This window comes from Nocardioides sp. WG-D5, assembly GCF_054031175.1.
The window spans coordinates 507229-561877 of record NZ_CM132928.1 but is presented as its reverse complement, the minus strand read 5'-3'; the positions used below and the strand labels follow the sequence as shown (position 1 = coordinate 561877).

Annotated in this window: 54 protein-coding genes and 1 riboswitch (2 of these 55 running past the window's edge); of the genes, 29 read left to right on the top strand and 25 right to left on the bottom strand. The window is 71.1% G+C overall.

The features are described 5' to 3' along the window. Positions 1-867, bottom strand: the 5' portion of a protein-coding gene (locus tag ACWZJV_RS02765) for an alpha/beta hydrolase (RefSeq protein WP_008357027.1). 75 nt of this gene lie to the left of the window's left edge; the window shows 867 of its 942 coding nt (coding positions 1-867); its start codon is at positions 865-867; its stop codon lies off the left edge, out of view. A gap of 12 nt (positions 868-879) precedes the next feature. After that, complete coding sequence (locus tag ACWZJV_RS02760) at positions 880-2298, bottom strand: hypothetical protein (protein WP_457180151.1); 1419 nt, start codon at positions 2296-2298, stop codon at positions 880-882. A 38-nt stretch (positions 2299-2336) separates the two neighbouring features. On the opposite strand from ACWZJV_RS02760, the gene ACWZJV_RS02755 reads away from it, so the two are divergent. Beyond that, positions 2337-3590 carry a glycosyltransferase gene (locus ACWZJV_RS02755; protein WP_457180150.1) on the top strand — a complete coding sequence of 418 codons (1254 nt, stop codon included), beginning with the start codon at positions 2337-2339 and terminating at the stop codon, positions 3588-3590. 35 nt (positions 3591-3625) lie between these two features. On the opposite strand, the gene ACWZJV_RS02750 is transcribed toward ACWZJV_RS02755, so the two are convergent. After that, positions 3626-4978: a hypothetical protein gene (locus ACWZJV_RS02750; protein ID WP_457180149.1), complete on the bottom strand. Its 1353-nt coding sequence runs from the start codon at positions 4976-4978 to the stop codon at positions 3626-3628. 314 nt (positions 4979-5292) lie between these two features. Between ACWZJV_RS02750 and ACWZJV_RS02745 the strand changes: the two genes are divergently transcribed. Genes ACWZJV_RS02745 through ACWZJV_RS02735 form a run of 3 tightly spaced genes read left to right on the top strand, consistent with a single transcriptional unit; the run spans position 5293 to position 9483 of the window. Then, positions 5293-6678, top strand: a complete 1386-nt coding sequence (locus ACWZJV_RS02745; RefSeq protein ID WP_457180148.1) for a condensation domain-containing protein — start codon at positions 5293-5295, stop codon at positions 6676-6678. After that, positions 6675-8132 carry a condensation domain-containing protein gene (locus ACWZJV_RS02740; RefSeq protein ID WP_457180147.1) on the top strand — a complete coding sequence of 486 codons (1458 nt, stop codon included), beginning with the start codon at positions 6675-6677 and terminating at the stop codon, positions 8130-8132. The genes ACWZJV_RS02745 and ACWZJV_RS02740 overlap by 4 nt, the downstream gene beginning before the upstream one ends. Then, the gene (locus ACWZJV_RS02735; RefSeq protein ID WP_457180146.1) at positions 8113-9483 is read left to right on the top strand and encodes a condensation domain-containing protein; all 1371 of its coding nucleotides are present in this window, start codon (positions 8113-8115) and stop codon (positions 9481-9483) included. Before ACWZJV_RS02740 ends, ACWZJV_RS02735 begins: the two co-directional genes overlap by 20 nt. Before the next feature lie 24 nt (positions 9484-9507). Here ACWZJV_RS02735 and ACWZJV_RS02730 read toward each other — a convergent pair whose 3' ends face one another. From ACWZJV_RS02730 to ACWZJV_RS02720, 3 genes are read right to left on the bottom strand one after another with little or no spacing between them, the layout of a single operon-like run. Further along, the gene (locus ACWZJV_RS02730) at positions 9508-10455 is read right to left on the bottom strand and encodes an ABC transporter ATP-binding protein (protein ID WP_457180145.1); all 948 of its coding nucleotides are present in this window, start codon (positions 10453-10455) and stop codon (positions 9508-9510) included. Positions 10456-10459: 4 nt separating this feature from the next. Further along, a complete protein-coding gene (locus ACWZJV_RS02725) occupies positions 10460-11257 on the bottom strand; it encodes an ABC transporter permease (protein ID WP_307785583.1) in 798 nt (265 codons plus the stop codon). Then, entirely contained in the window at positions 11250-12071 is an 822-nt protein-coding gene (locus ACWZJV_RS02720; RefSeq protein ID WP_457180144.1) for an ABC transporter permease, read from the bottom strand. Before ACWZJV_RS02720 ends, ACWZJV_RS02725 begins: the two co-directional genes overlap by 8 nt. A 137-nt stretch (positions 12072-12208) precedes the next feature. Between ACWZJV_RS02720 and ACWZJV_RS02715 the strand changes: the two genes are divergently transcribed. From ACWZJV_RS02715 to ACWZJV_RS02705, 3 genes are all read left to right on the top strand, one after another. After that, positions 12209-13384 (top strand): LLM class flavin-dependent oxidoreductase, encoded by a 1176-nt coding sequence (locus ACWZJV_RS02715; protein WP_196876355.1) that lies wholly within the window; start codon positions 12209-12211, stop codon positions 13382-13384. Then, entirely contained in the window at positions 13381-14028 is a 648-nt protein-coding gene (locus ACWZJV_RS02710; protein ID WP_457180143.1) for an FMN reductase, read from the top strand. Before ACWZJV_RS02715 ends, ACWZJV_RS02710 begins: the two co-directional genes overlap by 4 nt. A 117-nt stretch (positions 14029-14145) precedes the next feature. Beyond that, on the top strand, positions 14146-14814 hold the full coding sequence (locus ACWZJV_RS02705) for a response regulator (protein WP_008357008.1): 669 nt from the start codon (positions 14146-14148) through the stop codon (positions 14812-14814). 33 nt (positions 14815-14847) lie between these two features. On the opposite strand, the gene ACWZJV_RS02700 is transcribed toward ACWZJV_RS02705, so the two are convergent. Continuing rightward, positions 14848-15375: a YbhB/YbcL family Raf kinase inhibitor-like protein gene (locus ACWZJV_RS02700; RefSeq protein WP_457180142.1), complete on the bottom strand. Its 528-nt coding sequence runs from the start codon at positions 15373-15375 to the stop codon at positions 14848-14850. Positions 15376-15457: 82 nt separating this feature from the next. Here ACWZJV_RS02700 and cobA point away from each other — a divergent pair, with 82 nt between their 5' ends. From cobA to ACWZJV_RS02680, 4 genes are all read left to right on the top strand, one after another. Beyond that, on the top strand, positions 15458-16684 hold the full coding sequence (gene cobA, locus ACWZJV_RS02695) for a uroporphyrinogen-III C-methyltransferase (protein WP_457180141.1): 1227 nt from the start codon (positions 15458-15460) through the stop codon (positions 16682-16684). A 134-nt stretch (positions 16685-16818) separates the two neighbouring features. Continuing rightward, positions 16819-17145: a type II toxin-antitoxin system RelE/ParE family toxin gene (locus tag ACWZJV_RS02690; RefSeq protein ID WP_457180140.1), complete on the top strand. Its 327-nt coding sequence runs from the start codon at positions 16819-16821 to the stop codon at positions 17143-17145. Between the two features lie 10 nt (positions 17146-17155). Then, complete coding sequence (locus tag ACWZJV_RS02685; RefSeq protein WP_378912104.1) at positions 17156-17476, top strand: helix-turn-helix domain-containing protein; 321 nt, start codon at positions 17156-17158, stop codon at positions 17474-17476. A gap of 2 nt (positions 17477-17478) precedes the next feature. Then, the gene (locus ACWZJV_RS02680) at positions 17479-18282 is read left to right on the top strand and encodes a TrmH family RNA methyltransferase (RefSeq protein WP_457180139.1); all 804 of its coding nucleotides are present in this window, start codon (positions 17479-17481) and stop codon (positions 18280-18282) included. Positions 18283-18377: 95 nt separating this feature from the next. Here ACWZJV_RS02680 and ACWZJV_RS02675 read toward each other — a convergent pair whose 3' ends face one another. From ACWZJV_RS02675 to ACWZJV_RS02660, 4 genes are read right to left on the bottom strand one after another with little or no spacing between them, the layout of a single operon-like run. Beyond that, positions 18378-19988, bottom strand: coding sequence for a glycoside hydrolase family 13 protein (locus ACWZJV_RS02675; protein ID WP_457180138.1), 1611 nt, complete (start codon positions 19986-19988; stop codon positions 18378-18380). Between the two features lie 14 nt (positions 19989-20002). Further along, positions 20003-20893 carry a sugar ABC transporter permease gene (locus tag ACWZJV_RS02670; protein WP_457180137.1) on the bottom strand — a complete coding sequence of 297 codons (891 nt, stop codon included), beginning with the start codon at positions 20891-20893 and terminating at the stop codon, positions 20003-20005. After that, positions 20877-21875: a carbohydrate ABC transporter permease gene (locus ACWZJV_RS02665; RefSeq protein ID WP_008357002.1), complete on the bottom strand. Its 999-nt coding sequence runs from the start codon at positions 21873-21875 to the stop codon at positions 20877-20879. Before ACWZJV_RS02665 ends, ACWZJV_RS02670 begins: the two co-directional genes overlap by 17 nt. 37 nt (positions 21876-21912) lie before the next feature. Beyond that, positions 21913-23181: an extracellular solute-binding protein gene (locus tag ACWZJV_RS02660; RefSeq protein WP_457180136.1), complete on the bottom strand. Its 1269-nt coding sequence runs from the start codon at positions 23179-23181 to the stop codon at positions 21913-21915. Positions 23182-23335: 154 nt separating this feature from the next. Between ACWZJV_RS02660 and ACWZJV_RS02655 the strand changes: the two genes are divergently transcribed. Then, complete coding sequence (locus ACWZJV_RS02655) at positions 23336-24379, top strand: LacI family DNA-binding transcriptional regulator (RefSeq protein WP_457180135.1); 1044 nt, start codon at positions 23336-23338, stop codon at positions 24377-24379. A 41-nt stretch (positions 24380-24420) separates the two neighbouring features. After that, positions 24421-25395: a GNAT family N-acetyltransferase gene (locus ACWZJV_RS02650; RefSeq protein ID WP_457180134.1), complete on the top strand. Its 975-nt coding sequence runs from the start codon at positions 24421-24423 to the stop codon at positions 25393-25395. Here ACWZJV_RS02650 and ACWZJV_RS02645 read toward each other — a convergent pair. Continuing rightward, positions 25392-26081: a Pr6Pr family membrane protein gene (locus ACWZJV_RS02645; RefSeq protein ID WP_457180133.1), complete on the bottom strand. Its 690-nt coding sequence runs from the start codon at positions 26079-26081 to the stop codon at positions 25392-25394. The genes ACWZJV_RS02650 and ACWZJV_RS02645 overlap by 4 nt on opposite strands. A 227-nt stretch (positions 26082-26308) precedes the next feature. Here ACWZJV_RS02645 and ACWZJV_RS02640 point away from each other — a divergent pair, with 227 nt between their 5' ends. The 3 genes from ACWZJV_RS02640 to lhgO all read left to right on the top strand — a co-directional run bounded on the left by ACWZJV_RS02640 (position 26309) and on the right by lhgO (position 28860). Then, positions 26309-27208 carry a patatin-like phospholipase family protein gene (locus ACWZJV_RS02640; RefSeq protein WP_196873823.1) on the top strand — a complete coding sequence of 300 codons (900 nt, stop codon included), beginning with the start codon at positions 26309-26311 and terminating at the stop codon, positions 27206-27208. Between the two features lie 123 nt (positions 27209-27331). After that, positions 27332-27679: a YciI family protein gene (locus ACWZJV_RS02635; protein WP_196873824.1), complete on the top strand. Its 348-nt coding sequence runs from the start codon at positions 27332-27334 to the stop codon at positions 27677-27679. Beyond that, positions 27676-28860 carry an L-2-hydroxyglutarate oxidase gene (gene lhgO / locus ACWZJV_RS02630; RefSeq protein ID WP_457180132.1) on the top strand — a complete coding sequence of 395 codons (1185 nt, stop codon included), beginning with the start codon at positions 27676-27678 and terminating at the stop codon, positions 28858-28860. Before ACWZJV_RS02635 ends, lhgO begins: the two co-directional genes overlap by 4 nt. A 12-nt stretch (positions 28861-28872) precedes the next feature. Here the strand turns inward: lhgO and def are convergent, their stop codons facing one another. Then, positions 28873-29487 (bottom strand): peptide deformylase, encoded by a 615-nt coding sequence (gene def / locus ACWZJV_RS02625; protein WP_196873826.1) that lies wholly within the window; start codon positions 29485-29487, stop codon positions 28873-28875. 95 nt (positions 29488-29582) lie between these two features. Here def and ACWZJV_RS02620 point away from each other — a divergent pair, with 95 nt between their 5' ends. From ACWZJV_RS02620 to ACWZJV_RS02605, 4 genes are all read left to right on the top strand, one after another. After that, the gene (locus ACWZJV_RS02620) at positions 29583-30947 is read left to right on the top strand and encodes an acyl-CoA dehydrogenase family protein (protein WP_457180131.1); all 1365 of its coding nucleotides are present in this window, start codon (positions 29583-29585) and stop codon (positions 30945-30947) included. Beyond that, on the top strand, positions 30947-32161 hold the full coding sequence (locus ACWZJV_RS02615; RefSeq protein ID WP_008356987.1) for an acyl-CoA dehydrogenase family protein: 1215 nt from the start codon (positions 30947-30949) through the stop codon (positions 32159-32161). The genes ACWZJV_RS02620 and ACWZJV_RS02615 overlap by 1 nt, the downstream gene beginning before the upstream one ends. 19 nt (positions 32162-32180) lie before the next feature. After that, positions 32181-32717 (top strand): nucleosidase, encoded by a 537-nt coding sequence (locus ACWZJV_RS02610; protein WP_457180130.1) that lies wholly within the window; start codon positions 32181-32183, stop codon positions 32715-32717. 83 nt (positions 32718-32800) lie between these two features. Beyond that, a complete protein-coding gene (locus ACWZJV_RS02605; protein ID WP_457182013.1) occupies positions 32801-33721 on the top strand; it encodes a patatin-like phospholipase family protein in 921 nt (306 codons plus the stop codon). 108 nt (positions 33722-33829) lie between these two features. Here ACWZJV_RS02605 and galK read toward each other — a convergent pair whose 3' ends face one another. Together galK and ACWZJV_RS02595 are read right to left on the bottom strand one after the other, a co-directional pair. Continuing rightward, a complete protein-coding gene (gene galK / locus ACWZJV_RS02600; RefSeq protein WP_457180129.1) occupies positions 33830-34990 on the bottom strand; it encodes a galactokinase in 1161 nt (386 codons plus the stop codon). Positions 34991-35040: 50 nt separating this feature from the next. Next, positions 35041-35616: a LysR family substrate-binding domain-containing protein gene (locus tag ACWZJV_RS02595; RefSeq protein WP_196873831.1), complete on the bottom strand. Its 576-nt coding sequence runs from the start codon at positions 35614-35616 to the stop codon at positions 35041-35043. Positions 35617-35732: 116 nt separating this feature from the next. Further along, a riboswitch (guanidine-III (ykkC-III) riboswitch) is annotated at positions 35733-35796 on the top strand. Between the two features lie 10 nt (positions 35797-35806). Between ACWZJV_RS02595 and ACWZJV_RS02590 the strand changes: the two genes are divergently transcribed. Together ACWZJV_RS02590 and ACWZJV_RS02585 are read left to right on the top strand one after the other, a co-directional pair. Further along, the gene (locus ACWZJV_RS02590; protein ID WP_040754974.1) at positions 35807-36121 is read left to right on the top strand and encodes a DMT family transporter; all 315 of its coding nucleotides are present in this window, start codon (positions 35807-35809) and stop codon (positions 36119-36121) included. A gap of 108 nt (positions 36122-36229) precedes the next feature. Next, complete coding sequence (locus tag ACWZJV_RS02585; RefSeq protein WP_457180128.1) at positions 36230-36913, top strand: TetR/AcrR family transcriptional regulator; 684 nt, start codon at positions 36230-36232, stop codon at positions 36911-36913. A gap of 4 nt (positions 36914-36917) precedes the next feature. Here ACWZJV_RS02585 and ACWZJV_RS02580 read toward each other — a convergent pair whose 3' ends face one another. The 3 genes from ACWZJV_RS02580 to ACWZJV_RS02570 are packed head-to-tail and all read right to left on the bottom strand — an operon-like array spanning position 36918 to position 40943. Beyond that, a complete protein-coding gene (locus ACWZJV_RS02580) occupies positions 36918-37469 on the bottom strand; it encodes a hypothetical protein (protein WP_457180127.1) in 552 nt (183 codons plus the stop codon). Between the two features lies 1 nt (position 37470). Next, entirely contained in the window at positions 37471-39453 is a 1983-nt protein-coding gene (locus ACWZJV_RS02575) for a primary-amine oxidase (protein ID WP_457180126.1), read from the bottom strand. Positions 39454-39461: 8 nt separating this feature from the next. Next, positions 39462-40943, bottom strand: a complete 1482-nt coding sequence (locus tag ACWZJV_RS02570; protein WP_457180125.1) for an APC family permease — start codon at positions 40941-40943, stop codon at positions 39462-39464. Positions 40944-41165: 222 nt separating this feature from the next. Here ACWZJV_RS02570 and ACWZJV_RS02565 point away from each other — a divergent pair, with 222 nt between their 5' ends. Continuing rightward, on the top strand, positions 41166-42638 hold the full coding sequence (locus ACWZJV_RS02565; RefSeq protein WP_457180124.1) for an APC family permease: 1473 nt from the start codon (positions 41166-41168) through the stop codon (positions 42636-42638). Beyond that, positions 42635-43294 (top strand): helix-turn-helix domain-containing protein, encoded by a 660-nt coding sequence (locus tag ACWZJV_RS02560; protein WP_457180123.1) that lies wholly within the window; start codon positions 42635-42637, stop codon positions 43292-43294. Before ACWZJV_RS02565 ends, ACWZJV_RS02560 begins: the two co-directional genes overlap by 4 nt. 10 nt (positions 43295-43304) lie before the next feature. On the opposite strand, the gene ACWZJV_RS02555 is transcribed toward ACWZJV_RS02560, so the two are convergent. Then, complete coding sequence (locus ACWZJV_RS02555; RefSeq protein ID WP_457180122.1) at positions 43305-44216, bottom strand: cation diffusion facilitator family transporter; 912 nt, start codon at positions 44214-44216, stop codon at positions 43305-43307. Between the two features lie 58 nt (positions 44217-44274). Between ACWZJV_RS02555 and ACWZJV_RS02550 the strand changes: the two genes are divergently transcribed. The 4 genes from ACWZJV_RS02550 to ACWZJV_RS02535 all read left to right on the top strand — a co-directional run bounded on the left by ACWZJV_RS02550 (position 44275) and on the right by ACWZJV_RS02535 (position 47720). Then, positions 44275-45066, top strand: a complete 792-nt coding sequence (locus tag ACWZJV_RS02550; RefSeq protein ID WP_457180121.1) for an isocitrate lyase/PEP mutase family protein — start codon at positions 44275-44277, stop codon at positions 45064-45066. An 8-nt stretch (positions 45067-45074) separates the two neighbouring features. After that, positions 45075-45848: an MOSC domain-containing protein gene (locus tag ACWZJV_RS02545; protein WP_457180120.1), complete on the top strand. Its 774-nt coding sequence runs from the start codon at positions 45075-45077 to the stop codon at positions 45846-45848. Further along, on the top strand, positions 45845-46678 hold the full coding sequence (locus ACWZJV_RS02540) for an alpha/beta fold hydrolase (protein ID WP_457180119.1): 834 nt from the start codon (positions 45845-45847) through the stop codon (positions 46676-46678). The genes ACWZJV_RS02545 and ACWZJV_RS02540 overlap by 4 nt, the downstream gene beginning before the upstream one ends. 82 nt (positions 46679-46760) lie before the next feature. Next, the gene (locus ACWZJV_RS02535) at positions 46761-47720 is read left to right on the top strand and encodes a lipid kinase (RefSeq protein WP_040754972.1); all 960 of its coding nucleotides are present in this window, start codon (positions 46761-46763) and stop codon (positions 47718-47720) included. Between the two features lie 14 nt (positions 47721-47734). Here ACWZJV_RS02535 and ACWZJV_RS02530 read toward each other — a convergent pair whose 3' ends face one another. Then, a complete protein-coding gene (locus ACWZJV_RS02530) occupies positions 47735-48628 on the bottom strand; it encodes an SMP-30/gluconolactonase/LRE family protein (RefSeq protein ID WP_457180118.1) in 894 nt (297 codons plus the stop codon). A 122-nt stretch (positions 48629-48750) separates the two neighbouring features. Here ACWZJV_RS02530 and ACWZJV_RS02525 point away from each other — a divergent pair, with 122 nt between their 5' ends. After that, on the top strand, positions 48751-49386 hold the full coding sequence (locus tag ACWZJV_RS02525) for a LysE family translocator (protein WP_457180117.1): 636 nt from the start codon (positions 48751-48753) through the stop codon (positions 49384-49386). Positions 49387-49395: 9 nt separating this feature from the next. Here the strand turns inward: ACWZJV_RS02525 and ACWZJV_RS02520 are convergent, their stop codons facing one another. The 5 genes from ACWZJV_RS02520 to ACWZJV_RS02500 all read right to left on the bottom strand — a co-directional run. After that, entirely contained in the window at positions 49396-50583 is a 1188-nt protein-coding gene (locus ACWZJV_RS02520; protein ID WP_457180116.1) for an ABC transporter permease, read from the bottom strand. After that, the gene (locus tag ACWZJV_RS02515; protein WP_457180115.1) at positions 50580-51461 is read right to left on the bottom strand and encodes an ABC transporter ATP-binding protein; all 882 of its coding nucleotides are present in this window, start codon (positions 51459-51461) and stop codon (positions 50580-50582) included. The genes ACWZJV_RS02520 and ACWZJV_RS02515 overlap by 4 nt, the downstream gene beginning before the upstream one ends. Before the next feature lie 86 nt (positions 51462-51547). Beyond that, a complete protein-coding gene (locus ACWZJV_RS02510) occupies positions 51548-52213 on the bottom strand; it encodes a response regulator (RefSeq protein ID WP_196873844.1) in 666 nt (221 codons plus the stop codon). Next, entirely contained in the window at positions 52210-53580 is a 1371-nt protein-coding gene (locus ACWZJV_RS02505; RefSeq protein ID WP_457180114.1) for a sensor histidine kinase, read from the bottom strand. The genes ACWZJV_RS02510 and ACWZJV_RS02505 overlap by 4 nt, the downstream gene beginning before the upstream one ends. Before the next feature lie 53 nt (positions 53581-53633). Beyond that, positions 53634-54649: the 3' portion of a DEAD/DEAH box helicase gene (locus ACWZJV_RS02500; protein WP_457180113.1), read on the bottom strand. It continues 283 nt past the right edge of the window; the window shows 1016 of its 1299 coding nt (coding positions 284-1299); its start codon lies beyond the right edge, outside the window; it ends in the stop codon at positions 53634-53636.

The window sequence follows — 54649 nt, the reverse complement described above, 5'->3', positions numbered from 1 at the left end:
CACGTCGTGCTTCGCGCCGGGGACGGCGACGTAGGTGACGTGGCGGCCGATCGCGGTCGACCAGCGGCGGATCTGGCGCACGTCGAGCACGATGTCGGTCGAGTGGACGAGCTCGCCCATCGCCTTGGGCTTGCTGGACCGGTCGGAGGAGAGGACCAGCACCGGGGCCTTCACGTCCAGGCCCCGGTGGAGCCTGGCGTGGCCGTCGCGGATGGCCTTGAGCCAGCCGAGCCGGATCGGGTAGGAGCCGACCGGCTTGAGGCCGAGGTCGAACTCCCACTCGCCGTCGTGCTCGACGTGGAGCGACATGGTGTAGAAGCCGCTCACGTCGCGGCCGAGCTCGCGCATCGGCGCGCGGTGGCCGATCCGGCGCACCACCGGCGTGGCGACCTCGCGCAGCAGGAACGAGCCCTGCAGGTCGAGCCACGGGGAGTTGAGCACCATCCCGGCCAGCGCGTCGGGCTGGCGGTCGTCGGCCCACAGCGACGTGGTGAGGCCGCCGGTGGAGTGGGCGCTGAGCATGACCTTGGTGTGGCCGTCGCGCTCGGTGATCCGCTCCCAGGCGGCGTCGATCTCGTCGAAGTACTCCGACAGATCGCCGACGTACGTCCCCGACTGGTGCTCGCGCAGGGACCGGCCGTACTTGCGCAGGTCGAGGCCGTAGAAGTCGTAGCCGCGCGCGGTCCACCACTCGGCGTACTCCTTCTGGAAGAAGTAGTCGGAGAAGCCGTGCACGTAGAGGACGGCGGCCTTCGCGTCGCCGTCGGCCGGCCGCTTGACCAGCGTGGCCACGACGGTGCCCTCGAAGTCGTCCGCGAGCTCGATGGTCTCGACGGTGTAGGGGTCACCGAGTACGTCGATCGTCATGACGGCATCTTCTCACCAGAAGGAAGGAACCAGGCCCCAACGTCCGTAGACGTCGGTCACGATCTCCTTCAGCCGCTCGGAGTCGGGGACCGCGTCGGGGTCGAGCGCGCGAATGCCCAGGTTGCAGGTGTCGCCGACCTCGCACCACCACGACGTCACCCCGCCCCGCATCCGGCGCAGCTCGCCGCGGGTCGCCCCGAGCGCGAGACCGCGGAAGACGATCGAGTCGGCGGCCACGCCGAACGGGGCGACGAAGTCGGGGTCGGGACGGCCCAGGTTGGAGGCCAGGCCGAGCGGGGTGACGACGTTCTTGAGCAGCGACTTGGCGACGCGGTCCGGGATCATCTGCGCCAGCGGCGCGATGTGGGCGATCGGGTCGGGGCGGGTGCCCTTGAAGAGCGCGGAGAACTCCTTCTTCGCCCGCTCGCGGATGTGGGCGAGGTCGGTGACCCGGCCGACGCCGTCGCGCAGCTCGGTCTCGACCGCGATCGAGACCCCGGAGGTGGCGTTGGAGCGCAGATCGCCCTCGCCGCGCATCGAGACGGGCAGCGACATCTTGACCGGTTCGCCGGGGCGTACGATCCCGGCCTCGAGGAGCACCTCCACCGAGATCGCGATCTGCAGCGTGTTGGAGGTGCCGCCGGCGCGCTCGACGGCAGCGTTCCACTCCGAGACCGGGCAGTCCGCGCCGGCGAAGGCCACCTCGTGGACCACGTGGTCGTCGGGCTGCGGGGGCGGCACCGGCCGCTTCTCGGAGGACTGGGCCTCCAGCGCAGGCAGCTTCCCGGCCTTGCGGGCCGCCCGCAGACCGCGGGCCGCGGCGCGCGCCATCGTCCGGGCGTCGCGCCGGTCGTCCTTCCGGGTGACGTCGGTCGCCCCGGGGTCGTCGAAGGGGAGCCGGGGCAGGGGCTGGCGGCGTACGGCCGCGATCAGGGCGCCCAGCTTCATCCCGCCGTCGCAGACGATGTGCGAGGCGTTGTAGGTCACGACCGTGCCGCCATCGGTGGTGTAGGCCATGAAGAACGCCCACAGCGGTCCCTTGACCGGGTCGAACGGCACCTCGACGGTCGTGGTGTCGAGCCAGGCCATCACCTGGTCCGGCTTGATCCGGTCGGGGTGCAGGCGGACCGGCTCGGCCGTCGTCGCCGGCACCCAGCGGGACCGGGCGCCGGTCACCGTCGGGCGGACGACGAGGCGGTTGAGCGGGCCCTTGGCCAGCTCGTCGACCACTTCCTGGACCGCCTCGACCGGGATCTCCGCCGGGAAGCGCCAGGCGGTCTGGCCGACGACCGGGACCCCGATCACGGTCGCGGAGCGGAGGAAGACCTCGTCGTCGTACGTCAGCCGGTTGGTGCGCTCGGGAGCGAACGGTGCCGGGCGGGCGCCGAGGCTCGCGGGCGGCAGTGAGGGCAGCATCACAGGCTCAGGCATGTGGTCTGGGTCCTGTCGTTGGGGGATTCTGGGACGCGATGCGGTTCGTCTTCGGGTTGATGGGCAGCCGCGGCGATGTGCAGCCGGCGCTCGCCGTGGCCCTCGAGCTGCGCCGTCGCGGCCACGAGGTCACCGTCGGGGTCGCACCCAACCTGGTGCCGCTGGCGGCGCGGCTGGGGCTGGACCCGCATGCTGTCGGCCCTGACAGCGGTGCGCTGCTCGCCTCGTCCCTGGTTCGCGAGGAGATGCGCTCGGCCAATCCTCGCACCCGGGTGCGGGCGGTACGGAAGGTCTCCGCCCACGGCTGGGACGACTTCCGCGCCGACCTGGTCTCGCTGGCGGGGGAGCGTGGCAGCGCCGACGTCGTCGTCACGGGCCTGCTCGGTCAGGAGGTCGGCTCGGCGCTCGCGGAGCGGATCGGTGCCGGCTTCGCCGCGCTCCACTACTTCCCGGTCCGCTCCAACCGGTCGGTGAAGGTCGTGCCCGGGCCCGAGGTGGTCCAGGAGAAGGCCTGGGACGTCGGCATGCGGATGCGCTGGGAGCTGACCCGCGAGGCCGAGAACGCTCAGCGCGCCGCCCTCGGTCTGGCCCCGGCGCGCACCCGGCTGCAGACCCGGCTGCGCGACCGCGGGGCGGTCGAGGTGCAGGCCTACGACCCGCTGCTCGTGCCCGGGCTGCCGCGGGAGTGGGGCATCCAGAGCCCGTTCGCCGGCTTCCTGGCGCTGAGCGCGGCCGACCGGCTGCGGCTCGGGGAGACCGGGGTGGGTGACGACCTCGGTGACTGGCTCGCGGCGGGCTATCCGCCGGTCTACGTCGGCTTCGGATCGATGCCGGTGGCCGACCCGGCCCGGCTGGTGGCCGATGTCGCGTCCGCGACCGCCGATCTCGGCCTGCGCGCTCTGGTCAGCAGCGGCTGGAACTCCTTCGCGGTCGCCGTCCCTGATCACGTACGTCTCGTGGGTGCCGTCGACCACGCCGCCGTGCTTCCACGGTGCGTCGCCGCCGTCCACCACGGCGGCGCGGGCACCACCGCCGCGGTGCTGCGGGCGGGGATCCCGAGCGTGGTGGGGTGGTACTCCGCCGACCAGCCCGTCTGGGGTCGCCTGCTCGGCGACCTCGGCGTCGGCACCTCGTTCCGGGCGAGCCGCCTGGACCGAGACCGGCTCCGTGAGGCGCTTCGCTCGGTGCTGATGCCGGGCGTGCGTGAGCGGGCCGCCGAGGTGGCGACCCTGCTGATCACGCCCGAGGTCGCCGTCGCCCGGGCTGCGGACGCGCTCGAGCGGGCCCGCTGAAGCGAAGCCCGAAGCAATGTGCACTGCTGAGGGCGTCACCACACCTCGACGGTCAGACCCCACGAGCCGAGCTCCTCGATGACCAGCTTCTTCAGGAAGTCCAGGTCGGGCACGCGGTCGGGCTCGGCGGCGACCAGGTTGAGCGTCGTACGCGGCCCCGACTGGATCAGCCAGGCGATGATCCCGCCGCCGACGTCGTAGGCGTCCTGGGCGGTCGCGTTCTGGTAGCCGGCGAGCCCGGCCACGAGGCGTACGTCATCGCCCATCGCGTAGCGGTAGTCGTCGGGGAGCTGGGGCAGGTTGGAGGCCATGCAGGCCGCGGCCGGCGGCTGCGGGAGCTTGTCGAGCACCGCGTCGGGCAGCATCTGCATCATCGCCAGCGGCACCGGGACCAGGCCCGGACCGGCCTGGCCGAGGCGGATGTAGGCCGCCTTGGAGAGCTTCTTGATCTCGGCGAGATCGCGCCGGTCGAGGACGTCGCGGGGCACCTCGACCATGGCCACGCGCGTCGAGTTGGAGCGTACGTCCCCGGGCTGGAAGTCGCTCATCGGCAGCGAGACCGGGACGTCGCCGCGGTCGACCGGCACGTGGTCGATCCGGACGAGCAGGTCGGCGACCACGTTGATGAACCAGGCGTTGGTCGAGCCGCCGTGCTCGGCGGCGATCTTCGTCATCGTCTCGGTGTCGAACTCGGTGATCAGCCGCGGCATCTGCCACGTCTCCGGCGCCGGGTTCGGCGTGGTCTCCGGGTAGACGCGCGGTGCCTTGGTGGCGAGCGCGGCGGTGCCGTCCTTCTTCGCCCGGCGGCGGGCCCTGGCCCAGTCGCGGACGGCGCGCCACTGGCCTCGGGAGTCGGCGGCCTCGGCACGGAGGCGGTCCCAGCCCGTGGCCGGCGCCGGCGGCAGCCGCAGCGGCTCGCCGCGGGAGGCCCGGCACACGGCGTCGAGCACGGAGCCACCGTCGCCGACCGCATGGGCCAGCAGCATCGAGACGACCGAGGTGCCGTCGTCGAGGTTGATCGCGGTGAGCCGGTAGGTCAGGCCCTCGTGCGGGTCGAGGTGGTCGCTGTGGCGCTCCTGGAGCCAGTCGGTGATCCCGGAGACCGGAAGGATCTCCTCGTAGAGCTCGATCGACGGCTCGCGATCGGCGTTGGTCCACAGGTCCCGGGCCCCGGGGAACCTCGCCCGGTGCAGCTGCCGCGACAGCCCGCCCTCGGCCAGGCCGGCCGCGATGTAGCGCAGCCGGTCGGCGTCGTAGGGGGAGTCGAGCCGCCAGATCCACTGGTTGGCGATCGGGCTTCCAAGCCCGCGATGGCGCCGGGCGAAGAGGTCGTCGGCGAACTGGAGTCGGCCGGAGTTGTCGATCGGTGCACGGGTGGCAGCGGGCATGGGGGGTCCTCGAGATAGAGCGGGCGGCCGGGCAAAGGCGTGTGAAGAGCGCGCGCAGGGGGAGGAGTCAATCGGAGTCGATACGTCATGTAAACCCCCCGGGGCAATAAAGAAGTGTGGTGATTCCCACGTCAGGGGGCAGTCGAATTCGGGTCCGCACCTGTGTGCACAATAGGCCGCGACATGGGACGACATCGCTGTCGTCGCAGGCGGGTCGCCTTCTCGGGCTACGGCGTTCTTGAGGTTCGTTCGGGTCCCCGACTTGGCGTTGTGCCGCATTGAGCCCCCCACCTCAGAGAGGAACTCCACCTCCGATGGAGTACACCGAGCTGTCCGCGTACGACGTACCCCCGGGCGAGGTGACCGCGTGGATCCCCACCGCGGAGCCGAGCTCCTGGGTCGACGACGACCGCCGACTGTCACACAACCACGAGTTGCACCTCGACACCGCCGAGGCGGGCTCCTGGATCGGGTCGATCATGCGGTTGACGGGGCAGCTCGACGTGACGGCGCTCGACCTGGCGCTCCGAGCCTGGATCGGGCGCCACGAGGCGTTGCGCGGGACCGTCGAGGAGACCCCGGCCGGCCGGCGGCGTCGCACGGTCGCCCCCGAGAACGTGTCGGTGGCCACCACCGCACTGGGCCGGTTCGACGGCGAGGACGCCCGCGGCCGCGTCTCGGACTTCCTGGCCGATCACATCGACCCGTCGGCCTGGCCCTACGTCGTCTTCGCGACGGTGGCCGACGCCGACGGCTTCACCCTGGTCTTCGGCGCCGACCACGGCGTCATGGACGCCTACTCCCAGCTGCTCTGGTTCGAGGAGATCGCCTCGCTCTACGAGCGGGCGCTGGCCGGTGAGCCGTTCGCCGAGCTGGCCGCCGCGACCACCGGCAGCCACATCGACCACGCCGCCGCCGAGCGGGTCACCGGCGACGCGATGTCGCCGGAGAGCGAGTCGGTGCGGGTCTGGCGCGACTGGCTGACCGGTCCCGACGGACAGCTCCGGTTCGCCGACTTCCCGGTCCCGGGGATCACCGACGTACCCGCCTCGGCGTCGCCGCTGCCGCAGGCGAGCCTGTCGCAGTGGCTCGGCGACCCCCGCCAGGCGCGGGCCCTGGGCGAGCTGTGCAAGAGCGCCGGCGTCTCCTTCCAGGCCGGGATGATGGGCGCGATGGCGTACGTCCTGCGTACCCAGCACGGCGTGGAGCGGATGCGCTTCGTGGCCCCCATGCACACCCGCTACACCGCCGAGCACGCCGCCGCGGTCGGCTGGTACGTCGGTCTCGTCCCGGTCACCCTCGACATCACCGGCGCTGCGACGCTGCCGGAGGTCGCCGTCCGGGTCCAGGCCGCGCTGGCCGAGTCGAAGCCCCTGGTCCCGCAGCCGTTCGCGCGGGTCGCGGACCTGCTCGGCATCGACGACGCCCCGCACTTCGTGGTCACCTTCGTCGACACCCGCTTCATCTCCGGCGCCGAGCGCTGGAACGACTGGGACGCGCGTACGCTGCGGGCCCCCGTCCGCGCCGACGACGAGGTCTATCTCTGGCTCGTGCGCGACCGGGACGGTCTCAACGTCTCCACGCGCTACCCGGAGACGGTCGCCGCGGAACGGGTCGTGCGCGACCTGATCGGCGGGATGAGCGACCTCTTCGACGAGATCGCGCAGCCCGAGACCGCCTCGCTCGAGGGGACGGCATGAGGATCGGGCCGCTCGCCGATCTGGCTCCCGCGCCGGGCCGGGTGGTCGTGCTGCGGCCGACGCCGGAGTGTCAGGCGGCGGCCGATGCCGCGCCGGTCTCGCCCGGAACGCCGTCGTTCCTGCAGGCCGACCACCTCGACGCCTACCGCGCCAAGGTTGCCGCCGGTGGCGTGCACCGGGCCTGGACCGGCACCGCCGGTCAGTTCTCCGGCGCCTTCTCGGCTGCCGCCTATGCGGAGGCGCTGACGTCGTTCGTCGGCCGCCACGAGGGCCTGCGGACCTGGTTCGACCTGTCCGGTGAGATGCCGGTGCGGCATCTGGTGCCGGCCGAGGCGATCGCCTTCGAGGCCGTCGAGGTCGAGGCGCCGGCCGACTGGTCCGGGGGCTGGGAGGAACTCCTGGTCAGCCTCTGGGACGAGCAGTGCCGCCCCGACTCCTGGGCGCCGTTCCTCCTCGGCGCGATCGTGCGCGAGGACGGCTTCACCTACTTCTGGGGCTGCGACCACGCCTTCACCGACGGCGCCTCGCAGCTGATGGTCCCGGCCGAGCTCGGCGCCGCCTATGCCGCGGCGCTCGGGGCCGAGGTCGAGCCGCTGCCCGAGGCCGGCAGCTTCGTGACGTACGCCGCCGCCGAGCAGCAGGTCGCCGCCGCGTGCGACGCGGACACGCCGGCGGTGCGCGAGTGGGTCGACATCGTCTCGCGTCACGGCGGGCGGCTGCCGCGGTTCCCGGTCTCCCTCGGGCTGGACCCGGGCGAGACCGCGCCGGTCCGGGTCCGGCGATGGACCGCTCTCGAGGGCGAGGCGGTGGACGCGCTCGAGTCGCTGTGCCGTTCCGCCGGGGGACGGTTCGCCAGCGGCGTCTTCGCGCTCCTGGCCCACGCCGAGCAGCGCCTGACCGGCAGCTCGGACTACCTGGGGATCACCGTTCTCGGCACCCGGTCGCAGGAGACCGCGATGTCGCACGGCTGGTTCTGCAACTTCGCACCCGTCTCGATACCGCTGGGGCCTACGGTCGAGGAGACCGTCTTCGCGGAGACGGTGCTCGCGGCGGAGAAGGCCTTCGGCACCGCCCGCGAGCTGGCCCGCACCCCGGTCCACGTGCCGCTGGGCGCCATGGTCGCCGGCGGCGTGCTCGCACCGACGGAGCTGGCCAGCCCGCAGATGGTCTCCTACCTGGACGTACGCAAGTTCTCCGGCGCCGGCACGGAGCCGTTCGACACCGGGCTGCACTTCACCGGCGAGGGACGTACCGCCAACGCCAGCCTGTGGGTCAACCGCTTCGCCGACCGCTTCGAGGTGGCCACCCAGAGCCCCGACACCGAGCAGGGCGGGCGGGCCGTGGTGACCTACGTCGAGGCGCTCCGCGACGTGCTCGCCGACCTCGGCCTGCCGGTGCTGCCGGTCGATGCCGAGCAGATCGTCGGGACCGGACATGCTGGTCACGACCGCTGACCTCTGGGAGCCCCGGCCGGGCACGCTGCTGCGCTGGGACCTCTCCGCCCCGCCGCACGGCGCACCGGCCGAGCTCTCGCTCAACCAGCGCAACCACCTGGCCGGTGCGATGGCCGGCGCCCCGACCGTCTGGCTCGCGGCCGCCTTCGACGTCGACGGGCCGATCGAGCCGGTCGCGCTCTCGCGCACCTGGCGCGCGTTCCTCGCCCGCCACGGCAGCCTGCAGCTCGAGGTCGTCGCGGGTGCGGACGGGCCGCGGGCGCGCCGCCACCATCCCGGCACCCTGAGCTGGTCGGTCGCGACCGTCGGCCACACCGGCACCGTCGAGGAGACCCGCACCGCACTGCACGCCGCGCTCGACGAGCGGTGCGGACCGTTCGGCTATCCCGCCTTCCTGCCGGCCGCGATCTCCCGCCCCGACCGCTCCACGATCGTCCTGGGCATGGACCACCTGCACTGCGACGCCCACTCGGTCGCCGTGGCGGTCGAGGAGCTGGCACACCTCTACGCCGCCTTCACGGAGAGCGGCGAGGAGCCCTCGCTGCCGCCGGTGGGCTCCTTCCTCGAGGCCGTCTCGCAGGGTTCCGACGGCCCGGCCCGGGTGGCCGCCGACGACCCGCTGCTCCGCGGCTGGGGCGACTTCCTCGCCGGCCGCGGCCACCGGCTGCCGACCTTCCCGCTGCCGCTCGGCCTCGAGCCGGGCGAGCGGGCCGCCCAGGCCACCGCCGTGGCCACGCTCGCCGACGCCGACCTGATGGACCGCATCGGCGCCCGTGCCCGCAACAGCGGTGCCTCGACGTACGCCGCCGTCCTGGCCGCCCTCGCCACCGCGCTCGCCGACCTCGGCGGCGGTGACCGTCTGGACACGATGGCCCCGGTCTCCACCCGCTCGGCGCAGCCCCTCACCCGCTCGATCGGCTGGTACACCACCACCGTCCCGCTCACCGTCCCCGCCTCGCTCACCGACCTAGGCCTGGCCGAGGCCGGCGATGCGGTCCGTCACGGCATACGCCTCGGGTCGGTGCCGCTCGACCAGGTCCTCGGATCGCTCACCGAGCCCCTGGTGCAGACCCGCAGCGACGTCTTCGTGGTCTCCTGGGTCGACTACCGCCACGTCCCCGGCGGCTCCTCCCACCTCGACCGCGATGCCCAGCACATCTCGGCCTCCACCCAGGCCGACGACGTCCAGATCTGGTTCTCCCGCACCCATGCGGGCCTCGCCGTCCGGATCCGCTACCCCGACACGTCGGTGGCCGCGGCGTCCGTCGAGTCCCTCCTCGACCGCCTCCGTCACACCCTCGTCGATCTCTCCCGTCAGCCCGACGACCTCGCCGTCCTCCGGATCGAGTGACTGAACCGACTCCCCACGGTGCCCTCACCCGCAGTACAGCGCGCGGATGACGTCCTCGATGGCCGGTTCGTGGATGGACAGGTCGGCGACGTCGTACGCAGCCGCGACCTGCGCGACGAGGGGAGCCGCGGAGGCGGCGGCCGGGAACGAGAGCCACTGGCGCGGTCCCTCGACCTTCACCACCTGAGCTCCCTCGACGGCGATCGCCGGGGCCTCGTCGACGAGGTCGACCACGAGGGTCCGGGAGGCATCGCCGTTGAGGCGCAGCGAGGACAGCGGGCCGTCGAAGACGGCGGTGCCGTGGTCGATCACGATGACCCGGTCGCACAGCGCCTCGATGTCCTGCAGGTCGTGGGTGGTGAGCATCAGGGTCGTCCCGCGCTCGTGGTTGAGGGCGCGCAGGAACTCCCGCAGCCGCCCCTTGGAGATCACGTCGAGCCCGATCGTCGGCTCGTCGAGGTAGAGGATCTCGGGGTCGTGGAGCAGGGCGGCGGCGATGTCGCCGCGCATCCGCTGCCCCAGGCTCAGCTGCCGCACCGGGGTGTCCATCAGGTCGCCGAGGTCCAGCAGCGCGACGTGGTCGTCGAGGTTGCGGCGGAAGGTCTGGTCGGGGATCCGGTAGATCCGCCGGAGCAGCTCGAAGGAGTCGCGCAGCGGCAGGTCCCACCACAGCGACGTACGCTGCCCGAAGACGACCCCGATGCGCCGGGCCAGCTCGCGGCGCTGGCGGGCGGGCTCCAGGCCGGCGACGAGCGCCGACCCGCCGGAGGGCACCAGGATGCCGGTCAGCATCTTGATGGTGGTCGACTTCCCGGCGCCGTTGGGCCCGATGTAGCCGACCATCTCGCCGGCGTCGATCTCGAAGGACAGATCGTGGACGGCGTGCTTCACCACCGACGTACGTCGCAGCACACCCGCACGCTTGCGGATGGTGAACTCGCGGGACAGGTCCCGCACCTCGATCAGTGGCACGAGATCAGCTCCCTGTGGATCGGTAGCGGCGAAGCCCCTGGCGCCACACCAGCGTGGTGAGGCCGACCAGCGCCAGGGCGGCGAGGGGCGAGGCGAAGCGGAACCAGTCCGGTGCGCCGTACGGGTCGGTGAGGCCGAGCAGGAACAGGCACGGATACCAGTTCACGAAGGCCAGCGGCAGCAGATAGGTGAGCGACCGGACGACCTCACGCGGGAAGATCGTCATCGGGTACTGCATGATCGTGTTGCCGCCGTAGGTGAAGGCGTTGGCGAACTCCGAGGCGTCGGTCGTCCAGAACTGGATCGTCGAGAACGTCACGAACACGCAGAAGTAGATGACCACGCCCGAGACGAGCGCCACCACGAGCACCAGCAGCCGTTGCGGGTTCCACTCCACGATCGGCGCCGCCCACGCGAACACGGCGAGGCCCTGGGCGATCTGCCCGAGCCGGCGCAGCTCGAACCGGTCGGCGCACAGCTGCACCAGCACCGGGACCGGCTTGGTCATCATCGCGTCCAGGTCCCCGCTGCGTACCTTCTGGCCGATCTTCTCCACGCTCCCGACCAGCATGTCGGCGACCCGGAACGCGAGCGAGGTGACCCCGTAGAGCAGGGCGATCTCGCGCAGGGTGAAGCCGCCGTAGGTGTCGAGGTGGCTGAACATCAGCCAGATCGCCACGAAGTCGAGGAAGGTGATCAGCACCCCGCCGACGGTCATCGTCCAGAACGACAGCGGATAGGCCATCGACGCCCGGATCCACAGCGCCGCGATGAGCCAGTAGGCGCGCACCGCATCAGCCACCCTGGACCACCACCTTGCGGGTCGCGGCACGGAGCACGAGCGCGCACACGGCCAGCAGCACGACCGCCCACAGCACCTGCAGGCCGATCGCGGCGAGCAGGTCGAGCCCGGTGTGGCGGCCCAGCCAGATGTCGGCCGGGGTCTGGATGTAGGAGGCGAACGGGAGCGCCAGCGCGACCTGGCGCAACCCGTCGGGGAAGAGGTTGAGCGGCAGCGTGAGTCCGCTGAAGAAGGTGGCCAGCACGCTCAGCAGCACCCGCGGCCCGGTCGCGTCCAGGAGCCAGAACGCGCTGGCCGCGAAGAGAAACCGGACGGCGAAGCTGACCACCACCGCGAGGGCGACGCTGACCAGGAATCCGGCCGCGCCGACGGGGGAGGGCAGGACCAGTCCGAAGAGCAGCGCGCCGATGATCGTCGGCGCCACGCCCCGGGTCGCGAAGTGGTAGAGCCCGCGGCCGAGGTCGGCGGCGAGGTACCAGCCGAGGACGCTGACGGGACGGTAGAGGTCGACGGCGATGTCGCCGTTGCGGATCCGCTCGGCGAGGTCGTCGGTCGCGCCCCCGCTCCACAGCGCGATGGTCATCAGCAGCGCCTGGCCGATCCAGACGAAGGTGATGGCCTGGTCGGCCGCGTAGCCTCCGGCCGACGGGTTCTGCTCCCACAGCGCCAGATAGGCGAAGCTGAGGATGATCCCGAAGACCGAGTTGGTGAAGATCCCGGCGAGCGTGGCCGCGGTGTAGCTGGAGTAGCGGCGGAAGGACCGGGCCGCGATCGCGGCGTACAGACTGAACTGTGGATGCAACGCCCCGGACACCTGACGTACGTTGGCACAGGAGGGCCTGCGTACGCCAAGGGGTTTCCTGGAATAACGTTGATGCAGCAACTGTTTGCCGAGTAGTTCGGATTTCAACTATCGTGGCAGGACCACGAAAGGGGCAGTGAACAATGGGTATGCAGTTCGGCATCTTCACCGTCGGCGACGTCACCACGGACCCGACGACCGGCAAGACCCCGACGGAGCACGAGCGGATCAAGGCCACCGTCGAGATCGCCAAGCACGCCGAGGAGGTGGGCCTGGACGTCTTCGCGACCGGTGAGCACCACAACCCGCCGTTCATCGCCTCCAACCCGACCGCCACGCTGGCCTACATCGGTGCCCAGACCGAGAACATCATCCTGAGCACCGCGACCACGCTGATCACCACCACCGACCCGGTGCTGATCGCGGAGGACTACGCCAAGATCCAGCACCTCACCGACGGCCGCGTCGACCTGATGATGGGCCGCGGCAACACCGGCCCGGTCTACCCCTGGTTCGGCAAGGACATCCGCCAGGGCATCAACCTGGCGATCGAGAACTACGCCCTGCTCCGCCGGCTGTGGAGCGAGGACGTCGTCGACTGGTCCGGCCGGTTCCGTACGCCGCTGCAGGGCTACACCTCGACGCCGCGGCCGTTGGACGGTGTCGCGCCGTTCGTCTGGCACGGCTCGATCCGCTCGCCTGAGATCGCCGAGCAAGCTGCGTACTATGGCGACGGCTTCTTCCACAACCACATCTTCTGGCCGGCCTCGCACACCAAGCAGATGGTGCAGCTCTACCGGCAGCGTTTCGAGCACTATGGCCACGGCACCGCCGACCAGGCGATCGTCGGGCTGGGCGGGCAGTTCTTCATGCGGCCCAACTCCCAGGACGCGATCAACGAGTTCCGGCCCTACTTCGACAACGCCCCGGTCTACGGCCACGGCCCCTCGCTGGAGGACTTCAGCGAGGCCACGCCGCTGACCGTCGGCTCGCCGCAGCAGGTCATCGAGCGGACCCTCTCGTTCCGTGAGTACGTCGGTGACTACCAGCGCCAGCTCTTCCTGCTCGACCACGCGGGGCTCCCGCTGAAGACGGTGCTGGAGCAGCTCGACCTCTACGGCGAGATCCTCCCGACCCTGCGCGCGGAGTTCGAGAAGCTGCGCAAGCCCGGTGTCCCGGACGCCCCGACCCACGCCTCCCTGGTGGAGAAGGCCGGCGGCGCCAAGGACTCGACCGTCTACGCCGAGGGCGACTCCGCCACCGGCTCGTCCGACCGCGACCTGCACGACCCGGAGGTCGCCAAGGTGCTCGAGGGGGAGCTGTGACCCGGATCGTCGTCGTCTCGGCGGGGCTCTCGGTCCCGTCCTCGACCAAGCTGCTCGCCGACATGCTCGGCGAGGCGACGACCCGGGCCGTCCAGGCCCGGGGCGCCGAGGTCGAGGTCGAGCACATCGAGCTGCGCGGCCTGGCGCACGAGCTGACCGACAACCTGCTCACCGGCTTCGCCAAGCCGGCGCTGCAGACGGCCATCGACCACGTGCGCCGTGCCGACGGCGTCATCGCGGTGACGCCGGTGTTCTCCGCGTCCTACTCGGGCCTGTTCAAGACGTTCTTCGACGTCCTCGAGCAGGGTGTCCTCGACGCCAAGCCGGTCCTGATCGCCGCGACGGCCGGCACCGCCCGGCACTCGCTGGTGCTCGAGCACGCGCTGCGCCCGCTCTTCGCCTACCTGCACGCCGTGGTCGTCCCGACCGGGGTCTTCGCCGCCACCGACGACTTCGCCGGTGGCCCGGAGCTCCCCAAGCGGGTCGACCGGGCGGCCGCGGAGCTGGCCGCGCTGCTGGCCGTGGGCGGCGGTGCGACCGCCGCCCCGGCGCCGCACCGGACGCTGGTGGAGGACGAGTTCGCCAACCCGACCTCCTTCGAGACGCTGCTCAAGCGAGCCTCCGAAGGGCCGCCGGAGTTCTGATCCCGGGCTGTCCGCCTCGGCTGGCGACGCGAACACGGACGCGAGATACCGGGGGTTTGCGGTGGAGTGCGACAGAATGCGTATCGACCGCTACCCCCAACACCGAGCGGAGCCGTTGTGCCCAGCTATGAGCCGAGCGTCGTCGTTGCCGACGAGTCGCCGCTCCTTCGTGCTGGACTCACGACCCTGCTCGCGCGTGGTGGTTACCAGGTGGTGGCCGACGCCGGCGACGCCGAGGCGCTCGTCCAGGTCGCGACCGACACCCTGCCGACGCTGGTCGTCACCGACGCCCGGCTGAGCGGGAGAACGGCCGACGAGGGCATCGGTGCCGCGGTCCGGCTGCACGAGAAGGTGCCGGAGATGGGCATCCTCGTGCTCGCGGACTCGCTCGACACGGCCTACGCCGCCCCGGTCTTCGCCAGTTCCGGCACCGGCGGCCTCGGCTACCTGCGCAAGTCACGCGTACGCACCATCCCGCACTTCCTCGACGTCATCGGCCGGGTGTCGTCGGGTGAGGTCGTGGTCGACCCCGAGGTCATCTCCCGGATGGTCGAGGCATCGCCGGACGCCGACGGCGAGGCGATGGCACGGCTGTCGATGCGGCAGAGCGAGGTGCTGGGCCTGATCCAGGCGGGATTCCCCGACCGCGCGATCATCAGCAAGCTCTTCAGCGGCAGGCGACAGTTCGAGCGGTGTCTGAGCGAGATCTTCCTCGCGCTCGGTCTCTCCGGCGAGGTCGAGCATCGTCGTACGCCGACGCTGCTGACCCACCTCGCCTCGGGCTGACGGTGGGAGCCCTGGGGCTCCCACCGCCGGAGCTCAGTGCTGGTAGGTGCCCACCAGGACGGCGCGGGCCAGGGCCTTGAAGGCCAGGTTGAAGGAGACGACGGCCGGGGTGACCTCGTCGTTCACGCCGAGGGTCTCCTCGCCGACGGCGTGGACCACGAAGTAGTAGCGGTGGACCTGGTCGCCGGCCGGGGGAGCGGCACCGCCGAACTCCTTGGTGCCGTAGTCGGTGGCGACGTGGAACGCCTTGCCCGGGAGCTCGGCGTCGCCGGCACCGGCGCCGGCGGGCAGCTCGGTGACGTCGGCGGGGACGTCGACCAGGGCCCAGTGCCAGAAGCCGCTGGGCGTGGGCGCGTCGGGGTCGAAGCAGGTGACGACGTAGGACTTCGTCCCCTCCGGTGCGCCGCTCCAGCTGAGCTGCGGGGAGGTGTTGCCGCCGTCGTAGACCTGGTCCTGCTTCAGCGGCTGGCCGTCGGTCACGTCCTGGCTGGTCAGCGTGAAGGAGGGAAGGGCGGGCATGAGCGAGTAGGGGTCCGGTTTCACCGGGCGGTCGAGTGCCATGGCCACCAACGTAGCTCACGAACCCAGTCCGCGAATCGACCCGTTGTCAGGACACGGCCGGGTGTTGGGCGAGGATGTACCCATGAGTTCTGAGCATGCCGTTCCCTATCCCGCCGGCCTCATCCTGGAGGGGCGGAGGGTGGTCGTCGTGGGTGGTGGCCGGGTGGCGCAGCGGCGCGTGCCGGCGCTGATCGCCGCGGGTGCGCTGGTCGAGATCGTCTCGCCCTCGCTGACGCCCGCCCTGGAGGGCCTGCTCGGCTCGGGCGAGATCACCTGGCGCTCGGAGCGTTTCACCGCCGACGTGCTCGACGGGGCCTGGTACGTCATCGCCGCGACCCAGAACGCCGACGTCAACGAGGAGGTCTCGGCCGCCGCCGAGGAGCGACGGATCTTCTGCGTACGCTCCGACGACGGCACGCGCGCCACCGCCTGGACCCCGGCGACTGGGCAGGACGGCGACCTGACCGTCGCCGTGCTCGCCAACCGCGACCCGCGGCGCTCCGCGGGTGTGCGCGACCGGATCCTCGACGGCCTGCGCTCCGGTGACCTCATCGCTCCGCACGAGCGCCAGCGGGTGCCCGGGGTGACCCTGATCGGTGGCGGTCCGGGTGACCCGGGGCTGATCTCCGTCGCCGGCCGCAAGGCCCTGATGGAGGCCGACATCGTCGTCGCCGACCGGCTGGCGCCGCGCGAGCTGCTCTCCGAGCTGCCGGGCGACGTCGAGCTGGTCGACGTCGCCAAGCTTCCTCGCGGCCGCTCGGCCCAGCAGGAGGAGATCAACCGGATCATCGTCGAGGCGGCCAAAGAGGGGAAGGCGGTCGCGCGCTTCAAGGGCGGCGACAACTTCATCTTCGGCCGTGGCTTCGAGGAGGTGCTCGCCTGCCGTGAGGCCGGCGTGCCGGTCCACGTCATCCCCGGCCTGACCTCGCCGGTGACCGTCCCCGGCGTCGCCGGCATCCCGGTGACCCACCGCGGCGTCGCCCACGAGTTCACCGTCATCTCCGGCCACGTCCCGCCGGCCGACCCCACCTCGCTGACCAACTGGCCCGCCGTCGCCCAGCTCGGTGGCACCCTGGTCCTCCTCATGGCCGTCCAGAATGCCCCGGCGATCGCGACCGCCCTGATGGACGGTGGACGTGCCGCCTCGACCCCCGTCGCGGTCATCTGCGACGGCACGATGCCGACACAGCGTACGGTCCTGGCGACCCTCGAGACCCTCGAGAAGACCCTCGCCGACGAGAACGTCCAGCCCCCGGCGATCATCGTCGTCGGCGAGGTCGTCCGCGTCGCCCACCCCGACTCCTTCTAGACCTCTGGTCGGCGCGGCGTCGACTCGTTGCCATGAGTTGGATCGTACAGTCACTGCATGAGATCTGCAGCGAACCATGGCGGCTGCCCGCTCCGCGATGATCGCACTTGTGCGATCATCGCGTGGGTGCGATCATGAGCATGGAAGTCGAGCTTCATGACGAGGTCGTGAGGTGGCTGGATGCTCTGAGCGACGCGGAGTGGGTCCGGGTCGCGGTGATCGTGGATCGGTTGGCCGATCTGGGGCCCCGCGCACGAATGCCTCTCTCGCGGGGTTTGGGGGACGGCCTGTTCGAGCTTCGCTTCACTCTCGGGTCGACTGCCCGGAGGATCACCTACAGATTCACCAGCGATGCTCGAATCATCCTTCTGACGACTTTCCACAAGCAACGAGACAACGAGCGCGGTGAGGTGGCCAGAGCCCGCAAGGCGGCCGCCGAATGCGCGCGGCGCTATCCCTAGGAGAGCAACCATGGCGAACTACTCCCGCTGGTCCGACGTCAGGGCCGAGCGTCCCGCGCCGTCCGACGAGGCCAGGGCGAGCGTCGAGCAGGATCTTGCACTCGGGCAGCTGATCTACGACCTGCGTACGGCGGCAGGGCTGAGCCAGCGTGAGCTGGCCACTCGGATGGGCACGACTCAGTCGGTCATCTCCCGACTCGAGGAAGGCGGCGGAGCGCGCAACCGGATCGACACGCTGGCACGCGTCGCGACCGCCCTGGGCCGGCACCTGGTCCTCTCTTTCCCTGAGGAAGTTTCGGGGGACATGAAGGACTCGGTGCAGGTCGCCTGACCATGGCTGAGCTCATCGAGATCTCCGACCCCGACGACCCTCGTCTTGCGGACTACCGCGACCTGCGTGATGTCGAGCTGCGCAAGTCCATCGAATCCTCCGAGGGGCTGTTCCTGGCGGAAGGCGAGAAGGTCGTACGCCGCGCCGTGACCGGCGGCTTCGAGCCGCGCTCGTTCCTGATGGCGCCGAAGTGGCTCGACGGGCTCGCCGACGTGCTCGACTCGACCGATGCGCCGTGCTACGTGATGAGCGAGAAGGCGGCCGAGGAGGTGACCGGGTTCCATGTGCACCGTGGTGCGCTGGCGTCCTTGAAGCGGCGGCCGCTGCCGTCGGTGGAGTCGGTGCTCGAGGGTGCCCGCTCGGTCCTGGTGCTGGAGGACATCGTCGACCACACCAACGTGGGTGCGATCTTCCGGTCGGGGGCGGCGCTCGGGTTCGATGCGGTGCTGCTGGCGCCGCGCTGCGCCGACCCGCTCTACCGGCGCTCCATCAAGGTCGCGATGGGCGCGGTCTTCGCGCTGCCGTGGACCCGCCTGCCGGACTGGTACGAAGCACTCCCGTCCCTCTCCGCCGCCGGCTTCACCACCGTCGCCCTGACCCTGGCCGACGACGCCGTCGACATCGAGAAGGCCGTCGAGGGTGTCGACAAGGTCGCCCTCGTCCTCGGCTCCGAGGGCCACGGCCTCTCCCCGCGCTGGCAGCAGGCCGCCGACCGCCGCGCCATCATCCCGATGTCCGCCGGCATCGACTCCCTCAACGTCGCCGCGGCCACCGCCGTCGCCTGCTACGTCACCGCCCGCCGCTAGCCAGCCGAGGCGTCAGCCGCGTCGGCCGAGCCGTCACGTACGTCGGCCGAGCCGGCACGGCAGTGCCAACTCGGCCGACGGGGGTGACTTCTCGGCTAGATCTGCCACCAGACGGTCGTGTCGCCGGGGAGGTCGGCGGAGCCGTCGGTGACGGGCACGGGGCCCGAGGAGGAGAGGAGTACGTCGCCGGGGGCGGCGATGCGTACCGGCTCCTTGGTGGTGTTGACGGTGCACACGAAACCAGAGCGCTCGAACCAGAGGACCCCGGCGGGGGCCTCGTCGTGCCAGGTGACCGCGTCGCCGGCGCCGAGGCCGGAGACCTCGCGACGGATCTTCAGCGCCGAGCGGTAGAGCTCGAGGGTGGAGCCCTCGACACCGGTCTGCGCCTCGACGCTCAGCTCGCCCCACGAGTCGGGCTGGGGCAGCCAGGAGCCGCCGTCGCCGAAGCCGTAGGACGAACCCGTCCGGGTCCACGGCAGCGGCACGCGGCAGCCGTCGCGGAAGCCGTCCTGGCCGTTGGCGCGGTGGAAGGACGGGTCCTGGCGGACCTCGTCGGGCAGGTCCGTGACGTCGGGGAGGCCGAGCTCCTCGCCCTGGTAGACGTACGCCGACCCCGGGAGCGCCAGCATGAGCAGCGTCGCCGCGCGAGCTCGCCGGAGCCCCAGAGGGCGGTCACCAGGCGTACGGATCTGGGTGCCTGACCCCGGAGGGTTTGCGAACCGGGTGGCGTGCCGGGTGACGTCGTGGTTGGACAGCACCCAGGTCGCCGGAGCACCGACCGGACGCATCGCGTCCAGGGAGCTGTCGATGACCTTGCGCAGCGCCGCGGCGTCCCAGGCGGTGTCGAGGTACTCGAAGTTGAACGCCTGGTGCAGCTCGTCGGGGCGTACGTAGTTGGCCGACCGGGCCACCGTCGGCGTCCACGCCTCGGCGACGAAGATCCGGCCCGGGTAGTCCGACAGCACCCGCCGCCAGGTGCGGTAGATCTCGTGGACCCCGTCCTGATCGAAGAACGGCATCACGTCGTTGCCGAGCAGGTGGAGCTGGTCCGTGTGGCCGATGGACGGCAGGCCCTCGGCCTTGACCAGGCCGTGGGCGACGTCGATACGGAAGCCGTCGATGCCGAGATCGAGCCAGAACCGCAGGATGTCGAGGAACTCCGCGGCGACCTCGGGGGAGTTCCAGTTGAAGTCGGGCTGCTCGGGCGCGAAGAGGTGGAGGTACCACTCGCCGTCCGCCACGCGGGTCCAGGCGGGACCGCCGAAGATCGAGTCCCAGTCATTCGGTGGCTCCGAGCCGTCCGGCCCGCGTCCGGGCAGGAAGTGGTAGCGCGACCGCATCGGCGAGCCGGGCCCGTCGGCCAGCGCCTGCTGGAACCACTCGTGCTGGTCGGAGGAGTGGTTGGGGACGATGTCGGCGATGATCTTGAGCCCCAGCTCATGGGCAGCAGAGATCAGCGCGCGAGCGTCGTCCAGCGTCCCGTACCGGGGGTCGACCGCACGGTAGTCGGAGACGTCGTAGCCCCCGTCGGCCTGCGGCGAGGCGTAGAACGGGCTCAGCCAGACCGCATCCACGCCCAGCGACCGGAGGTAGGGGAGCCGGGACCGGATCCCGGGAAGGTCACCGGTGCCGTCGCCGTCGCTGTCGGCGAAGCTGCGCGGGTAGACCTGGTAGATGACGGCGTCGCGCCACCATTCGGTACTCATGAGAGAAGAACCTTTCAGCCCTTGACGCCGCCGGCGGTCAGACCGGTGACGACGTGTCGTTGGACGAGATAGAAGAAGACGGTGACCGGGATGGCGATGAGGACGGCGGTGGCGGCCATCAGGTTCCACTGCGCGTCGTGCTCGCTGATGAAGCTCTGCAGGCCGACCGCGAAGGTGTACTTCGAGTCGTCGAGCAGGAACGTCGAGGCGAACGCGACCTCGGCGAAGGCGGTGATGAAGGCGTAGAACGCGGCGACCGCGAGGCCCGGACGGGCCAGCGGCAGGATGAGCCGCCAGAACGTACCGAAGGGGGTGAGCCCGTCGATCATCCCGGCCTCGTCGAGCTCGACCGGGATGGTGTCGAAGTAGCCCTTCAGCAGCCAGGAGCAGTAGGGGACGATCGTGGTGCAGTTGACAAGGATCAGACCGAGGTGCGAGTCGACCAGACGCAGCTGCGAGAAGATCTCGTACATCGGCACGATCAGCACCGCGATCGGGAACGCCTGCGTCAGCAGCAGGACCCACATCAGCGGCCGGTGGCCCGGGAACCGCATCCGGGAGACCGCGTAGCCGGTCGTCGCCGCCGACATCACGCCGAACAGGGTCGTGCCTCCGGCGACCACCAGCGTCGACCACAGCCAGTTGAAGAAGGCGGTGTTGGTCAGCACGAACGAGTAGTTGTCCAGCGTCGCCTTCGCGAAGATCCCGCCGGGGTGGAGGTAGTCGTCCTTGTCGGGTCCCAGGGACAGGTAGACGAGCCAGACGATCGGGAACAGCGCGATCAGCGACGCCACCGCGAGCGTGACGTGCGTGCCCACCTGGCCGACCGGGCCGAGGTCGCCGCGTCGGCTCTGCCGTTTCTTGGGCGCGCTGCTGGGCACGTGGGTGCTAGGCGAGCTGGTCATTGCGTTTCAACCACCGGTAGTAGAAGGACGTGAAGACGATCAGGATCGCGAGCAGCAGGACGCCGTACGCCGCGGACATAGCGAAGTCGCGAGGCTGCTGCCCGAAGCCGAGTCGGTAGGCCCAGGTGACCAGGATCTGCGCGTCCGGCGCGGTGTTGCCGAAGAGCAGGAAGATGATCGCGAACTGGTTGAAGGTCCAGATCACCCCGAGCAGCACGACGGTCGAGCTCACCGAGGACAGCCCCGGCAGGGTGACGTGCCGGAACCGCTGCCAGGCGCTGGCGCCGTCGATCTCGGCGGCCTCGTAGAGGTTCTCGTCGATCGACTGCAGCCCGCCGAGCAGGGAGAGCATCATGAACGGCACGCCGCACCAGGTGTTGACCAGGATCGCGGCCGTACGCTGCCAGGTCGGGTCCTCGAGCCAGCTCGGCTCGGCCAGGCCGATCGCGCCGATCATCGAGTTGATGACGCCAGCATCGGCCAGCATGATCCGCCAGGCGAAGACGGTGACGAAGGTCGGCACCGCCCAGGGCAGGATCAGCAGCAGCCGGTACGCCACGCGCCCGCGCAGCCGCTGGTTGAGGAGCATCGCCAGCCCGAGGCCGATCACGTAGTGCAGCACGACACAGGTGACGGTCCAGACGATGGTCCAGACGAAATGGGACCAGAAGCGGTCGTAGGCCGCCGGGCCCCACAGGATCTCGGCGTAGTTGTCCAGACCGATGAACTTGTACGTCGCGTCGATCGTGTTGACGCCGATGGTGCGTGCCGAGTTGAGGCTGTTGGCGTCGGTCAGGGTCAGGTAGAAGCCGCGCGCGAGCGGGTAGCCGACCAGGACGCCGAGGACGATCACGACGGGCGCGACCATCGCGTAGGCGTACCAGTAGCGGCGGTAGGAGTCTCGCACGCGCTGGACGGGGCGGGGCGCCCGCCGCCGAGACCGCGGGGTCTCGGCGGCGGGCGCTGGTGCTGTCAGAGTCATGAGATGACTTGATCTTCCTGGCTCAGTCGGAACTGGGTCACTTGGAGAAGTCGGGCAGCAGGTCGGCGAAGGCCGTGTCCAGCGTGGCCAGGCCCTTGTCGAGGGTCTCGGCGCCGGAGGCGATCTTCGGGAGCTCCTGGTCCATCGGACCCCACAGCGAGGAGTACTCCGGCAGCTCCGGTCGCGGCTGGGCGGCCGGGAGCACGGTCTGGAACCCGGCGATGCCCGGGTCGGCCTTGACCTCGTCGGTGTAGGCGTCGTCGCGGGTCGGGAGCGTGGAGTTCTTCAGCGCGATCTGGGCCTGGGTGTCGGCCGAGGTCATGAACTTCACGAACTTCGCCGAGGCCTCCTGGTGCGCCTCGTCCGAGCCGGCGTAGATCGACAGGTTGTGACCACCGGTCGGGGCGCCGGCCTTGCCGGTCGAGCCGGCCGGGACGGTCGCGATGCCGAGGTTGTTCTTGTCCTGGAACGCCGAGCCCTTGTAGAAGTTCGTGATCTCCCAGGGGCCCTGGATGATCGCGGCGACCTTGCCGTTGACGAAGGCGTCCTGGATGTGGGCGTACGCGTCGGCGGTGGTGTCCGCCTTGTGCAGGCCCGCGCCGTTGAAGAGACCCTGCCAGGTGGTCAGGCCCTTCTTGGCCTCCGGGGAGGTGATGGTGATCTTCTTGGCCTCGGCGTCGACCATGTTGGTGCCCTCGCCGTAGAGGAACGGGGTGGCGTAGTAGGCCGAGGTCGAGCCCCAGTAGCCGTCGACTCCGGTCTTGGCCTTGATCGTCGCGGCGTCCTTCTTGAGGTCGTCCCAGGTGGCGGGCGCCTCGGTGATGCCGGCCTTCTCGAAGAGCGCCTTGTTGTAGACCAGCGCGAGGGTGTCGGTGACGAACGGCACGCCGTAGGTCTTGCCGTCGAACTCGGCCTGCTTGATCAGGTTGGGCTGGAAGGCGTCCTTCTCCTCGAGCGCCTCGGTGTCGTCGAGGGGAGCGAGGAAGCCCTTCTGCGCGAACGCGGGGGTCCAGCCGACCTCGGCACGGAGGATGTCGGGGGCGCCGCTGGCACCGGCCGCGGTGTCGAACTTGTTCTGCGCCTGGTCGAACGGCACGTTGACGTACTTGACCTTGATGTCCGGGTTGGCCTTCTCGAAGTCCTTGACGAGGGCCTTGTAGGTCGGGGCCTCGTTGGTCGCGTTCGAGGTGTCCCACCAGGTGATGGTGACCGGGCCGTCGCTGCTGTCGCCGCTGCTACCGCCACATGCCGTTGCCGCGAGGACGAGCGATGCCGCCACTGCGGTGGCCACGATGCCACGTCGCATGAGTTCTCCTTCGATATGGGGCCGGGCGAGGAATCCGCCCGGTGGTGTGACGAAGGTAACCCCGCGTCGAGGAGAATGTAAGAGCCTTTCAGCAAAAGTTGCAAACTTGCTGAAACTTCTTGCAGGCCATGTGGTGAGGGGGCATGATGTGACCGTGCCCATAACACCAGCCTCCGCCCGCCTTGCTGACATCGCGGCCCATGCGGGCGTCAGTGAGGCGACGGTCAGTCGCGTCCTCAACGGTAAGCCGGGTGTCGCGGCGGCGACGCGCGAGGCGGTGCTGGCGGCGATCGACGTCCACGGCTACGAGCGCCCGGTGAAGCTGCGCCAGCGCAGCGAGGGGCTGGTCGGGCTGATCACTCCCGAGCTCGACAACCCGATCTTCCCGGCGCTCGCGCAGGTCATCGCGCAGGGGCTGACCCGGCAGGGCTACACCCCGGTGCTGGCGACCCAGACCCCCGGCGGCTCGACCGAGGACGAGCTCACCGAGATGCTGGTCGACCGCGGCGTCACCGGGATCATCTTCGTCTCCGGTCTGCACGCGGACACCACCGCGGACATGACCCGCTACGAGAAGCTCCGCGCCCAGGGCGTTCCCTTCGTGCTGCTCGACGGGTTCAGCCCCGACATCAAGGCGCCGTTCATCTCACCCGACGACCGCGAGGCGATGCAGCTGGCGGTCACCCACCTCGCCACCCTCGGTCACACCAAGATCGGCCTGGCCGTCGGCCCCCGCCGGTTCGTCCCGGTCCAGCGCAAGATCGAGGGTTTCGTGGCGACGATGGCCGACCGCTTCGGCCTCAGCGCCGAGGAGGTCGAGAAGAGCCACATCCGCGACTCGCTGTTCACCCTCGAGGGCGGCCAGGCCGCGGCCTCCGCGCTCCTCGACGAGGGCTTCACCGCGATCGTCTGCGCCAGCGACATGATGGCGCTGGGCGCCATCCGCGCCGCCCGCTCGCGCGGCCTGCAGGTCCCCGAGGACATCTCCATCGTGGGCTACGACGACTCCCAGCTCATCGCCTTCACCGACCCGCCGCTGACCACGGTCCGCAAGCCCGTCCCGGCGATGGGCCAGGCCGCGGTGCGCGCCATCCTCGACGAGATCGCCGGCACCGGCGCACCGCACTCGGAGTTCGTCTTCCACCCCGAGCTGGTCGTTCGCGGATCCACCGCGTCCGGCCCGCGCGTCAACCCCTGACCTGTCGGGAGCAGCCGGCACGCGACTGGCAGGATGGGCGCGTGACGATTGTGGCTGCTGCTGACGGTTCGGCGCTCGGAAACCCGGGTCCCGCGGGGTGGGGTTGGTACGTGGACGAGTCCACCTGGGCGTGCGGCGGATGGCCCCACGGCACCAACAACCAGGGCGAGCTGACCGCCGTCCTCGACCTGCTGCAGCAGACGGCCCACACCGGCGAGCCGCTGCTCATCTACTGCGACTCCAAGTACGTCATCAACTCGGTCACCAAGTGGATGGCGGGCTGGAAGCGCAAGGGCTGGAAGAAGGCCGACGGCAAGCCCGTCCTCAACGTCGAGATCATGAAGGAGCTCGACGCGGCGATGCAGGGCCGCAACGTACGTTTCGAGTGGATCAAGGGCCACTCCGGACACCCGCTCAACGAGGCCGCCGACCGGCTCGCCAACGGCGCCGCACTGGCCTATCAGGCGGGGAGTGCGCCGGACCCGGGCCCGGGCTTCGCGGGTGCCGTCGAGGCGCCTGCGATCGCTCCGCAGGTCGCGCGACCCGAGCCGGAGGAGCCGGACGACCTGCTCGGCCTGCTGACCGCGGAGCCGCCCGCGATCCAGGAGCCCGTGGCGTACTCCTTCTCCGCCGACCAGAGCCGGATCGACCCCGACTGGGTGCACCGGATGCTCTCCCAGTCCTACTGGGCGAGCGAGCGGACCCGCGAGGTGCAGGACGCGGCCAACAAGGGGTCGCGCTGCTACGGCGTCTACGACGCGGCCGGCAACCAGGTCGCCTTCGCCCGCGTGGTCAGCGACTTCGCCGACTTCGCCTGGCTGTGCGACGTGATCGTCGACCCGGGCGTGCGCGGCCAGGGCATCGGCAAGCGCCTGATCGAGGGGATCGTCGCCGACCTCGAGCCCTACCGGATCCGCCGCACCCTGCTCGCCACCGAGGACGCCCACGAGCTCTACTCGAAGTACGGCTGGGAGCCGCTGCCCGCGCCCGAGCGCTGGATGATCCGCAACCGCTAGGGCGTCGCCTCGGTGGCGGAAGGCTCGACCGGGGCGACGTCGCGCCGGTGCCCGACGCTGACCACACCCCAGGCGACCAGGGTGAAGGCCGCGGCGATGCCGGCGACGTAGAGCGCGACGACGAGATAGCCGTCCTGGACGTGCGGGTTGAGGAACGGGTAGGGGTACCACCAGCCCTCGCCGGTGAGCGGCGAGACCACGAACTCGCCGCGCAGCAGCGTGTAGACCACCCACACGATCGGCCAGGAGATGACGACCGCGATCGTGCGCCACGGCAGCCGGCGGCGCGGGGGAGCGAAGAGCAGGTCGGCGACGAGGAAGATCGGGCCGATGAGGTGCAGCACCTCGTTGGCCCACGGGGTCGCGGCGAGCGCGATCCCGCGCAGCAGCAGGTTGTAGACGAGACCGGTGATGGTCATGAACGTCGTGGCCGCGGCGAGCAGCACGGCAACCCACACCGGCTCCTGACCGGAACGGGTCAGTGCCCAGGCCGCGCCGGCGACGAGCCCGGCGACCGCGAAGAGGTTGGACTCGATCGTGAAGTAGCTGAAGAAGTTCACCAGGACCGTCCCCGTGCTGGAGCCGTCGGCGGGCACCGTGCGCAGCGCGTTGCGGAACTCGGCCAGGACGGCCGCGAGGATGAGCGCCGCCATCGCCAGGCGCAGGATCGACCAGGTCTTCGTCACGGACTCACCGTAAGGCCGCGACATGCCGACCGTGGTGCTAATTCGAGGTGAGCCACGTCGTGTCTCCGTGCTAGCTTCGTCGCGATCGTGATCCGACGGCAGGAGGTGAGACCCGTGTACGCAACATCCACAGCGGGTGCTCCCCGCCGCCCACGATCGCGCGGCTGAGCCCAGATCCGGGCCGGCCACCGGGAGCGCCTGCGGAAACGCTTCGAAAGGCGACTCCCATGAACACGACTTCTCCTTCGCAACCGGCCTTCGCCGACAAGCGCGCGCTGGTCCTCAGCGGCGGCGGATCGGCAGGCAACGCCTGGCTGATCGGCGTCCTCGCCGGACTGCTCGACGGCGGCTTGGACGTGACCGGGGCCGATCTGGTCATCGGCACCTCCGCCGGCGCGACCGCCGCGGCCCAGCTCGGCGGGGCGAGCCCCGCCGACCTGCTGGCCGCCATCCTCTCGGCGCCGACTCCCCAGGCCGGGCCAGGACACCGCGGCCCCATCTCCTGGGCCCACCTCGAGCGGACCGACGCCATCATCGCGGCATCGGCCGACCTGCCCGACATGCGCCGCCGGATCGGCGCGGACGCGATCGAGATCGCCGAGGCCGCGGGCGCGGCCGGGCGGGATCGCTGGCGAGAGACCGTCGCGGCCCGGCTGCCGAGCCCGCACTGGCCGGCGGGCAGGACCCTCCTCACCGTGGTGGACGCCGACACCGGTGAGCCCGTCGAGCTCGACCGCGACAGCGGCGTCGACCTGGTCGACGCGGTCGCCGCCAGCTGCGCGGGCGGCCCGGCGTACGCGATCGGCGGCCGCCGCTACATCGACGGTGGCTACCGGCGCTCGAGCGAGAACGCCGACCTGGCGGTGGGGCACGGGCGGGTCCTCGTGCTCTCGCCGCTGGGCGGCCGGACCCGGCATCCGGCCGGCTGGCGCAGCGATCTCTCCGCGCAGGTCGACGAGCTGCGCGCGAGCGGCAGCAGGGTGGAGACGATCCTCCCCGACGCCGGCTCGCGCGAGGCGTTCGGCGACAACATGATGAACCCGGCGACCCGGCCGCCCGCGGCTCGGGCGGGGCATCGCCAGGGTCTGTCCCTCGCCGAGGAGTTCGCCGGGTTCTGGGGGCGATGACGGCAGCCGCGGCGTACGTTCTTCCCGGGTAGTTCTTCCCGGGGAGCTGTCGAAAGCGGCTGGACCCGTTCGTGGAGCGAGTGAGGGTGGCGACGAGCGCTGCCCGAAGACAGGAGGTTGCCGATGACCAAGTATCTGATCTCGTTCCGCGACGAGGCGGTCGACCACCGCGACGAGGACGTGGCCGACATCGCCGAAGCGTCCTCCGAGATGACGCGCGAGGCCGTGGCGGCCGGCGTGTTCGTCTTCGGCGGTGGGATCAAGGGCGGTCTCGAGGACGCCTGGACGGTCGACGAGGCCGGCGTGGTCACCGACGGTCCCTACCCGGAGAGCAAGGAGCACCTCGGCGGCTTCATCATCGTCGACGTGGACACCCTCGAGGATGCGCTGATGTGGGCCGGGAAGTGCGCCGCGGCATGCCGAGCCACCATGCAGGTCCGCGAGCTGCTCTCGGGGGCTGAGGCGCGTTGACCACGACCGGGGTCGTCGGCGGTGGGATCGTCGGGCTGGCGGTGGCGCGGGAGATCCTGCGCCGCCGCCCTGCCGAGACGGTGATCGTCCTCGAGAAGGAGAGCACGCTCGGCGTCCATCAGACCGGCCACAACTCCGGGGTCGTCCACGCCGGCATCTACTACCGGCCCGGCAGCCTCAAGGCCCGGCTCTGCACCCGCGGCCGCGACCTGCTCAAGGAGTTCGCGGCCGAGCACCGGATCCCGCTCGAGGAGTGCGGCAAGCTGGTCGTCGCGGTGGCGGAGTCCGAGATGGGCCGCTTCGACGCGCTGGAGAGGACGGCCACCGAGAACGGCGTGCCGGGCCTGAGACGGGTCGGCCCCGAGAAGATGAAGGAGATCGAGCCGTACGCCGTGGGGCTGGCCGCGCTGCACTCGCCCCGGACCGCGATCACCGACTACGTCGCCGTGACTGAGGCGCTCGGCCGCAGCATCACCGAGGCCGGGGGAGAGGTACGCCTCGGCGAGGAGGTCACCGGCATCCACCGCGTCCCCGGCGGCATCGAGGTGGCGACTCCCACCGGCCGGACCCGGATCGACCACCTGGTCGTCTGCGGCGGCCTGGAGTCCGACCGGCTCGGCGAGCTGACCGGCGGGCCGAAGGCGCCCCGGATCATCCCGTTCCGCGGTGAGTACATGCAGGTCAGCAAGGCGAAGCAGGATCTCGTCCGCGGCATGGTCTATCCCGTCCCCGACCCGCGCTACCCGTTCCTCGGCGTGCACTTCACCCGCCGGGTGGGTGGCGGCCTCGAGGTCGGGCCCAACGCCTTCCTGGCGCTCAGCCGCCGGCGCTACGGCCGGACGTCGCTGACACCGCGCGACCTCGTCGACACGCTGGCGTGGCCCGGGTTCTGGCGGTTCGCCGCCGAGCACTGGCGCACCGGGTTCACAGAGCTTCGCGGCGTACTGTCGAAACGGGCCTACATGCGTGAGGCCCAGCGCTATGTGCCCGAGATCGGCGCCGCCGACGTCGAGCGCGCGGGCCTGGGGCTGCGGGCCCAGGCCGTCGAGCGCGACGGCTCGCTCGTCGACGACTTCGTCATCCACCACTCCGACGGCATCACGTCCGTGCGCAACGCGCCGAGCCCGGCCGCGACGTCCAGCCTCGCCATCGCCGAGTACGTCGTGGACCGGATGTCCTAGCCGGAGGTCGGCTCAGTCGACCTGCTCGCCGGCGGGCCAGTCGGCCGGGTAGTCCTGGGCCACGCGGTCGTGCTCCTTGGTGAGCTTCTTGCGGGCCTTGGCGGAGATCCGGTCGCCGAAGACGGTGCCGTTGGTGTGGTCGGTCTCGTGCTGGAGGCAGCGGGCGAGCAGGCCGTTGCCCTCGAAGTGGACCGGCTGCCCGTCGAGGCCGAGGCCGTCGACGGCGGCCCAGTCGGGGCGGCCGCAGTCGACGAAGGCGCCGGGGAACGACAGGCAGCCCTCCAGGTCGACGTCGAGGTGACGGTCGTCGCCCTCGGGCAGGGTCAGCACGGGGTTGCAGACGACGCCGACCGTGCGCCGGCCGGTGGCGTCGGGGCAGTCGAAGACGAAGATGGCGACGTCCTCGCCGATCTGGTCCGCGGCCAGGCCCACACCCTCGGCGGCGTACATCGTCGCGACCATGTCGGCGGCCAGCTCGGTGAGCGCGGCGTCGAAGACCTCGACCTGCTTCTTCGGCCGGTGCATGACCGGGGTGCCCCAGCGGGTGATCGGCCGCACCCTCCCACCCTCGGGCAGGGCGCCGTGCGGCGCGAGCGGGGCAGCGGATTCGAGCGAGGAGTCGGCCATGTGCCAACCCTATAAAGAAGCGCTGGATGGTTTGTTACCGCCATCACCACGGCTAAGTGTAGACCGCGTTGTAACTCCCAGTTACAGTTCTACCCATGAGTATCCTCCAAGGCCTACGTGGCGGGCTCGCGAACGGCGTCCCGTCCGGCGAGTCGCGTGATCCGATCGGATTCGCCGTGGCCGGTCTGCGCAAGCTCTCGCAGAGTCCTGCGCTCGACCGGCTCGGTGTCCGCAAGCAGACCGAGCAGGTCGTCTTCACGGTGACCCGCAGTGGGTTCAAGACGATGGCGGCGACCAGCCGCGCGTTCAAGAAGAAGGGCAAGCAGGGCGCCCCGGGCGTACGCGTGCCCAACGCCATCCCCCACGGCGTCTTCGACCTGACCCCGAGCGAGGACGAGCAGATGCTCGTCGACGTCGTCACCGAGTTCGCCGCCGAGGTCGTACGTCCCGCGGCGGCCGAGGCCGACGAGGCCTGCGCCGCGCCAGAGGAGCTGCTCAAGTCCAGCCTGGAGATCGGGCTGCCGATCCTGGGTGTCCCCGAGGAGCTCGGTGGCATCTCCGAGACCCGCTCCGCCGTGGCCGGCACCCTGGTCGCCGAGGCCCTCGCCAAGGGCGACCTCGGTCTGGCCGTCGCGGCGCTCGCCCCCGGCTCGGTCGCGACCGCGCTCGGCCTGTGGGGCACCGACGAGCAGCAGCAGACCTACCTGCCCGCGTTCACCGAGGGCAACGTGCCCGCGGCCGCGTTCGCACTCAACGAGGACAAGGTCCTCTTCGACGTGCTCTCGCCGTCGACGACCGCCACGAAGACGGCCGACGGTTACACGATCACCGGCGCCAAGTCGCTCGTCGCCCGCGGTGCCGAGGCCGAGCTCTTCGTGGTCGGCGCCTCGCTCGACGGCAAGCCGGTGCTGTTCCTCGTCGAGTCCTCGACCCCGGGCCTGAGCATCGAGTCCGAGCCCGCGATGGGCGTACGCGCCGCCTCGCTGACCAAGCTGACCCTGACCGACGTGAAGGTCCCCGCGACCGCCGTCCTCGGTAAGACCGACGGCTCGACCTACACCGAGGCCGTGCGGCTCTCCCGCCTCGCCTGGTGCGCGCTGTCCATCGGTGTCGGCCAGGCCGTCCTCGACTACGTGACGCCCTACGTCAAGGAGCGCGAGGCCTTCGGCGAGCCGATCGCCCACCGCCAGTCGGTGGCGTTCATGGTCGCCAACATCGCCATCGAGCTGCAGGCGATGCGCCTGGTGACCTACAAGGCCGCCAGCCGGGTGGCGCAGGGCATCGACGCGACCCGCGAGATCGCGCTCGCGCGCAAGCTGTGTGCCGACAAGGGCATGCAGATCGGCCTCGACGGCGTCCAGCTGCTCGGCGGCCACGGCTTCGTCAAGGAGCACCCGGTGGAGCGGTGGTACCGCGACCTGCGTGCGATCGGGATCATGGAAGGCACGGTGCTGGTCTGATGGCCATCAATCTGGAGGACCCCAAGAAGCTCAAGCCGCTGCGCGAGCAGATCCACCAGGTCGCGATGAACATGCTGCGACCGATCTCGCGCAAGTACGACAAGGCCGAGCACGAGTACCCGACCGAGCTCGACATGCTCGCCGCCATGGCCGACGGCCTGGCCGAGTCCGGGCAGGGTGAGGGCGCGGGCGCCACCGGCGTACGCCGCGACTCCAAGCCCGACGACGGCAAGGTCAAGAACGGCGCCAACATGTCCTCGGTCATCTCGGTCTCGGAGATGTGCTGGGGCGACGTCGGGCTCACCCTCGCCATGCCGCGCCAGGGCCTGGGCAACTCGGCCATCGCGTCGGTCGCCAACGACGAGCAGCACGAGCGCTTCGACGGCGTCTGGGCCGCGATGGCGATCACCGAGCCCGGCACCGGCTCCGACTCGGCGAACATCAAGACCACCGCCACTCTCGACGGTGACCACTACGTGCTCAACGGCGAGAAGATCTTCGTCACCTCCGGTGACCGCTCCGACGCGGTCGTGGTGTGGGCGACGCTCGACAAGGAGCTCGGCAAGGCGGCGATCAAGTCGTTCGTGGTCGAGAAGGGCACGCCGGGGATGAAGGTCGAGCGTCTCGAGCACAAGCTCGGGATCAAGGCCTCCGACACCGCCACGATCACCTTCACCGACTGCCGGGTGCCTGCCGAGAACCTCCTCGGGAGCCCCGAGATCAACGTCAAGGAGGGCTTCGCCGGCGCGATGGCCACCTTCGACAACACCCGTCCGCTGGTGGCCTCGATGGCGGTCGGCTGTGCCCGCGCGGCACTCGACTACACCCGCGACCTGCTGGAGAAGGCCGGCGTCGAGATCGACTACGACCGCCCGGCCCACCTGCAGTCGGCGGCCGCGGCGAAGTTCATCCAGCTCGAGTCGGACTACGAGGGGGCGTACCTCCTCATGCTCCAGGCCGCCTGGATGGCCGACAACCGTCAGCCCAACTCGAAGGAAGCCTCCATGGCGAAGGCCAAGGCCGGCCGGATGGGCTCGGACGTGACCCTGTCCTGCGTCGAGCTGGCCGGCACCATCGGCTACTCCGAGGGTGAGCTGCTGGAGAAGTGGGCCCGCGACTCCAAGATCCTCGACATCTTCGAGGGCACCCAGCAGATCCAGCAGCTGATCGTGGCGCGACGCGTTCTCGGGCTCTCGTCGGCGGAGCTCAAGTAGACAGATAGCCTTCGGCGCCATGAGCGTACTCGTGGTGTCGGCGACCAGGGCCGAGGCGGCCTATGTTCCTTCCGGTCTCAAGGTGGTGATCACCGGGATGGGGAAGGTGGCGTCCGCCTCGGCCGTCTCGCGTGTGCTGGCGGCCGACAAGACCATCCGGCAGGTCGTCAACATCGGCTCCTGCGGGGCGCTGCGCGACGGCCACACCGGGATCTACGAGGTCGGGACCGTGCTCAACCACGACTTCTCCTCCGCCGCCATCCGGGCGCTGGGTCACCCGGTGGAGGACGCGCTGACGGTCGGGGAGTCGGAGATCGTCTGCGCCACCGGTGACCTGTTCGTCACCGACACCGCCGTACGCGCCGAGCTCGCCCGGCGGGCGCACCTGGTCGACATGGAGGCCTTCGCGGTCGCCTGGGCCTCCCGAGAGGCCGGCGTCCCGGCGCGTGTCGTCAAGCACGTCTCGGACAACGCCGACGAGTCCGCCCTCGACTGGGCCAAGGTCGTCGACCGGTCTGCCCGCGACCTCGGAGCCTGGCTCGCCGCGAACGTGTGACGTGCGCCCCTGTCCCGGCGTGTCGGAGCGACCCGATGCCGGGACCTACTCATCGGTAGCACCACAATCCAGGTGTGGACGCGATGCAATCGGGAGTGGTGGAGCTGCTGCGTTCCCGCCTCGGCGGGAACGGTCGGAACAAGAGTGACGGGGCGACGCTCGCCCTCGTGATCGAGGGCGGCGGCATGCGCGGGATGCTGTCGGCGACGATGGCCTCGGTGCTCGCCGACCACGGCCTCGTGGATGCGGTCGACCTGGTGGTCGGCACCTCCGCCGGCGCGGCCAACGCAACCGCCGTAGCGGCGGGGACGATCGGTGCCTTCAGCGAGTCGTACGCCTCGGTGTTCGCCTCGCCCGAGTACATCGGCGCCGGGCGGATGCTGCGCCGCAAGTCGATGGTGGACACCCGGGGGATCACCACCCGGTCCTCGGAGCTGTTCGAGTGGACGCTGGCGCTGCGCGACGGCGCACCCCGGCTGGCGGCGGTCGCCACCGACGTGGTCACCGCGAAGGCCGTCCCGCTCACCGACTTCGCCGACGCCACCGACCTCGCCGACTCGGTGATCGCCTCCAGCCAGCTGCCCCTGGCCGGCGGCCTCCCGGTGACCGTACGCGGCCGCCGCTGGCTCGACGGCGGGCTGATCGAAGCGGTGCCGGTCGCCTCGGCGGCGGCGCTCGGGGCGACGCACGCCATCGTGCTGGTGACCCGCCCGTTCGGGACGGCGCCCAGCTACGGTCCGGCCGACCGGGTGATCGAGCGCTACCTGCGCCGGGTGAACCCCGAGCTCGGCGACCTCTACCGCAGCCGGCCGGACCGCTACCGCAGCACGGTCGCGGAGATGCGGGCCGGCAGCTACGCCGGCGTGCACACGCTGACCTTCGCACCCGGCGCGGACGACCCGATCCCGGGTCGCACCGAGACCCACGTCGACCTGTTGCGGGCCGCCCGTGACGCCGCCGTCGCCACCGCGACCAGGAGGCTCGCCGAGGCGGGCCTGGTCTGAGCCGGCGGGTGGGGCGGGATGCTGACCGAGGTAACTCGGTCAGCGGCCACTGACCTCGTGGAACTCCACGAAGTCGGTGTCAGCTCACCGAGTTACCCTTCGACAGGCTCAGGACATCGCCTCGGTGAACATCGCGCCCGCCGACGGGCTGGCGATCAGGTGCCCCGGGGCGCCGTAGCCGGCCTCGGCGAAGGCCTTGTCGATGGCCGAGCTCACCGACTCGACGGCGGCGGTGGGGAGGATCGAGACGATCGAGCCGCCGAAGCCGCCGCCGGTCATCCGGGCGCCGTCGGCACCGGCGCCGACCGCGGTCTCGACGGCGAGGTCGAGCTCGGGCACCGAGATCTCGAAGTCGTCGCGCATCGAGGCGTGGGAGGCGGCGAAGAGCTCACCGATCGCGGTCCACTCGCCCGCGCCCAGGGCGGCCACCGTCGGCTCGACCCGGGCGATCTCGGTGACGATGTGGCGGGCGCGGCGGCGTACGACGTCGTCGCCGAGGGTCTCGACCTGCTCAAGGGTGGCCTCGCGCAGCGAGCGCAGCCCGAGGTCGGCGGCGGCCTTCTCGCACTGGGCGCGCCGGGAGGCGTAGCCGCCGTCGGTCAGCTGGTGCTTGACCCGGGTGTCGGTGACCAGGATCGTGCGCTCACCGAGGGCCAGCGGGACGCTGCGGTGCTCGCCGGACTCGAAGTCGATCAGCAGCGCGCCACCGGCCTCGGCGAAGACCGCGACCGACTGGTCCATCCCACCGGTCGGCGCGTTGGCGACCTCGGTCTCGGCCCGGATCCCAGCGGCGACGACAGCCCGCTGCAGCTCCTCGTCGAGCTGCCGGCCGGCGACACCGAGCGCCGCCATCGCGGTGGCGCACTCGACCGACGCCGAGGAGGACAGGCCCGCGCCGAGCGGGACCGACGACTCCAGGTGCATGTCCAGGCCACCGGTCACGAGGCCGGCCTCGCGCAAGGTCCACAGCACCCCCGCGACGTACGCGGCCCAGCCCTCGATCTCCGGCCCGAGCTCGTCGATGTGGCCGGTGAACGGCTCCGGCTCCTGGGCCGAGGCGATCCGGATGACGCCGTCGGTGCGCGGCGCGGCCGCGGCGTAGGTGGCGTGGGGGAGCGCCACCGGGAGCACCAGACCGGCGTTGTAGTCGGTGTGCTCGCCGATCAGGTTGACCCGTCCCGGCGCCCTCCCCACCACGGTCGCCTCGGTGCCGAAGGAGGTCTGCAGCGCCTCGGTCGCGCGGGTGGTGAGATCGGTCGGTTCGAGCATGCCGCAAAGTCTGCCCGGTCGCCCGCCGGAAGGGCTCATCCGGGTGTGCCTCAGTGCCGTGAGGAGTTGCGCGAGCGGCCACGGACGATGCCGATGAAGGTCTGCACGCGCTCGTCGTCGTTGTCGATCAGCCAGGCCAGGCCGACGGTGGTGGGCTCGACGCCGGCCACCGGCCGGAAGACCGCGTCCTTGCGGTGGTAGAGCCGGGCGATCGACATCGGCACGATCGCCACGCCGGTGCCGGCCGCGACCGTCTCGACGGCGTCCTTCTCGCTCATCGGCGGCCAGGCCAGCTGCTCGGCGCTCGGCGTCCAGCCCCCGCGCTCGGGGATGACCAGCTGCTCCTCGGCGAGGTCGTCGAGGGTGACCTCCTCGAGCAGGGAGAGCAGGTGCTCGTGGCCCATCACCGCGACCGGCTGCTCCTCGTAGAGCGGGATGCAGTGGAGGCCGTCGCGGTCGACGGGAAGCCGCACGAGGCACATGTCGAGCTCGCCCTCGCGCAGCAGCCGCTCCTGGTCCTCCTCGGTGACCGGGACCAGCTCGAGGCGCTCACGGCTGCGGTCACGCCAGATCCGGGCCCACTTGTCGGGAGTGGCTCCGGTGACGAAGCCGACGGTGAAGGTCACCGTCGCATCCTCTCATCATCCTGCGACGAACCCGGCCTTCGATCCCGCGCAGAAGAATGCGGCGTTCCTTACCATCCCCAAGTTTCTATCGAGTGACAGTTTTGCTAAGGTCGAAGACGTCAGCCGAGACCGGCTGCCGGACGAGGGAGCCGTACCCGGAAGCGCGACAAGACGGCCGTCTGGAGTGGTCATGTCCTGGCTTTTTCTTGTTGGATCCGGCGTCCTCGAGGCCGTGTGGGCGCTCGCCCTGGGCCGCACCGAGGGGTTCTCGCGGCTGGTCCCGACGGTCGTCTTCGGCATCGCCCTGTTCGGCAGCCTGGTGGGGCTCGCGATGGCCATGCGCACCCTGCCGATCGGCACCGCCTACGCGGTCTGGGTGGGGATCGGCGCCGCGCTCACCGTCGGCTACTCGATGGTGGCGGGGGAGGAGGCGATCAGCCCCGTACGCGTCGTGCTGATCATCGCGCTCGTCGGCTGCGTCGTCGGCCTCAAGCTCACGCACTGAGTGGTTTGCGGGCGGACACGTCCCTCGGCGCTTGACTCTTTCGATATGAGTGCGAAACTTGCTCTCTCCAACGTTACCTATCGTTCGACAGAAAAAGGCGATGCCACGGTGTCACAGATCTCGCCGCGTCCGGGTCGCGGCCGTCCACGGCTGCTCCCCGGCAAGATTGCGGCGAACCCCCGAGATCAGATCCTCGCTGCCGCCGCGGAGCTCTTCGTGGGCCGCGGCTATGCCGGCACCACCACCCGCGAGATCGCGGAGGGTGCCGGGCTGAGGCAGGCCTCCATCTACTACCACTTCGGCAGCAAGGAGGAGATCCTCGCGGAGCTGCTCGAGCGATCGGTCCAGGACCGCGTCGAGCAGGCCGGGAAGATCGAGGCCGGGATGGCGTCGGCCACTCCCGACGTGGGTCTCTACGCCCTCGCCGTCAGCGACATGAGCGCGCTGGTCGCGATGCCCTACAACATCGGCATGCTCTACCGGCTCCCCGACGTCATCGCCTCACCCGTCTACGACCGCTACGGTCATCTTCGCGACGACCTGGTCGCCGGCTACGGCCGGGTCGCGCAGCGGGCCGCCGGCGCGCGGCTCTCGGCGAGCAGCGGCGAGCCCGGGCTCGGCGAGCTGCTCGTGCAGATGGTCGAGAGCGTGGTCAGCCTGCGCCGCGACGACCGGGTCGGCAGCACGACCGTCGCCACGATCGCCTCGGCCTGCCTGAGGCTGTGCGGCGTCGCCGAGGACGCGATCGAGCAGGCGCGCGAGGCGGCGCTCACCGCACTGGCGCGGGCCTGAGTCCTCACAGCACGCACATCGCAGCCATCGCCACGAGCGAGACCGACGAGGCGCCGAGCTCGAGTCGGCCGAGGAGCGTCGTCCGGTCGCGGCGGCTCTCGCCGACCGCGTACGCGACGAAGGCCCCGGCAACGACGACGGCCATAGGTGCGGCCAGGCCGCCGGCCGGCGCCTGAGGGTGCGCACCGGTCGAGTGGTTCAGGTGATGCTCGAGGCCCGGCGGTGCCATCGCCACGGCGAGGGCCGCCATCGCGATCAGGTGGAGCCCACGAGGGAGCCGATCGGGGTGGACGCGACGCGTCCCGACGAGCCCGGCGCCGAGGACGCCGAGGACGAGCGCCCACGACGTTGCCGGGAGGACGGACCCGCCGCCCGTCCCACCCATCCCGCCCATCCCGAGCACCATCGTGTCGGCCATCGCGGCCAGCATCAGCGCCATCGCCCCGAGGGCAGTGACGTCGACGCCGCCCGGGCACGCCGTCCGGCCGGCGCCGGCCGCACAGCAGCCGGCGCCGACGACGGCGGGCACCAACGAGAGCACCACCAGCGCGGTCATCTCATCCCTCGTGGTGGCAGCACGCGTCTCCCGAGGACGCTTCCGCTGACGGCGCACAGTGGGCCGCCGCGCTCGCCGGCACGTTGAGCGTCGGGTTCCGGTCGAAGAAGCCGTACGGCACCAGCTTGAAGCCCGCGTAGTCGACCGGCATCACCGGCCAGTCCTCGGGCCGCGGGAAGTGGGTCAGCCCGAACGTGTGCCACAGGACGACATCGGCTCCGTCCAGCGGTCGGTCGGCCGCCATGTAGGCCGGGAGCCCGTCGCCGCCCGGGTTCTGGTTGACCAGATCACCGGCCGGGTAGCGCTCCGCGGGCGAGTAGACGGTGACGAAGAGCTCCTTGGTGGTGAAGCCCGCCCGCGCCGCGATCGAGGAGGACGGGTCCGCGAGCAACGTCGGGTTCTGCTCGGCGTGGAGCGCGTAGCCGGTCGGCCGGCCGTACGCATTCGTACGCTCCGTGGAGACGACGTGCCAGGTGCGGCCCAGCGCGGAGTCGGCCGAGCGGGCGCCCTCGGCCTCCGAGGCCAGGCGTGTGGAGGAGTAGGTGAACGCGTTGCCGTACGGGTTCGTCTCCGAGACCGGCAGCCGGACCGCCTCGACCTCCTCGACCGCGTTGCTGACGCCGTCGACCATCATGTCCAGGCGGGCACTGAACAGATGCTGGTGGAACGGCGCGCCGACGCCGGGCGCGACCTCGGTGGCGTACGGCCACTCCTCCATGCCCTTGTAGGAGGACGGGAAGAGGATGCCGGTGAGCTTGGCCTCGCACTCGATCTTGCCGTCGAGGTAGAGATACCAGTAGAAGCCGTAGTCGTAGTTGCCGACCGTGGTGAAGAACGAGATCACCAGACGACGCTGACGGCGCACCTCGGAGACGCCCTCGACGAAGAGGTCGGTGTGCTTCCACAGCGTGCCGAAGTCCTCCTCGTGCATGCAGATCGCGTTCGGGATGATCTGCGGGTTGCCGAACTCGTCGGCGAGGGTCGCGTCGAAGTAGCGGATCTCGCCGAGGCAGTCGCAACCGAGCTTCAAGGAGTTCGCGAAGCGGCCGAAGATGTACTCGCCGGTGTCGAAGTAGTTCTGCCAGAACCGGGTGGGAGAGGGGTCGGCGTACGGCACCACCATCTCGGCGATCGAGGCCCGGTAGACGACCGGGCGGACCTCGCCGTCCTTGTCGGGGTCGCTGTAGGCGAGGTTGTGCAGGACGAGGCCCTCCCGGGCGTCGAAGCCCAGGCTGAAGCTCCAGTTCGCCCAGGTCACGGCGTCGCCGTCCACCTGGAAGGACGGACCCTCCGGCTGGGTGATCTCGATCGGCTTGAGCCCCTCCAGCGGCGCCGGGCGCCCCTTGTCCAGGTGGAACTGCGAGGGTTCGCTGGGCACCGGGAGCACCTCGTTGTCGACCAGCTCGATGACCTCGCCGGCGATGATGTCGACGTAGGCGCACAGCCCGTCGATCGGGTGGGCCCAGGGATGGTCGGTGGGATCGGTGAAGCCGAACGGGAAGACCCGGATGATCCGCTTCCCCTCCTCGCCGGGGTTCTCGTAGTAGCCGGGCGAGAGCGGCGCGGTGACCACGTCGGTGACGGCGTAGCCGCGCTTCTCCAGCGCGGCCGCCCAGGCCGGGTCGGCCTGGACGATCGGGTCGATCGCCTCGAACTCCTCCACGAGGATCGGCAGCTGGCCCCGGGAGCCGTCCACCTCGCTCACCGTGACCGTGCCGGCGGTGAGGTCGACCAGCGTGTCCAGGCCTGCTCCGGTCGCGGTGTCGAGGAGCAGGGCCCGTACGCAGCGGGCCGGCGTCGGCCCGCCGGCTAGCGCCGCGAGCACCTCGGCCTTCGCGGGCTCGTCGAGGCCGACGTAGGCGAACCTGGTCTTCTCGCTCACGTGCCCGGCCTCGTGGAGGAGCTTGCTGGCGGCGGTGATCTCGGCGGCGGTCAGGGAGGAGACCGGGTTGGTCCGCACGGTGGGTGACATCTGCAGGGTCATGGGATTCCTCACTCGGAGATGGTGTCGATGACGTTCGCGTACGTCTCCGGGCGCCTGCGCCTCAGGACGTACGCCTGGACGATCCCGAGCACCGGGAACGCGGCCATCACGATCAGGAAGGTGAGCGTGAGGGTGCCGAAGCGCGGCGCGCCCGCGGCGTCGACGTCGCCCAGCAGCAGCGGGAAGTTGACGAACAGGACGGCGGTGACCGCGAGCAGCCCCGCGAGCCCGATCCCGGGGGCGACCCAGGTGTGCCAGAGGCCGGCGCCGACCCGGTTGCTCGCCAGGTAGACGATCACCGCGAGGCAGGTCAGCGCCATCAGGACCACGATCGCGAAAGTGGCCACGCCGGAGAACCAGGTGAAGACTTCCAGGAAGGGGTCCAGACCGAGCACGGCGAAGGCGATGGTGAAGAGCGCCGCGGTGACGGTCTGCGCGAGCGAGGACAGGTGGGGCGACTCGTGGCTGCCGTGCACCTTGCCCACCGCCGCGGGCAGCAGCGAGGCGTGAGCCATCGAGTGCTGGTAGCGGCTGATGACGTTGTGGAAGGAGAGAACGCAGGCGAAGAGGCTGGTCATCAGCAGGATCGCGACGATCTCGGCGCCCGCGCCGCCGAGGTAGCGCGCGGTCGTGGTGCCGATGAAGCCCTCGTAGTCGGTCTGGATCTCCTCGGTGAAGCCTTCGCCCCATCCCTGCACCAGGGCCCACGAGGTGAAGGTGTAGAAGACGGCGATGATCGCGACCGCGGCGTACGTCGCCAGCGGGATCGTCCGCGCCGGATCCCGGGCCTCGTCGCGGAAGATCGCCGTCGACTCGAACCCGATGAACCCGGCCATGCAGAACATCAGCGCCAGCGCGGGGGTGCCGGAGGTGATCACCGACGGCGTGAACGAGGAGACGCTGATCCCGTCGGCGCCTCCCTGCACGAGGATCACGACGGCGAGCACCACGACGATGCCGACCTCGGCGGCCAGCAGCGCCCCGAGCACCTTCGCGGAGAGCTCGACGTGGCGGTAGCCGAGCACGCCGACGGCGGCGACCATGGCCAGCGCCCAGACCCACCAGGGCAGCGCCAGGCCGGTCTTGCCCTCGACCCACCCGGCGAGGGTGAGGCCGAGGAAGCCGTAGACCGCGATCTGGACGGCCGTGTAGGTCAGCATCGCGAGCCACGCCGCCGCGATCCCGCCGGGGCGGCCCAGGCCGTAGCCGACATAGGTGAAGAAGGCACCGGGGCGGGCGACGTACCGGCTCATCGTGGACAGCCCCACGGAGAAGAAGAGCAGGATCACCCCGCCGATGGCGAACATGGCGGGGACGCCGGCGCCGTTGCCCAGCAGGGCGGCCAGCGGGAACCCGCCGCCGATGACGGTCAGAGGCGCCGCGGCGGCGACGACCATGAAGACGATCGATCCGGCTCCGAGCTTTCCGGACAGCCGTCTAGTGGCGGGTGGGGCGGCCGTTGCGACGGTCGCCGGCTGAGCGGTGGTCATGGGGGACTCCTGGGTCGGGGGCAGGTGGATCCCACCGTTTCCGGCCGCGCTTTCGTCGCTGTCACCACGACGCAAACATCCGACGCCGACCGAACGGGAACGCCGTTCTCAACTGGTGCGTCGCGCGGCGTGACGGCGGCGTAACCGGTCCGAAACCATCGGGCCCCTAGCCTGGTCCGAACCTTGCGAACCGGATGCGAGGCAGACCGAAAGCAGACGCCGATGAACGCACTCGACCGGGCGATCATCGACCCACCTCGGGTCGCCGGGGTGGGCGAGCGGTCGCCGATGGCAGGGCTGGAGCGGCGTACGGTCGGGTTCGTCGATGTGCTCGCGCAGTCGGTCGGGGCCACCGCCCCGGCGGCCGCCGCGGCGACGCTGCCGGCCCTGATCGCGGTCCGCTCCGGGCACACGCTGCTGGTCTGCCTGGCGCTGGCGTGGATCCTGGTGGCCGGCGTCGGCGCGGCGGTCGGCCAGTTCACCCGCCGGATGGCGGCGCCCGGCTCGCTCTACACGTTCGTGACCAAGGGGATCGGGCCGAGCGCCGGGTTCGTGACCGCCGTCGGACAGGTCGTCGGGTACGCCTTCGTAGCCATGTTCGGGCTGGTCGGAGCGGCACTGTCGGTGCAGACGTTCCTGGCCTCGGTCGGGGCGGCGGCCTCCTCGGCGGTGGTGACCGGTCTCGGCGTGGTGGCGCTCGGCGCGGTCTGCTTCGTGGTGCTGCGCCGAGGCATCCGGATCTCCGCGCGGGTCACCCTCGTCGTCGAGATGGTCTCGGTCGCGATGCTGCTGGTGCTGCTGGTGACCGTGCTGTCCCGCGCCGGGGCCGAGGCGCTGACCGCACCCTTCCGGGCAGGGCTGCCGGGCCCGGGCGGGCTGGTCGCCGGCACCGCGGTCGCGATCACCGCCTTCGTCGGCTTCGAGACCGCGGCGTCCCTGGGTCGCGAGGCGGCGCGCCCGTTCCTGACCGTGCCGCGCACGATGCGCTGGACCCTGATCGTGGTCGGGTTCACCTACCTGCTCTCCGCCTACACACAGGAGGCGGGCGGAGTCTCCTTCGGTCTGCAGCTCGCCGACAACGACGTCGCGCTCAGCGCGCTCTCCGACGGCGCCGGCGTGCCGCTGCTGGGCCGTCTGCTCGACCTCGGGCAGGCCACCTCGTTCCTGGCGTGCGCGATCGCCTCACTGACCGCGCTGGCGCGCGTGGTCTTCAGCCTCGGCCGCGAGGGCGTGCTGCCCCGGGCGGTCGGGTTCACCGACCCGCTGCGCAGCACTCCGCTCGGCGCCCTGGCGGTCGTCGTACCGGTCACGGTGGCGCTCCCGCTGCTGCTGCTCGCCGGCGGCCTCTCCGCCTGGCGGACGATGAGCGTCCTGATCGCGGTCGCCGCGGTCGGCTACATCGTCGCGTACGTCCTGGTGGCGGTCGCCGCGCCCGCGTTCCTGCACAGGATCGGGGAGCTGACCCGTTCCGCAGTCTGGGGCTGTGGCGCCGTGGCTGTTGCTCTCACCGGGGTGCTGGGGGTCTATCTCGCCGTCGTGGGTGGCACCGACCCGCTGGCCCTGAGCCTGGTCGGTGTGGTCGTGCTGGGCGGCGGGGCCGGCTACCTCTTCGTCCGGCTGCGGCAGCGTGAGGGTTTCGCCCGGATGGGCCTGTTCGACGAGCCGATCTCGGACGATCTGCTGGGTGGCCGGTGAGCCCCGGCGGCGACGCCGGCGGCCGTCAGCCGCATGCCGTACGCAGCGCACTCTCGGTCCTCGAGGAGGTGGCGCGAGCCGGTCCGGGCATCACCGCCAAGCAGATATCGGCAGCGCTCGGGCTGCCGCGGGCCACCACCTACAGGCTGGTCAACCTGCTGGTGCAGGACGAGTATCTCGTCCGGTTGCCCGACCTGTCAGGGTTCGCGCTGGGCCACCGGGTGACGCTGCTGGCGTCGAACGCGGTCCCGGACCGCGAGCGCGAGACCGCGGAGATCCTGGGCGGGATGCGGGCCCGGATCCGGGCGGGCGTTCATCTGGCGTCGTTCCGGGACGGGCGCCTCGAGCTGGTCGATGTCGACCCCGACTTCCCGCTGACCGCCGCCGCGCTCGCGGACCCGCCGGAGCTCGGCGCGGACCCGGGTGCGGCGGCGCTGGGGCTGCTGCCCGCAGCCGGCGCCGTGGAGCGCTATGTCGTCTGCGTCGGTCAGTCGGGCTACGGATCTCTCGCGGCGGCGGTCCGCGACGGCGCCGGCGTGCTGGTCGCCGGTGTCGCGCTGGCGGTCCCGGCGCCGCGACTGGACGACCCTGCCGGTCTCTACGCCCTGGTCCACGACGACATCGAGCGGCTGCGGGCGGTGCTGACCCGCGGCTGACCCGTCGGGATCAATGCATCCCCGGCTCGTGGGCCAGATGGGTCTCGGGCTCGAGCTGGAAGGTGGAGTGCTCGACGTCGAAGTGTCCGGCCAGACAGGCCTGGACCCGGTCGAGGACCTTCGGCGCGCTGCCGTCCAGGAAGCACTCGGGGCGCAGCGTGAGATGGGCCGAGACGGTGGGCAGGCCGGAGGTGACGGTCCAGGCGTGCAGGTCGTGCACGTCGACCACGTCCTCGACCTCGAGCAGGTGCTGGCGGAGGTCCTCGACGACGACCTCCGCCGGCGCACCCTCGAGCAGGATCCGGCCGCTGTCGCGGAGCAGACACACACCTGCGTACGTCATCAGGGCGACGACCACGAGCGAGGCCACCGGGTCCGCGCGGGTCCAGCCGGTGAGGAGGATGACGACGGCGGCGACGAGGGTGCCGATGAAGCCGTAGAGGTCGGAGAGGACGTGCTGGTAGGCGCCCTCGACGTTGAGCGAGGTGCGGTTGGCGCGCGCCATCAGGGCCGCGGCGATCACGTTGACGACGCAGCCGACGAGCGCGACGACGAACATCGGCCAGCCCTCGGCGTCGGGCGGGTCGAGCAGACGCCGGATCGCCTCCACACCCACCACCGCGGCGAAGACGAGCAGGGTGATGCCGTTGAGCGCCGCGGAGAGGATCTCGGCCCGCTTCCAGCCGTAGGTCCACTGGCCGTGCGCCGGGCGCGCGGCCAGCCGCATCGCCCACAGCGCCGCCGCGATCGCCCCGACGTCGGTGAGCATGTGGCCGGCATCGGCCAGCAGCGCGAGCGAGTTCGCGAGGATCGCGACCGTCACCTCGCCGAGCAGGAACACACCCAGGAGCGACATCGCGGCGATCAGGTAGCGCCGGTCCGCCGCAGGTGAGATGTGGTCATGTTCATGGCCCATGTTCATCGATCCTAGGCCGGAAATCCGGTTCTCGGTGGAGCCGACGCGTGGCAGGGTGGCCGGCATGTCGCTCGCCGAGAACTTCCTGTCGCTGCACCTGCCCGGACGCCCGCTGCTGATGCCCAACGCCTGGGACGCGGGCTCGGCGAAGCTCCTGGCCTCGCTGGGCTTCCAGGCGCTGGCCACGACCAGCAGCGGGTACGCCGCGACCCTGGGCCGCCTCGACGGCCAGGTCACCCGCGACGAGGTCATCGCCCACGCGACCGCGCTGGTCGACGCGGTCGAGGTGCCGGTCTCGGCCGACCTGGAGGCCGGCTTCGCGGCCACCACCGCCGAGGTCGAGGAGACCTTCCGGCTCGCCGTGGCCGCCGGTCTGGCGGGCGGGTCGATCGAGGACTACGCCGGCCTCGAGAAAGACACCATCTACCCCGTCGAGGAGGCCGCCGAGCGGGTCGCCGCTGCCGCTGCTGCCGCCGGGGACGACTTCGTCCTCACCGCGCGGGCGGAGAACCACATCCGCGGCCACGACGATCTCGACGACACGATCGCCCGCCTCCAGGCCTACCAGGAGGCCGGCGCCGACGTGCTCTTCGCGCCGGGCGTGATCGCCCTCGAGGACGTACGCCGCCTGGTCGACGCCGTCGACCGCCCGGTCAACGTCCTGCTCCTGCCGGGAGGCCCGTCGGTCCCGGAGCTGGCCGAGGCGGGTGCTGCCCGGATCTCGGTCGGCGGCGCGTTCGCCTTCGCCGCGCTCGGTGCCGTCAAGCGCGCCGCGGAGGAGCTGCTCGGCACCGGCACCACCGGATACTCGGAGCTGGCGGCCGAGGGTGCCAAGGCGTTTCGCAACGCTGGTTGACTGGCCCCGTGACCGATGAGCTGAGGGTGGTGCGCGCGGGCTTCGCGCCGATCAAGGGGACCAGGCACCTGGCCCACGACCGGGTGGTGCTCGACGCCCAGGGGGCGGTCGGAGACCGCGGGTTCGCCCTGGTGTCGGTCGATCCGGTCGACCCGGCCCGCGGTCGGGTGCTGCGCACCGTCCAGAACCCGTCGCTGATCGCGGTGCGCGCAGCGCTGCTCGGTGACCGGCTCGAGGTCGAGCTCCCCGGAGGGGAGCGCGCCGCAGCGGAGCCGGTGGCGACGGGGGAGAGCATCACCTGCGACTACTGGGGCCGCGAGGTCGAGCTCGAGCTGGTCGGCGGGCCGCACGCGGACCTGTTCTCGCGGTGGCTGGACCGGCCGGTGCGGCTGGCCCGCGCTCGCCGCGGTGACGTCGTCTTCGCCGGCGCGGTGTCGCTGGTGACCACCGCGTCGCTGGCCGACCTCGCCCGGCAGACCGGCCAGGACGCCATGGACGCGGCGCGGTTCCGGCCGACGCTGGTGGTCGAGACCGACGAGCCATATGTCGAGGACACCTGGCTCGGCCGGGAGGTCCGGGTCGGCGGGGCCACGCTCCGGATCGGCGTGCCCATCCCGCGCTGTGCCGTGATCGACAGCCACCCGGAGACGGGGGAGCGGGACGTACGCGTGCTGAAGACGTTGGCCTCCCACCGCCCCCTCAACCGGGCCGGCGAGCCGGCGTTCGGGGTCTTCGCGGAGGTGTTGAGGCCCGGCGTGGTGTCGGTAGCGTCGCTCCCATGAGCGAGATGGAGCTGAACGAGACCTTCCCCTGGCGGGGGCGCGAGGTGCGGTGGGGGAGCGCCGGCTCCGGTCCGGCGGTCGTCTTCTGCCACGGCACACCCTGGTCGTCGTGGCTGTGGGCGCCGATCGCCTCGGCGCTCTCGCGCTGGTTCACCGTCTTCCTGTGGGACATGCCGGGCTATGGCGCCTCCTCGAAGGAGGCCGAGCACGAGGTCTCGCTCGCGGTGCAGGGTGAGGTGCTCGCCGACCTCGTACGCCACTGGCAGCTCGACCGGCCACACCTGGTCGCGCACGACTTCGGCGGCGCCACCGCGCTGCGGGCCCATCTGCTGCACGGCCTCGAGGTCTCCTCGCTGGCGCTGGTCGACGTCGTGGCGCTGCGGCCGTGGGGTTCGCCGTTCTTCGGGCTGGTGCAGGAGCATGCCGAGGTCCTCGCCCGGCTGCCGGCCGACATCCACCGCGGCGCGCTGGTGGAGTACATCGACACGGCCGCGCACCGACCGCTCGCCAGATGGCATCTCGACGCCCTGACCGCTCCCTGGCTCGGTGAGATCGGACAAGAAGCGTTCTACCGGCAGATCGCCCAGGCCGACGAGCGCTACACCGATGAGATCGAGCCGCTCTACCCGTCGGTCACGGTCCCGACCCACGTGATCTGGGGTGCCGACGACGCCTGGATCCCCGTCGATCGCGCGCGCCGGCTCGCCGAGCTGATCCCCGGCGCCGAGCTCACCCTGATCCCCGACGCCGGCCATCTCGTCCACCTCGACCATCCAGCCGCGCTTGCGGTGAGCCTCACCGAGTGGCTGCTGAGGCAGGCCCGGGTCTGAGGCGCTCACCGGGCTTCACAGACGGCGCACAGGCACGTGCCGGCTCGGACTCAGGTGGCCTGCGTACGCTCCTGATGTGGATATGCAATCGCTGTTGTCGCGCGACTCCGTGAAGGTCGCCCTCGTCGTCAACGCCGGCTCGCGCCGGGGACAGGACGCCTTGGCGTCGTCGGTGGAGATGCTGCGGTCCGCGGGGATCCAGAACGTGCACTCCTACGCAGTCCACTCGGGGGAGGAGCTGGAGACCACGCTGGACACGGTGGCCGCCGACAAACCCGACCTGCTGGTCATCGGCGGCGGCGACGGCTCGGTGGGTGCCGCGGCCGCCCGGATCGCCGGGAGCGACGTGGTGCTCGCGGTGCTGCCGCTCGGCACCGCCAACGACTTCGCCCGCACGCTCGAGCTGGACCAGGACCCGGAGACCGCGGTCCGGCAGATGCTCGAGGGCAAGGTCATCAACGTCGACATCGGCCGGGCCAACGGCCACACCTACCTCAACGTCGCCTCCTTCGGCCTCTCTGTCGCGGTGACCGAGGCCCTCAACCCTCGCCTGAAGAAGCTGATCGGGCCGGCGGCCTATCCGGTGGCGACGCTGCAGGCCTACCGCCACCACAAGCCGTTCACCGCCCGGCTGGAGTTCCCCGAGGGCGACCACGACACGATGGAGCTCGACGACCTGCTCCAGGTCGCCGTCGGCAACGGCCGCCACTACGGCGGCGGCAACACCGTCTCGCCCACGGCCTCGGTCGACGACGACCTGCTCGACGTCTACGCCATCGTCCGCGGCCGCCTGCGGGACCACGTCTCGATCGCCCGGCTGCTCAGGAGCGGCCACTTCATCGAGCACGAGCAGGTGCACCACGTGACCACCTCGGCGGTGCGGATCACCACCGACGAGGCCATGCCGGTCAACCTCGACGGCGAGATCCTCACCGAGACGCCGACCGACTTCACCCTCGAGAGCAACGCGCTCCACGTCGCGGTGCCGATCCGGAGCCGCGCCGGCCGCCTCGACGGTCCGCCGCCCGACGTCCAGAGCTGAGCGCGATCAGGGGGCTAGGGTCGCCCGGCCCGCGGGACGTCGACCCGGATGGCCAGCAGCCGCGCCTCGGTGTTCGCCTTGCGCGGCTCCTCGAAGAAGTCGGGGGCGGCGCAGGCGAACAGCGTCCTCCCGTCGCTGCCGCCCAGCATGCACGCGAAGACGCCGCCGCCCGGCTCGATCTGCTCGAGGATCTCGCCACCCTCGGCGACCCTGACCAGCCGGCCGAAGACCGCGTCGGCGGTCCAGATCGCGCCCTCGGCGTCGAGGCAGCAGCCGTCGGGCGCGAGGACGGCATCGCCCATCGCCTCGGCAAACGCGGTGTGGGTGCTGAGCTCGCCGAACTTCGCCCAGGTACGCCGGTTGGTGAGCGACCCGTCCTCGGCGATGTCGAACGCGCTGATCCGGTTGCCGCAGGTCTCGTCGACGATGAGGGTGCCGTCGTCGGTGATCACGCTGCCGTTGGGGAACCACATGTCGTCGGCGACCTCGGTCACCGTCCCGTCCGGGTCGACCCGCAGCAGCACCGTCGGCGCCACGTCGGCGCCGGCCATGATGTCGAAGCCGAAGTTCCCGACGTACGCGCGGCCCTGCTCGTCCACCACCATGTCGTTGAGGTGGTGGCCGACGTGGTCGCTGAGGTCGGCATGGGTCACCAGCGAGCCGTCGGACTCACGACGCAGGATCCGGCGGTCGTTCATCGACACGACCAGCAGATGGCCGTCCGGGAGCCAGCCCAGCCCCGAGGGCTGCCCGGGCACCTCGGCCTCGACCTTCAGGTCCGACCCGTCCTCCCGGGCCGAGTAGACCTTGTAGGAGTAGAAGTCCACGAACCAGATCCGGTCCTCGTGCCATCGCGGGCACTCCAGGTAGTGCAGGTCCTTCACGATGGTGTTGATCTCTCGGGGCATGCCGGGCTCCTCCGGTCGACGGTGACAGGTTTCCTGACCCACCCTGGCGTCTCCGGCCCGGGTTTGTCCCGGCGAACGGAAATTCGTTCGGACTCCGGAGCCTGTGGTCCTAGCCTCGAACGGTGATCACCGCGTCCGCCGCCCTCGCCGTCGCGACCATCGCGTTCGGGATGGTCGTCACCCCAGGCCCCAACATGATGTACCTGGTCTCCCGCACCCTGCTCCAGGGGCGCACAGCGGGGATGGTCTCGCTCGCCGGGGTGGTGACCGGGTTCCTGCTGTACGTCCTGGCCACGACGCTCGGTCTGGCGCTGCTCTTCGCGGTGGTCCCCGGACTGTTCGTGGCGATCAAGGTCGCCGGGGTGGCCTATCTGATCTATCTGGCCTGGGGGATGGTGCGCGGCTCCAACCAGGCGCTCACGCCCGACGCCGACCTGCCACGCCACTCCGCCTGGCGGCTCTACCTCACCGGCCTGACCACCTGCCTGCTCAACCCGAAGATCGCCCTGATGTACGGCGCGCTGCTGCCGCAGTTCGTCCAGGCGGGGAGCGGGCCGACGAGCCTGCAGCTGATCGAGCTGGGGCTGGTGCAGATCGCGGTCGCGACCGTGGTCAACGCGATGTGGGTGGTTCTGGCCGGGCGCGTCTCCGGCGTGCTCCGCCGCAGCCGCCGCGTCGAGCGCGGGGTGCGCTGGACGGCGGGCGGGCTGCTGACGGGCTTCGCGATCCATCTCGGCTTCTCGCGCGCCTCGGCCTGAGCCGGCGACTCACTCCTCCAGCCGCCAGGCCGCCTTGAGGGAGAGCTGGCCGCCGGTCTGGAGCAGCGCGCGGCTGTAGAGACGCTCGGCGAGGCGTACGAGCGCGACGCCGAAGGCCAGGAGCAGGACCAGGGCGACGATCGGCTCCCACCAGGCCGCGCTGCCGTCGACCAGGCGCATCGGCATGAGCACGGCGGACAGCGGCGGGACGTAGGACCCGATCCGCTCGCCGACGCCGTCGAGGTAGAGGGCGCCGAAGAACATCACCATGAGCAGCATGGTGATCGGGGTGGAGGAGGACTGCAGGTCCTCGGTGCGGGAGGCGAGCGCCCCCGCGACGGCCCACAACGTCGAGAGCACCACGAAGCCGATCAGGAAGAAGACCACGAACCAGCCGATCGCGCCGGACAGTGCGGGCAGCGCGAAGCTGAAGTCGGTCAGGCTCAGGCCGACCAGTCCGACGGCGACGTAGATGAGCATCTGGCCGACCGCGATCACGGCGTTGCCGATGATCTTGCCGGCGAGCAGCTGCCGCAGCGGCACCGCGGCGGCGATCATCTCCACGATCCGCGACTGCTTCTCCTCCACGACGCTGTTGGCCAGCGTCATCCCGAACATGATCGAGGCGAAGTAGAAGACGATCGCGAGCGCGTAGCCGACGACGTAGCGGATCGCGGTCAGCTCGCTGTCGCCCTCGAGCTGGTCGAGCGCGACCTCCGACCCCTGGGTCAGCTCGGCCGCGGTGGTGCCGGCGGCGTCGGCGTTGCCGGCCAGCACGATCGCCTCGACCGCCTGGCTGACCACGTCGCGCAGCTCGGAGTCGGCGTCCTCCAGCGTGACCAGCGTCCAGCCCTCGGCCGTCGGGCGGAGGTACGCATCGGCCTGCTCCTCCTCGAGCGCGTGCCGGGCGGCGTCCGCGTCGTCGACGGCGACCGGTTCGATGCGTACCTTCTCGTCGATGTCGCCGGCGCGCTCGGCGATGGCCTCGACCATCGCCCGGGCGGTCGTCGACGAGTAGGCGACCTCGTAGGTCTTCTCCCGGCTCTCGCTCCACGCGGTGAAGCCGAGCACGCCCACGATCACCGCGAGCATCACCGCGGTGCCGATCAGCGTCGACTTGTCGGTGGCACGGACCGCGATCTCGCGGCGTGCGACGATCTGCCACACCGGCTGGCTCTTGGGCCTGAGCGTCGTCATGCGGTGACCTCCCGGTAGATCTCGGACAGGCGGGGCACGACGCGGTGGAAGTCGAGCACGTTCCCGCGGGCCGTGGCCTCGGTGAGCAGCTTCTGCTCGGCACCGGTGGAGACGACCTCGATCTCGGCCTCGGGGCCGGAGACGTCGCGGACGTGGAGCCCGGGCAGGTCGCGTACCCAACCGGCGTCGCCGTCCAGCACGAGCCGGTAGCGCAGGGCGGCTTCGGCGCGCAGCTCCTCACCGGTGCCCTGGGTGACCACCCGGCCGCGGGCCATCACCACGAGCCGGTCGCACAGCCGGTCGACGAGGTCGAGCTGGTGGGAGGAGAAGACCACGGGTACGCCGTCACGGGCATGCTCGCGCAGCAGGTCCGCCGTCGCGTCGATGGCCTCGGGATCGAGCCCGGAGAACGGCTCGTCGAGGATCAGCGCCATCGGCGCCGGGACGAGCGCGGCGATGATCTGGACGCGCTGCTGGTTGCCCAGGGACAGCTTCTCCAGCGGGTCCTTCGTGCGTCCGCCCAGCCCGAACCGCTCCAGCAGCGCGGTGATCTCCCGACGCGCGTCGGCGGTCGTCATGCCGCGCAGCCGGGCCAGGTAGACCAGCTGGTCGAGGATCGGCTGCTTGGGGTAGAGGCCGCGCTCCTCCGGCATGTAGCCGAACCGGCGGCGGTCCTCGCGGGTGACCTCGTGCCCCTGCCAGGTGACCGTGCCGGCATGCGCGGCCAGCACTCCCATGATCATCCTCATGGTGGTGGTCTTGCCGGCACCGTTGCCACCCACGAATCCGGTGAGCCCACCGGACGGGACCGGGAAGGACACCTCGTCGACGGCGACCGTGTCGCCGAAGCGACGGGTCAACCCGCTGACCTCGAGCATCGAATCTCCTCTGTCTCGGTTACGAACGGGGCCCACGCTATTTCAGAGCCGCGCCCGGCGGATCCGTCGCGAGGATGAACCCGTGCTCACCCGTTGGGCGGGCCTGCGGGCAGGAGCCCGTGGCGGTGGATGAAGACGACCGTCTGCACCCGGTCGCGCAGTTGCAGCTTGGCCAGGCAGGCCGACACGTGGGTCTTCACGGTGGCCTCGGTCAGGAACAGCCGGCGCGCGATCTCGTTGTTGCTCAGCCCCTCGCCGATGAGCAGCAGCACCTCGCGCTCGCGGGCGGTGAGCAGGTCGAGCTCCTTGGGCGGCCTCGGCGCCGTCGGGGCGTTGTGGCTGGTCACCCGGCCGATCACGCGCATCGTGACCTCCGGGGCGAGCAGCGCGTGGCCGTCGGCCGCGGCCCGCACCGCCTCGGCCAGCGAGTCGGGGTCGGCGTTCTTGAGCAGGAAGCCGCTCGCGCCGGCGGCGAGCGCGTCGAAGAGGTAGTCGTCGCGGTCGAAGGTGGTCAGGATGATCACCTTGGCGTGCCCCTCGGCGACGACCGTACGCGTCGCCTCGATGCCGTCGGTGCCGGGCATCTGCACGTCCATCAGGATCACGTCGGGCCGCAGCTCGCGCGCCTTGGCGATCGCCTCGGCGCCGTCGGAGGCCTCACCGACCACGGAGATGTCGTCCTCCATCGAGAGGATGAGACGGAAGCCCGAGCGCACCAGCTGCTGGTCGTCGGCGAGCAGCACCCGGATCATCGCGACGCTCCCGCCGGGGTGACGGGGGAGTCGAGCGGGAACCGCACCCGCACCCGGAACCCCTGCACGGCCCTGGGCCCGATGTCGACCTCGGCCTTCCGGACGGCCGCCCGCTCGCGTACGCCCAGCAGGCCGAGGCCGCTGCCGGAGGTGCCGTGCCGGGGCCGGCCGTTGTCGGTGATCTCGACCTCGGCGTACGGCGCGGCGGCCGCACGGTCGACGCGGAGGACGACCTGGGCGCGGTCGGCGGTGGAGTGGCGGCGTACGTTGGCCAGCGCCTCCTGGACGATCCGGTAGACCGAGTGCGCCAGCGGGAGCGGCAGGTCCGCGACCGGGCCGACGGCCTCGTAGTCGACCCGCAGCCCGCTCTCGCGCACCTCGTCCAGGAGCGCGGGCAGATCCTCGAGGCGCGGCTCGGGGCGGCGTACGCCGTCGGGCTCCGACTCCGCGTCGCCCGCCGGGTCGCGCAGGGTGCCGAGCAGCGAGCGCATCTGGGTGACGCCCTCGCGGGCGGAGGCCTCGACGTTGCCGAGCGCCTCGGCGGCGCCCTCGATGTCGCCGGGGCGGCCGCGTTCGAGGAGCTTGCGCCCGGCAGCCGCCTGCACCCCGACGACGGCGACGTGGTGGGCCACGACGTCGTGCAGCTCGCGGGCGATCCGGAGGCGCTCGTCGATCACGGCGCGGCGCTGGAGCTGGCCGGACTGGGCCGCGATCGTTGCCGCCTGTGCGGCGAGCTCGGCCTTCTGCCGCGCGCCCCGCCAGGCGACCTGGCCGCCGACGATCGCGCCGATGAAGTAGAGGAGGTTCATCAAGGTGGTGAGCAGCACGTAGGCGGTCACCGGGCCGACCAGCGTCGATCCCTCCGCGTCCGAGGTCGACTCGCGGATCTCGTCGATGCCGCTGCCGACCGCGAACTGCCAGGACAGCCAGGCGAACATGAACAGGGTGATCAGCCCCATCACGACCACCATGTCGCGCCTCCGGCGCGCCCAGGCCGCGCCCGCGAAGAAGGCGACGAAGTAGATGATCTGCATGGGCAGCAGCCCCATCACCATCGGCAGCCACACGCCGGTGACGAACATGTGGAGCCCGGCCAGCAGCGCGATCGTCAGCGGGAACTGCCGCCGGAACACGAGCAGCGCGGCGCCGCTGATCACGGCGATCCACTCGACCCAGGTCGGTGCGTCGCTGCTGTCGAGCGTCCCGACTCCCCGGATCAGCTCCAGCGTGACCAGGCTGGCGACCAGCACGACCGCGCCGACCAGCCAGTCGCCGAGGCTGATCGACCCCTCCCGCTCCCAGTCGTCGTCGGTCGCGAAGAAGGTCGCCAGTCGGCCCGAGGAGCCGGCGTCGTCGTGCACAGTCACCCGGCCAACCCTAGTTCCGCCGGAGGACCAGGTCCTCAGTCTCGAGGCTGAGATCAGCGGGAGCCAGCAGCCCGCTGACGCCGGCGGGCGCGGGAGCCCGGGCGGCTCTTGCGGGTGCCGGTGCCCTCGCCGGCGGGGCGGCGCGGGGGCTGGGTGACGACCGGGACGAAGGGGCCGGGACGGCTCCGCTCGCCCGGGGCCAGCTCGACCAGGATCGGGTGGCTCGGACCGTCCACCCGGGTGGTGGTCGGCTTGATCCCCGCGGCGCGGGTGAGGGTGCGTACGTCCTTGACCTGGTCGGGCAGCATCAGGGTGACCACGGTGCCGGAGGCGCCGGCGCGGGCCGTACGACCGGAGCGGTGCAGGTAGGCCTTGTGCTCGGCGGGCGGGTCGGCGTGGACCACGAGGGTGACGTCGTCGACGTGGATGCCGCGGGCGGCGATGTCGGTGGCCACCAGGGTGGTCGCCTTGCCGGAGTGGAAGGCCTCCAGGTTGCGGACGCGGGCGTTCTGGGAGAGGTCGCCGTGGAGCTCGACGGCCGGGATCCCGGCGCGGCCGAGCTGGCGGGCGACACCCTTGGCGCCGTGCTTGGTGCGGGTGAAGACGACGGTGCGGCCCGGGGCGGCGGCCAGGTCGGCGAGCACCGGGATGCGGTGCTCACGAGCCGAGAGGTGGAGCACGTGGTGCTCCATCTCGGCGACGGGCGACTGGGCGGAGTCGGCCTCGTGCACCACCGGGGCGGAGAGGAACTGCTTGACCAGCACGTTGATGCCCTTGTCCAGGGTCGCGCTGAACAGCAGCCGCTGGCTGCCCTTCGGGGTCATCGCCAGCAGGCGCCGCACGGCCGGCAGGAAGCCGAGGTCGGCCATGTGGTCGGCCTCGTCCAGGACGGTGACCTCGATGGAGGAGAGGTCGGCGTGACGCTGCCCGATCAGGTCCTCGAGCCGGCCGGGGCAGGCGAGGACGACGTCGGCACCCTTGCGCAGGCCGACGACCTGCGGGTTCTGCCCGACACCACCGAAGACGGTCTGCACGCTCAGGCCCGCCTCCGTGGCGAGCGGGCGCAGCG

What these genes read in the sequence shown, in the direction of transcription:
- ACWZJV_RS02760 (WP_457180151.1), bottom strand. Translation starts at nt 2,298, where the DNA reads ATGCCTGAGCCTGTGATGCTGCCCTCACTGCCGCCCGCGAGCCTCGGC.
- ACWZJV_RS02755 (WP_457180150.1), top strand. Translation starts at nt 2,337, where the DNA reads ATGCGGTTCGTCTTCGGGTTGATGGGCAGCCGCGGCGATGTGCAGCCG.
- ACWZJV_RS02750 (WP_457180149.1), bottom strand. Translation starts at nt 4,978, where the DNA reads ATGCCCGCTGCCACCCGTGCACCGATCGACAACTCCGGCCGACTCCAG.
- ACWZJV_RS02745 (WP_457180148.1), top strand. Translation starts at nt 5,293, where the DNA reads ATGGAGTACACCGAGCTGTCCGCGTACGACGTACCCCCGGGCGAGGTG.
- ACWZJV_RS02740 (WP_457180147.1), top strand. Translation starts at nt 6,675, where the DNA reads ATGAGGATCGGGCCGCTCGCCGATCTGGCTCCCGCGCCGGGCCGGGTG.
- ACWZJV_RS02735 (WP_457180146.1), top strand. Translation starts at nt 8,113, where the DNA reads ATGCTGGTCACGACCGCTGACCTCTGGGAGCCCCGGCCGGGCACGCTG.
- ACWZJV_RS02715 (WP_196876355.1), top strand. Translation starts at nt 12,209, where the DNA reads ATGCAGTTCGGCATCTTCACCGTCGGCGACGTCACCACGGACCCGACG.
- ACWZJV_RS02700 (WP_457180142.1), bottom strand. Translation starts at nt 15,375, where the DNA reads ATGGCACTCGACCGCCCGGTGAAACCGGACCCCTACTCGCTCATGCCC.
- cobA (WP_457180141.1), top strand. Translation starts at nt 15,458, where the DNA reads ATGAGTTCTGAGCATGCCGTTCCCTATCCCGCCGGCCTCATCCTGGAG.
- ACWZJV_RS02690 (WP_457180140.1), top strand. Translation starts at nt 16,819, where the DNA reads ATGAGCATGGAAGTCGAGCTTCATGACGAGGTCGTGAGGTGGCTGGAT.
- ACWZJV_RS02685 (WP_378912104.1), top strand. Translation starts at nt 17,156, where the DNA reads ATGGCGAACTACTCCCGCTGGTCCGACGTCAGGGCCGAGCGTCCCGCG.
- ACWZJV_RS02680 (WP_457180139.1), top strand. Translation starts at nt 17,479, where the DNA reads ATGGCTGAGCTCATCGAGATCTCCGACCCCGACGACCCTCGTCTTGCG.
- ACWZJV_RS02675 (WP_457180138.1), bottom strand. Translation starts at nt 19,988, where the DNA reads ATGAGTACCGAATGGTGGCGCGACGCCGTCATCTACCAGGTCTACCCG.
- ACWZJV_RS02670 (WP_457180137.1), bottom strand. Translation starts at nt 20,893, where the DNA reads ATGACCAGCTCGCCTAGCACCCACGTGCCCAGCAGCGCGCCCAAGAAA.
- ACWZJV_RS02665 (WP_008357002.1), bottom strand. Translation starts at nt 21,875, where the DNA reads ATGACTCTGACAGCACCAGCGCCCGCCGCCGAGACCCCGCGGTCTCGG.
- ACWZJV_RS02660 (WP_457180136.1), bottom strand. Translation starts at nt 23,181, where the DNA reads ATGCGACGTGGCATCGTGGCCACCGCAGTGGCGGCATCGCTCGTCCTC.
- ACWZJV_RS02640 (WP_196873823.1), top strand. Translation starts at nt 26,309, where the DNA reads ATGAACACGACTTCTCCTTCGCAACCGGCCTTCGCCGACAAGCGCGCG.
- ACWZJV_RS02635 (WP_196873824.1), top strand. Translation starts at nt 27,332, where the DNA reads ATGACCAAGTATCTGATCTCGTTCCGCGACGAGGCGGTCGACCACCGC.
- def (WP_196873826.1), bottom strand. Translation starts at nt 29,487, where the DNA reads ATGGCCGACTCCTCGCTCGAATCCGCTGCCCCGCTCGCGCCGCACGGC.
- ACWZJV_RS02620 (WP_457180131.1), top strand. Translation starts at nt 29,583, where the DNA reads ATGAGTATCCTCCAAGGCCTACGTGGCGGGCTCGCGAACGGCGTCCCG.
- ACWZJV_RS02615 (WP_008356987.1), top strand. Translation starts at nt 30,947, where the DNA reads ATGGCCATCAATCTGGAGGACCCCAAGAAGCTCAAGCCGCTGCGCGAG.
- ACWZJV_RS02610 (WP_457180130.1), top strand. Translation starts at nt 32,181, where the DNA reads ATGAGCGTACTCGTGGTGTCGGCGACCAGGGCCGAGGCGGCCTATGTT.
- ACWZJV_RS02605 (WP_457182013.1), top strand. Translation starts at nt 32,801, where the DNA reads ATGCAATCGGGAGTGGTGGAGCTGCTGCGTTCCCGCCTCGGCGGGAAC.
- galK (WP_457180129.1), bottom strand. Translation starts at nt 34,990, where the DNA reads ATGCTCGAACCGACCGATCTCACCACCCGCGCGACCGAGGCGCTGCAG.
- ACWZJV_RS02590 (WP_040754974.1), top strand. Translation starts at nt 35,807, where the DNA reads ATGTCCTGGCTTTTTCTTGTTGGATCCGGCGTCCTCGAGGCCGTGTGG.
- ACWZJV_RS02580 (WP_457180127.1), bottom strand. Translation starts at nt 37,469, where the DNA reads ATGACCGCGCTGGTGGTGCTCTCGTTGGTGCCCGCCGTCGTCGGCGCC.
- ACWZJV_RS02575 (WP_457180126.1), bottom strand. Translation starts at nt 39,453, where the DNA reads ATGACCCTGCAGATGTCACCCACCGTGCGGACCAACCCGGTCTCCTCC.
- ACWZJV_RS02570 (WP_457180125.1), bottom strand. Translation starts at nt 40,943, where the DNA reads ATGACCACCGCTCAGCCGGCGACCGTCGCAACGGCCGCCCCACCCGCC.
- ACWZJV_RS02565 (WP_457180124.1), top strand. Translation starts at nt 41,166, where the DNA reads ATGAACGCACTCGACCGGGCGATCATCGACCCACCTCGGGTCGCCGGG.
- ACWZJV_RS02555 (WP_457180122.1), bottom strand. Translation starts at nt 44,216, where the DNA reads ATGAACATGGGCCATGAACATGACCACATCTCACCTGCGGCGGACCGG.
- ACWZJV_RS02550 (WP_457180121.1), top strand. Translation starts at nt 44,275, where the DNA reads ATGTCGCTCGCCGAGAACTTCCTGTCGCTGCACCTGCCCGGACGCCCG.
- ACWZJV_RS02540 (WP_457180119.1), top strand. Translation starts at nt 45,845, where the DNA reads ATGAGCGAGATGGAGCTGAACGAGACCTTCCCCTGGCGGGGGCGCGAG.
- ACWZJV_RS02535 (WP_040754972.1), top strand. Translation starts at nt 46,761, where the DNA reads ATGCAATCGCTGTTGTCGCGCGACTCCGTGAAGGTCGCCCTCGTCGTC.
- ACWZJV_RS02530 (WP_457180118.1), bottom strand. Translation starts at nt 48,628, where the DNA reads ATGCCCCGAGAGATCAACACCATCGTGAAGGACCTGCACTACCTGGAG.
- ACWZJV_RS02520 (WP_457180116.1), bottom strand. Translation starts at nt 50,583, where the DNA reads ATGACGACGCTCAGGCCCAAGAGCCAGCCGGTGTGGCAGATCGTCGCA.
- ACWZJV_RS02515 (WP_457180115.1), bottom strand. Translation starts at nt 51,461, where the DNA reads ATGCTCGAGGTCAGCGGGTTGACCCGTCGCTTCGGCGACACGGTCGCC.
- ACWZJV_RS02510 (WP_196873844.1), bottom strand. Translation starts at nt 52,213, where the DNA reads ATGATCCGGGTGCTGCTCGCCGACGACCAGCAGCTGGTGCGCTCGGGC.